Origin of the sequence: Achromobacter sp. Marseille-Q4962, assembly GCF_943737005.1 — a bacterium.
GTDB lineage: Bacteria > Pseudomonadota > Gammaproteobacteria > Burkholderiales > Burkholderiaceae_B > Achromobacter.
On sequence record NZ_CALSFU010000013.1, the window covers coordinates 1 to 55,338 of the forward strand.

A 55,338-nucleotide genomic window follows, 5' to 3' on the forward strand; every position below is an offset into this window, starting at 1 on the left:
GAATTGCGCACTGCCTTGCAAAAATCACGTGGCCCCCTGCACCGCAGAACCCCGCGCCTCGCCTTGCCCTGCCGCACCGCCCCGCTTCAATTTCCGGGCCCAGCGGCAAGGGAGCGAGACTATAGCATAGATTTTAAAACTGTCGCGCGGCTGCCATCAATCGCTGCCGGCGGGCGGCTCCCTTTTCTTCCTCTCTATATATAGGAGCCGCGAAAGCCCTCTACGCCTGCGCTTCACCAGAGCAACAGGTGCGCGTCGCGCACGCGCTGCAGTTCGCGCCGGCCCCAGGCTTCGTTGACCAGCCAGCAGGGAGCGCCGATGTCCCTGAGCTGGAAGTCGTCCATTTCCACGGCCTGGGCGATCATCCGGCGCCTCATGCGCGTGCGGCGCAGCACGTGGAGAGCCCGGGCCAGCCACCCGGCCGCGTTCGGTACGGGGCGCGCCGCGGCGCCGCCGCGGCAATCAAGAGGGATCGACTTCGAGGGCGTGCACATGATGAGTCTCCTTCGGTGATCTGGTATGGTTAGGCTAACCGTCCATACCTGCCCTGAATATCGAATGTTTTTGGCTTAATTGGATAGAAACCCTAACCAATTTAGCGCGTGCCAGGATTTGTCCATGCGGCTTCCTCTCCATACCCTGCCGGCGTTTCGCGCTGTGGCCGAATCGCAGACCCTGCGGGCCGCCGCACAGCGCCTGCATCTGACACACGGGGCCGTCAGCCAGCAGATCAAGCTGCTGGAATCCCGTCTGGGATACGAATTGTTCGAACGCAACGGCCGCGGCATCGTGCTCAATGCGGCCGGGTCCGCCCTGCTGTGCAGCGTGCAGAGCGCGCTGGCCACGCTGGAGGAGGGACTGATGGCGGCGGGCGCGGTGGCCCGGGGCGGCGCGCAGACATTGCGGGTGTCGGTACTGCCCTCTTTCGCGCAGCGCTGGCTGTTACCGCGCATGGCGCGCTGGCGCGAACGCCACCCCGACCTGTCGCTGGAAATCGAGACGTCGCAGCAGGTTGCGGACCTGTACCGCGACGGGTTTCACGCCGCGCTGCGTTCCGGCGAGGGGCCGTGGCCCGGCGTGGAGTCCGAGCCCCTGTTCGACGAGCCGCTGCCGCTCATCGTGCTGGGCTGCCCGGAAACCGCGCAAGCCCTGCCCGACACGCGGCCGGAAACGCTGGCGACGCTGCCGCTGCTGGGCGAGAAGGAACTATGGCAGATCTGGTTCAAGGCGGCGGGCCTGAACCAGCCGGTGAACCCGGTGGCGTCGTTCAACGACGCGGGGCTGATGCTGCAGGCGGCGGAACAGGGGCTGGGCATCGCGCTGGGACGCGAGCTGCTGGCGGCCGACGCGATCTGCGCGGGCAAGCTGGTGCGCCTGTCGCCGATCGGCGTGAACCATGAACTGACGCAGGGATATCACCTGGTCTACCGCCCCAGCCTGCGGGAATGGCCGCCGCTGCTGGCCTTGCGCGCCTGGCTGCGCGACGAGCTGGAACGCTCCCGCAGCAGCCTGGTGACTTCATTGCCCCGCTCGGCGCTGCCGGCGCCGCGCGGCGGCAGGCGCTGAAGCGCTCAGGCCGCTTTGCGCGCGCGGGATTCGGCGCGGGGCAGCATGGAGCCCGTCTCGCCGAACCGCTGGTGCCAGGAGAACGCCTCTTCGAGCAGGTGCGGCGTCTGCCCGCCGCGCCGGCAGGCGCGCTCGAAGTAGTCTTCGAGCGCGTCGCGGTATGCGGGATGCACACAGTGGCGGATGATGGCGCGCGCCCGTTCGCGCGGCGCCAGGCCGCGCAGGTCGGCCAGCCCGCACTCGGTGACCAGCACGTCCACGTCATGCTCGGTGTGATCCACGTGCGACACCATGGGCACGACGCTGGAGATGTCGCCGTTCTTGGCGATGGACTTGGACACGAAGATGGCCAGGTGCGCGTTGCGCGCAAAATCGCCGGAGCCGCCGATGCCGTTCATCATGTGGGTGCCGCCCACGTGGGTGGAGTTCACGTTGCCGTAGATATCGAACTCCAGCGCGGTGTTGATAGCGATGATGCCCAGGCGACGCACCAGTTCGGGGGCATTGCTGATTTCCTGCGGGCGCAGCACGATGCGCTCGCGGTAGTGCTCGATATTGGCGAGGATTTTCTCGTACACGGGCCGGGACACCGTGATGGAAGACGCCGAGGCGAAGGCGAGCTTGCCCTGGTCCAGCAGTTCGATGGCGCTGTCCTGCAGCACCTCCGAGTACATCGCCAGCCGCTCGAAATCCGAGTCCGCGAATCCGTGCAGCACGGCATTGGCGATGGTGCCTATGCCAGCCTGCAGCGGCAGCAGCGAGCTGCCCAGCCGCCCCGCGGCCACTTCGGCGCGCAGGAACGTGTTGATGTGATTCGCGATGGCGTTGGTTTCCTCGTCCGGCGGCAAAGCGTTGGACGGGCTGTCGGGCTCCTGCGTGACGACGATGGCCGCGATGCGGGCCGGATCCACTTCGATATACGGCGTGCCGATGCGCTGGTCCACCGCCGTGAGCGGAATCGGCTCGCGGCCGGGGCGGTCCGCGGGCACGTAGATGTCGTGCAGCCCTTCGATGCCGGCCGGCACGCTCAGGTTGAGTTCGACGATGACCTGCCGCGCCTGCTGGACGAAGGATGCGGAGTTGCCCACCGACATGGTGGGCACGATGGCTCCGCTTTCCGTAATGGCGGCGGCCTCGATGATGGCGACATCCACGGGCCCGATGTGGCCGGCCCGCAGCAGTTCGGCCGTCTCGGACAGGTGCTGGTCGATGAACGCCACGCCGCCTTCGTTGATCTTGCGGCGCAGCGTGGTGTCCACCTGGAACGGCATGCGGCGGGCGAGCGCATTGGCCTGCGCCAGCAGCTTGTCGGTGTCGTGGCCCAGCGAGGCGCCAGTGATCAGCGTCATGGACAAGGGCTCGCGCTCGGCCCGGCTGGCGATGGCCGCCGGCACGGACTTGCAATCTCCGGCGCGAGTGAAGCCGCTCATGCCCACTGTCATGCCGTTCCTGACGAGCAGGGCAGCCTGTTCGGCGCTGGTGATGCGGTCTTGCAGGCCGGGATGGCGGATGCGGTCGGTATGCATGGGGTGTCTCCAATACGAGGCCGGCGGCTAGCGGTCGGGCGCGCGGCCTGGCCGTCGCGTCCGGGCACCGTCTGTCGCGGCGTTTCCTGGCTGTCCCGCGGCGGGCCGAACCCGGCGGGAATATCTCGGCGCCAGTATAGGAAGGGGAATGCCAAATCACGTAATGACTTAAAATCATTCAATTGAGTCATTTTTTTCATTATTTGGACCAGGCCGCGTGAAATCCGCGGAGAGGATGGGCGGCAATGGACGTGCGCGCGCTGCGCTATTTCGTCGAAACGGTCAGGCATGCAAGCTTCACGAAGGCGGCCCGGGCGCTCTTCGTGACGCAGTCCACCGTGAGCAAGATGATCCGGCAGCTCGAGGAAGAAGCCGGCACCCAGCTGCTGGTGCGCGACGGGCACACGGCCCGCCCCACCGACACCGGACGGGTGATGTACCAGCGCGGCCAGCAGGTGCTGGAAGTCATGCGGCAGCTGGGCGAGGAAATCCGAGAAACCTCCGACCTGCGGCGCGGCGAGCTGGAGGTGGGCATTCCGCCCATGATCAATCTGCTGTTCACGCCCGTGGTGAAGCGTTTCCGCGAACTGCACCCCGCCGTGCGCCTGACCCTGCGCGAAGGAACGGGCCGCGCGGTGGAAACGCTGGTGGGAGACGGCGAGCTGGAAGTGGGCGCCACCATCCTGCCCGTGGCGCCGGACAGCGGCCTGGAAGTCCGCCCTTTCGGCAGCTATCCCGTGTGGGTCGTCGGGCCGCCGGATTCGCCCTGGGCCGGCAAGAAGTCGCTGCCGCTGACGGCGCTGCGCGATACCCGGCTGCTGATCCCTACCGATGATTTCGCCATGACGCGCCGCCTGCGCCAGGGCTTTGCGGCCGCGGGCATCGAGCCGCGCATCGCCGCGCAAAGCGCGCACTGGGATTTCCTGGTGTCCCTGGCCTCGGCCGGCCTGGGCGCGGCCCTGCTGCCCGAACCGCTCGTGCAGCGCATGAAGACGCGCGGGCTGAGCACGGCGCGGCTGGCGCGCTCGGCCATGCAATGGGAAGTGGGCCACATCTGGCGCGCCCCGGTTTCCCGCGCCCCGGGCTACCTTTCCCATGCGGCCCGGGCATGGCTGGAGGTCTGCGACGCCGTGCTGGGCCAGACCGCCCGCGCGCGGTCCGGCGCGCCCCGCATTTGAATCCAAACGTAGGGGTCGTAAGCCGGCATTGCCGCCCCGGTGCGAGGAAGCCGCGGAAGCGGCTCCTTGCCGCCGGGCCGTCCCAAGGCGAGAAGCGCCCGCCCGAGGGGCAGCGAGTCCGCGCGGCAGGCGCGGCGCGAGGCATTTTTTGTTGCACCGTTCCGCCTCCGGCTTGGTATGCTGCCGCCAGCTGGCGAGCGACTCGCATTTCCACAGACATGATGCCCCTTTATTCCTATCGCGCCCCACGCGCGCGCCGCCCCTCCCTCGGGGTCCTGGCCGCCGCCTGGCTGGCTGCCCTGCTTCTGGCGTTCGGCGCGCTGGCCGCGCACGCGGCGCCCCCGACCCCGCAGGAAACCGAAGCCCAGCTCGCGGCCGCGCGCAAGCAGATCGACGACATACGCAAGCACATTCCCGACGAAGCGGACGACGCGGACATGGTGGAGCAGCGCGGCAACGCGCTGGACATCCAGTCCAAGGCCGATGCGGCCGCCGAGGCGCTGGCGCCCCAGCTCGCCGCCGTAACAGCCAGGCTGAGCGAACTGGGCCCCGCGCCGGAGAACGGCAAGGAAGCGCCTGACGTGGCCGCGCAGCGCGCGCAGCTCGAAAAGACCAGCCGCGCGCTGGACGCCCAGATCAAGCTGGCCCGCCTGTTGTCGGTAGACGCCGCGCAAACCGCCGAACAGATTTCGGCGCAGCGCCGCAAGCTGTTCCAGGCCCGCCTGGGCGAGCGGCGCGACTCTTTCCTGGCCGGCCAGTTCTGGCAGGAATTCCACGAAGAGTTTCCGCGAGACCTGGAGCGTCTGGATTCGGTGGGCGAGGACCTGGCCAATGCCGCCAGGCAGACGCCGGCATGGGCCTGGCTGCTGGTGGGCGGGCTGATCGCGCTGACGCTCGCGGTGCGCGTGGGCATCGGCCGGCTGCTGCTGCACCTGACCGCCACGCGCGTGCCGCCAGGGCGTCTGCGGCGCTCCTTCCTGGCGATGGCGCAGGTGGCGCTGTCCACGGCCACGCCGGGGCTGATCGCCCTGCTGCTCTACGTGGCGCTGGACTGGAATTCGCAATGGAACGACACCGCCAGCATCACGCTGACGGCCAACATGATCGCGATCGCCGCGTTCGGCGGTTATGCCGCGGGCCTGGGCAATGCGCTCATGTCGCCGCGACGGCCGTCGTGGCGGCTGCCGCCGATTGGCGACGCGGTGGCGCGCCGGCTGCGCTGGGTGCCCAATGCCGTGGGCGTGCTGGTTGCGCTGACCTGGCTGGCCGAGCGGCTGCCGGTGCTGCTGAACGCCAGCCTCACCACGACCATTACGGTGACCGGCATCGTTGCGGTGCTCATCATGCTGACGCTGGCCGCTGCCCTGAACGCCGGCCGGCGGCTGCGGCTGAAGGCGCAGCGCGAAGACGGCGAGTCCGCGGTTCCGTTCTGGGTGTCGGCCTTGAACGTGGCGATCTGGACGGTGCTCGTCATCAGCCTGTGCAGCCTGCTCGCGGGCTATGTGGCTTTCGGCAGCTTCCTCACCAAGCAGGTGCTCTGGGTGCTGATGGTGCTGGGCACCGCCTATCTGCTTTCCGTGCTGATCGAGGACGGTTTCAGCACGCTGCTGGGCAGCGGGCAGTCCAGCGAGTCGGAAGGCCCCAGCCTGCGCGACCAGGCTGCCGTGCTGCTGTCCGGCCTGGGCCGGGTGGCGGTGGGGCTGCTCGCGCTCATGCTGCTGGTGGCGCCGTTCGGCGAAGGGCCGATGGACCTGCTGCAGCGTTTCGACCAGTTGCGCAAGGGCCTGGCCATTGGCGAAGCGCAGATCCGGCCGGGCGCGCTGCTGCAGGCGCTGCTGGTGCTGGCCGTGTCGCTGCTGAGCGTGAAAATGCTCAAGCGCTGGCTGCGCACCCGCTATCTGCCCACCACCGAACTCGACCCCGGCATGCAGCTGTCGGCCGCCACGCTCTTCGGCTATGCGGGTTTCGTGCTGGCCGTGGCGCTGGCGCTCTCGGCGGCGGGCATCGGGCTGGAGCGGGTGGCCTGGATCGCCAGCGCGCTGTCGGTGGGCATCGGTTTCGGCCTGCAGGCCGTGGTGCAGAACTTCGTGTCGGGCCTGATCCTGCTCGCCGAACGCCCGGTCAAGGTCGGCGACTGGGTGTCGCTCGGCGGCGTCGAAGGCGACATCCTGCGCATCAATGTGCGCGCCACGGAAATCCAGATGGGAGACCGTTCCACGGTGATCGTGCCCAACTCCGAATTCGTGACCAAGACCGTGCGCAACGTGACGCGGTCCAACCCGCTGGGGCTGGTGCAACTGCGGCTGCCCATGCCGCTGGCCACCGACGCCGAGCAGGTCCGCGAACGGGTCCTGGACGTCTTCAAGACACACGAGGACGTGCTGGAGTCGCCAGCCCCGAACGTCTATCTGGAGGGCATCGAGAGCGGCCACCTGATTTTCAGCGCCAAGGGCTATGTCTCGTCGCCGCGCGCCACCTACGGCGTGCGCAGCGCCCTGCTCTTCAGCGTGCTCAAGCGCCTGCGCGACGACGGGCTGGAAATGGCCGCGCCGCCCACCATGCTGCTGGCGCAGCCGCCCCAGCCGCCGGCCGCCCCGCCGGCCGAAGCGCCCGGCAAGCCGCCGTCCCCCTCGCCCTGATCGCGGCGTTCAATCCTGCCGCAGGCGCGCGCTCAACAGCTCGCACTCGCGGCAGGCCAGGGCGATGTCCACGCCGATCAGCAGCAGGAACACCCCCATTTCCGCGCGCAGCTCGCCCGCCACCACCCGGTGGCTGGCGAGCAGCAGCAGCCCGAGCGCCGCAACCGCCCAGGCGGGCCAGCGCGGCGGCCGCCAGGCCCGGCTTGCCCGCGCGCGCGCCACCGCCAGCGCAGCCACGCCCGGCATCGCGAGCACCGAAAGCAGCAGGTAGGCGGCGATGGCGACCAGCGTCGTATCGGGGCTGACGCCGGTATGCAGCACCAGCGCTCCGGCGGCCAGGACGCCCACACCCAGGTACCAGAGAAAGCGGGCATAGATGAGTCGAGCCAAGAAAAAACTCCGGCGGGCATGAAGGGAAACGCGCCCTGCGCCGCGCGGCGCAGGGCCGGATTTTCAGCGATACTACCGCACTGCCCGGGCCGAAACGCGCCCCGGCTCATCGCGAACACAGCGGAGACATTCCCCATGATCCAGGAAATTGCCAGCATCCACGTGCGAGAAGGCCAGGAATCGTTGTTCGAGCAGGGCGTCGCCCAGGCCAGGCCGCTCTTTCTGCGGGCGCGCGGATGCCATGGCGTGGCCCTGTACCGCAGCATCGAACAGCCGCAGCGCTATACGCTGGTGGTCGATTGGGAAACGGTGGAGAACCATATGGTGGACTTCCGCGAGTCGGCCGACTTCCAGGAATGGCGCAAGCTCGTGGGCGGATTCTTCGTCGAGCCGCCGCAGGTCCACCACGAAAGCAAGGTGCTCTGAGCGCCCGGTTCAGTCTGGTGGTTCGTCGTGCCGGCGCGCGCTGCCGCGGAATTCCGCCGCCGGATACCGCAACGCGTTGCGCGCCATCTTGCCCGCCACCGCGCTGGGGATGTCCACCCCGAGCTGGTCCGCCAGCGCCACCAGGTACATCTGCACGTCGGCGATCTCGTCGGCGGCCTGCGCGAGCCGGGCGGGCGGCAGCGCGCGCGACTCCGCTTCGGTCAGCCACTGAAAGAGCGCCACCAGTTCGCCGGCCTCGCCGGCGACGGCCATGGCCAGGTTCTTGGGGCTGTGAAACGGCTCCCATTCGCGCTCCCGCGCGAAGCGGCGCAGGGCGAGCTTGATTTTCTGCAGGTCGGACATGAAGCGCGGATCTCCAGGTGCGGGCGGGCTGAGGGATGGGCGGGCACGCCGGCAAAGTCCTCGCGCCGCCGCCCCTACTTGCCGTCCAGTTCGCGGTAGCGCCGGAAAATGCCCTCGCCGAACGGAAGCCGCCGGCCGCTGGAAAAATAGTCCTGCAGTTCCGGCAAGGCCGCAACGTGCCGATGCAGGGCCATGACGTTCGGGAAACGCGCGGCCACCGTGCCCATGCGCTTGGGAAAGGCATAGAGCAGCCCGTCCACGAGATGGTAGAGCGACAGGTCGGCGTAGGACCAGCGATCGCCGCCGGCCATCCATGCCTCGGGGCCGGAAAGCACTTGCTCGAAATAGCCCAGGAACTTGGGAATCCGCTCGCCGCGGAACACCTTGGCGCGGCGGATCGCCTCGTCCTTCTGCTCTTCGAAATAGGCGCTGGCGGAAATCGGATGGTGCGTGTCGTGCGCTTCCGCCACCATGTCGGCGATGGTGAGCTGCAGCTGGTTGACCCACAGTCGGCCTTCGAGCGAAGCCGGCGCCAGGCCGTGCCTTTCCCCCAGGTAAAGCAGGATGTTGGCGGTCTGCGCCAGCACCAGGCCGTCGGCCACCAGATAGGGCGGGGCGAAAGGCGGGTGCACGCGGCGGGCGCGCATGTCGGCCAGCAGCGCCTCCTCGCCGTCCGGGCTTTCTCGCACGCATTCCCGGTAAGGAATGCCACCCGCCTCCAGCGCCAGCCGGACGAATTCCCCCCGGCCCGGTATGCCGTCCCAATACCAAAGCTCGTAGCTCATGCCGCGCCTCCCTCGGGTCCGCAGGAACGCATCATGATAGGCCGGCGCGGACGGCCTGTCGGCAGCGCAAGCGTTACGGAATCCAAGAAATATGACAACGCGGCGGACGGCGCTTGCGGCAAACCGTCCCCCAGGCTTAGGATGGAGACGCGTTGCCTGCCAGCCGCGCGCGGCTCTCGTTCGCCGCGGTCCGATTTTCTCCAGAGAGACGGGGGTACATCGTGAAGAAGGTTGCAGAGATTCTCAGGGAAAAGGCCAACCAGTCGGTCGTGACGGTTTCGCCGGACTCATCGGTGTTCGACGCCATCAAGACCATGGCCGAGCGCGGCATCGGCGCAGTGGTGGTGGCCCAGGGAGACGAAGTCGTGGGCATGCTGACCGAGCGCGACTACGCCCGCAAGATCGTGCTGCAGGACCGCTCGTCGCGCACCACCCTCGTGCGCGAGATCATGAGCGACCCGGTGTACTACGTGCGTCCCGAAGACACGCGCGAACACTGCATGGCGCTGATGACGGAACGCCGCTTCCGCCATCTGCCCGTCATCCAGGACAACAAGCTGGTCGGCCTGGTTTCGATCGGCGACCTGGTGAGCGACGTCATGAAGGAGCAGAAATTCATCATCACCGAACTCGAGCGCTACATTTCGGGAGAGCGCTGAGCCGCTGCGCGGGCTCAGCCCGCGAGCGCGCGCGCGGCCGGCACGATGAGCCCGCAGGCCGCCGCGACGAGCAGCACGAACACCATGCGCCTGACGGTGTGCATGGATCCGGCCGAGGCATAGCGGCGCGCGAACCACGTCACGGCCAGCACGATCGGAAACGCCTGCAGGCTGAGCCAGAACGACACCGCCGTGAACGCGCCCTGCCCGGTCACGAGCGTCAGCCTGAGCAAGGCATTGAGCGAGAAAAGAATGAGCAGGCTGTTGCGGATGGCCGCCAGCGGCAGCGGCTGGCGGTACAGGTGATAGACCATGGGCGGGCCGGCGCTCGAGAACAGGCCGCCCAGCACGCCGGATATGCCGCCGAAGAACAGGAAAGCCCCGCGTGAAGACACCCGCGCCAGGGGCCGGGTGCGCAACACGAGCAGGACCGCGCAGGCCAGGATGGTGACGCCCAGCAGCAACTGCAGCAGCACCGCCATTTCGCCGCTGATCCAGTTGAGCGCCGTCACGCCCAGCCCGACGCCGGCCAGGCTGGCGGCCAGGGCCGGCGCAAGCAGCGCCCAGTTCACCTCGGGCCGGCTGCGCAGCAGGGTGGCCGCGGCGTTCACCAGCGAAAGCACGCTCACCACGTTGGCCACGTCCGCCACGGACGCCAGGCGGAACACGCCCGACAGGCCGAGCAGCACGAGACCAAACGCGAAACCCGTCATGGTCTGGGCATAGGTGGCCAGCGCAACGCAGGCCATGAACAGCAAGTGTTGGGAAATACTCATGCGGCAGAGCCAGTGCTGCCCCGGCTCCGCCCCGTCGGCGCGCGCGGGCCTGGGGAAGACGTGGGTACGGCGTGCTGTCTTGGGAAAGCGTCTTCTGGGAAGCGCGGAATCATAGCACCGGCGTGGCACCGGCCCGTGCGGGCCGGATCCGGTGCAAATTTGTAACAAATAGACGCTTTCGCGCATGAGCGCGCCCGCCGGCGCCGGTATGCTGTCGGCCCTTGAGGCCGGTCCGGCCCCGCTTTACCCGCCACCATGAAAGCCCGGCACGCCACCATCAATACCGTTACCCTCACCTGCTCCAATTGCGGCAGCGGCCAGTTCACGCGGCTCGCGCCGCGCGAGTACCGCTGCGACCACTGCCATGCCGTCACGCTGGTCGAAGACAGCGTGGCCGAACGCCTCGAACAGATCCTGCGCGGCATGCGGCCGGCGCCCGCTGCCGTGCCGCGTTCGCGCGCTCCGGCCGCCGTGCTGGCCGCGGGCGTGGCGGTCGTGGCCGCCATTGCCGCCTGGCTGGCCGTGGACGGACTGCGCCCGCCGTCGCGCCCCGCGCGGACGGCCGCGCCGGCCATCGATCCGTCGCAAATCAGGTTGAGCGACGTCCAGGAACTGACGGTAGACGGGCGGCAGCGGCTGGTGATGCTGATGCGCAACGAAACGGGGCAGAAGATTAACGCGCCGCGCGTCAAAGCCGAGCTCTTCCAGGACGAGCTGACGCTGTCCCCGGCCTACGGCTCGCCGCTGGCCTCCGTGCTGCAGCCGGGCGAATACACGCCGGTGCTGGTGGACCTCCCGTCCACTCCGCACACGCGCTACGCGCTCAGCGTGACGCAGCCCTATCCGTCTGCCGGGCCGAGCCGCAAGATCGAGGCCGGCAAGGTGCAGCTCGTGCACGACCGGAGCTACCGGCTGGTGGGACTGCTGAAAAACGCCGATGCGCAGACCGCCAGCGGGCTGCGCGTGGTGGTCATGCTGTACGACCGCGAAGGCCGCATCATCGGCACCGGCGCGGGCTATGGCTCGGCGGGCAGCCTGGCTCCCGGCGCAACCACGATTTTCGACGTGCAGTGCGCGATGCTGGCCGATGCGCCCATCGCCTATTACGACTATATGGTGCAAAGTGACAGCTAGCCGCCCAGCCCTGCTCGCCGCGTCCGCCGCGGCCGTATTCCTGTTCGCGCCGGCTCCCGCCCCGGCCACGGCCGGGGAACCCGCGGCGGGAGCGCCCGCCGCAGGCCGCATCGTGCGCGTTTCGCCCGCGCAGGTGCGGGAAATCGAGCACCTGCGCCTGACTGCGCAGGAACTGCTGGACGAGAATTTCCGCCTGTTCGAGCCGGCCGCGCTCAGCATTTCGCCGCCGCGGCGGCTGATCGACGAAATCGGCCGGCCCCGTCTCTATCTGGAAATCGCCAACACCAGCAAGCAGGACATCGCGCTGGCGCCGCAGGCGGCCATCCGCGTCTACGTGGGCGCGCGCGAATTGCGGCTGCATTCCGCCTGGAAGCTGCCGGACCGCCTGTACCCAGGCGAACGGGTTCCCCTGGAACTCTCGGGCGAAGCCTTTGGGGATTTCACGGAATTCAAGGCGGACTGGCGGCCCGCCCGGCGCGAAGCCCTGCCGGGCTCCCGGCCGCGCCTGGAAGTCGTGCTCGACCGCACCGAGGCCAGGATCGGCACGGGCACGCTGAACTTCACGCAGCGCTTCCGTTACAAATACGTCATCGTCCAGGGCAGAATCCGCAACGACGATACCCGCCCGGTGGACCGCGCGACGCTGTGGGCGACGCTGTACGACGACCGCGGCCAGCTCACGGGCGCCGTCGCCAAGGAAATCCGGCTGCCGGGCCTGAAGCCCGGCGACAGCGCGCCCTTCGAGCTCAACGTCAATCAATACGGCGCCAATTTCACGCGCGTGGCCATCGTGTGCGATGCGCCCGCGCCCTGAACCGGGCGGACGGCCGGGCGCGCCGTTGGAGGTGCGCAACAACGCTGCCGCAAGTCTTATATAAGATATAAGACGTTTGCTCCCAGCCCCGTCTTGCTTCTACAATTCCTGCCACAACCTTTCTTCCAACCCGACTTTTGAGCAGGCCTCACATGCTGGAAACTTATCGCCAACACGTCGCCGAACGCGCGGCCCTGGGGATTCCTCCCCTGCCCCTTTCGGCCAAGCAAACCGCCGAACTGATCGAACTGCTGAAGAACCCGCCCGCCGGCGAGGAGCAGAACCTGGTCGAGCTGCTGACCCATCGCGTGCCGGCCGGCGTGGACGATGCCGCCAAGGTCAAGGCCTCCTACCTGGCCGCCGTGGCCCTGGGCAAGGAAGCGTGTCCGCTGATCAGCCGCGCCAAGGCGACGGAGCTGCTGGGCACCATGCTCGGCGGCTACAACATTGGCCCGCTGATCGAATTGCTGGACGACGCCGAAGTCGGCGCCATCGCCGCCGAGGCGCTCAAGAAAACCCTGCTGATGTTCGACGCCTTCCATGACGTGAAGGAAAAGGCCGACAAGGGCAATGCCAACGCCCGCGCCGTGCTGCAAAGCTGGGCCGACGCCGAATGGTTCACCAGCCGTCCCGAGCTGCCCGAGAGCCTCACCATCACCGTCTTCAAGGTGCCGGGCGAAACCAACACGGACGACCTGTCGCCCGCCCCGGACGCCACCACGCGCCCCGACATCCCCATGCACGCGCTGGCCATGCTGAAGAACAAGCGCGAAGGCGCGGCGTTCGAGCCGGAAGAAGACGGCAAGCGCGGCCCCGTGAAATTCATCGAATCGCTGAAGGAAAAGGGCCACCTGGTCGCCTACGTGGGCGACGTGGTGGGCACCGGCTCCTCGCGCAAGTCGGCCACCAACTCGGTGCTGTGGTTCACCGGCGAAGACATCCCCTTCGTGCCGAACAAACGCTTCGGCGGCGTGTGCCTGGGCGGCAAGATCGCCCCCATCTTCTATAACACCATGGAAGACGCGGGCGCCCTGCCCATCGAGCTGGACGTCTCCAAGATGGAAATGGGCGACGTGATCGAACTGCGCCCGTACGAAGGCAAGGCGCTGAAGAACGGCGACGTCATCGCCGAGTTCCAGGTGAAGTCCGACGTGCTGTTCGACGAAGTGCGCGCCGGCGGCCGCATTCCGCTCATCATCGGCCGCGGCCTGACGGCCAAGGCGCGCGAAGCGCTGGGCCTGCCGCCCTCCACCCTGTTCCGCCTGCCCAAGGATCCGGCCGACACCGGCCGCGGCTACACCCTAGCCCAGAAGATGGTCGGCCGCGCCTGCGGCCTGCCTGAAGGCAAGGGCGTGCGCCCGGGCACCTACTGCGAACCGAAGATGACCTCGGTGGGCAGCCAGGACACCACCGGCCCCATGACCCGCGACGAGCTGAAAGACCTGGCCTGCCTGGGCTTCTCGGCCGACCTGGTGATGCAGTCGTTCTGCCACACCGCCGCGTATCCCAAGCCCGTGGACGTCAAGACGCACCACACGCTGCCCGAGTTCATCAGCACCCGCGGCGGCATCTCGCTGCGCCCGGGCGACGGCGTGATCCACTCGTGGCTCAACCGCATGCTGCTGCCCGACACCGTGGGCACCGGCGGCGACTCGCACACCCGCTTCCCCATCGGCATCTCCTTCCCCGCCGGCTCGGGCCTGGTGGCCTTCGCCGCCGCCACCGGCGTGATGCCGCTGGACATGCCCGAATCGGTGCTGGTGCGCTTCAAGGGCAAGATGCAGCCCGGCGTCACGCTGCGCGACCTGGTCAACGCCATTCCGCTGTACGCCATCAAGCAGGGCCTGCTCACGGTGGCCAAGCAAGGCAAGAAGAACATCTTCTCCGGCCGCATCCTCGAAATCGAAGGCCTGCCCGACCTGAAGGTGGAACAGGCGTTCGAACTGTCCGACGCCTCGGCCGAACGCTCGGCCGCCGGCTGCACGGTGCGCCTGAACAAAGAGCCGATCATCGAGTACATCAACAGCAACATCGTGATGCTGAAGTGGATGATCGCCAACGGCTACCAGGACGAGCGCTCGCTGCGTCGCCGCATCCAGGCCATGGAAGCCTGGCTGGCCGATCCCAAGCTGCTGGAGCCGGACGCCGACGCCGAGTACGCCGCCGTGATCGAGATCGACCTGGCCGACGTACACGAGCCCATCGTGGCCTGCCCCAACGACCCCGACGACGTGAAGACGCTGTCGGAAGTCGCCGGCGCCAAGATCGACGAAGTGTTCATCGGCAGCTGCATGACCAACATCGGCCACTTCCGCGCCGCGTCGAAGCTGCTGGAAGGCAAGCGCGACATCCCGGTCAAGCTGTGGGTGGCGCCGCCCACCAAAATGGACGCCGCCCAGCTCACCGAGGAAGGCCACTACGGCGTGTTCGGCACGGCCGGCGCGCGCACCGAAATGCCGGGCTGCTCGCTGTGCATGGGCAACCAGGCCCAGGTGCGCGAGGGCGCGACCGTGATGTCGACCAGCACCCGCAACTTCCCTAACCGCCTGGGCAAGAACACCAACGTCTACCTGGGTTCGGCCGAACTGGCCGCCATCTGCTCGCGCCTGGGCCGCATCCCGACCAAGGACGAGTACATGGCCGACATGGGCGTCATCAACAAGAGCGGCGACCAGATCTACCAGTACCTGAACTTCGACAAGATCGCCGACTACAAGGACGTGGCCGACGTGGTCGAGATGTAAGACGCGAACCTGCCGCCGGCGAGATCCGGCGGCAAGCCCGCGGCAAGGCCCCGGCGCGCGAGCGCCGGGGCCTTCTTGTTTGCCCGCGCGGGCGGCTACGGGAGAAAGGGCCGCGCCACCAGTTCCAGTCCGAGCAGCATGAGAAACAGCAGGAAGCAGCGGCGGAAAAGCGCCGGGCTGATGCGCGCCCGCAGCTGCTGGCCCAGCCGCATGCCGAGCAGCGCGGGCGCCACCGCCAGCACGGACAGTCCGAGCTCGCCCGCGCGGAACGCGCCGTGAACCATGAGGCCGGCCGCCAGCGCCGCCGTGGACACGGTAAAAGACAGGCCCAGCGCCTGGACCAGGTCGTCCTTGTCCAGCCGCAGCGACTGCAGATAGGGGACGGCCGGCATCACGAAGACGCCGGTGGCACCCGTGATGAGGCCGGTGAGCAGGCCGACAGCGGGAGACAGCCAGGGTTCGGCGCGTTCCGGCGCCGACAGCGCGGGCGAGGCCCACGCGCAGGCAGCGTAGCCGATGAGGGCCACGCCCAGCGCCAGGCCGGACCAGCGGGGATCGACCCGGGCCAGCATGGCCGAGCCCGCCACCGTGCCCGCCACGATGCCCGCCATCATGGTCCAGAGACGCCGCGCCAGGGCCGCCACGGAAGGGCCGGCGAGCAATTGCCAGACATTGGTCACGAAAGCGGGAATCACCAGCAGGGCCGCCGCCGCTGCCGGGGTCATCAGGGCGCCCAGCACGCCCATGGCCACGGTGGGCAGGCCCATGCCGGTCACGCCTTTCACCAGGCCGGCGGCGACGAAGGTGGCGAGCAGCAGCGCCAGAAGGGATAGCGTCGGTTCGTTCATGCCGGCATTTGAAACCCGCCCCACCTTTGGCACAATGTGGTTTTTCCGCTTTTGCCTTCGGCTCGACCGAAGGCAACCCAGGCACGGCCTTCCATGCGGCTCGATCTTTCCGACCTCCGTCTTTTCCTGTGCGTCGTGGACGCGGGCAGCATCACCCGGGGCGCGGCGCGCGCGCACCTGGCGCTGGCCTCGGCCAGCGAGCGCCTGCGCGCCATGGAGGACGACGCCGGCGTGCGCCTGCTGGAGCGCCGCCACCGCGGCGTGACGCCCACCGAAGCGGGAGACGCGCTGGCCCACCATGCGCGGCTGATCCTGCGCCAGCAGGCCCGGCTGCGGCAAGAGCTGCACGATTACGCGGAAGGCGCCAAAGGCACCATCCACCTGTATGCCAACACCGCCGCGCTGGCGGAATTCCTGCCGCCCCGCCTCGCGCCATGGCTGGCCGCCCGCCCGGGGCTGCGCGTGGAGCTCAAGGAGCGCACCAGCGTGGAGATCGTGGGCGCGGTCGCGGCGGGGCTGGCCGAGGCGGGCATCGTGTCGGACGCCGTGGACGCCGGCGGCCTGCAACTGCAGCCCGTGGCCCGCGATCATCTGGCGCTCATCGTGCCGCCCGGCCACCGGCTGGCGCAGCGGGCCGCGGCGGTTCCGTTTGCCGAGGTGCTCGACGAACCCTATGTCGGACTGGCGCCGGGCAATGCGCTGCAGGACCACATCGAAGAACACGCCCGCGCGGCGGGCCGCAGCCTGAAGCTGCGCATCCGCATGAAAACTTTCGAGGGCGTGTTCGACATGGTGTCCCATGGCGTGGGAGTAGGCATTCTGCCGCGGGGCCCGGCCGGCCGCCTGCGTCGACGCCATGCCTGCCGCGTGCTGGCGCTGTCGGACGCCTGGGCCCGGCGGCGGCTGTGCGTGTGCGTGCGCGACTGGGCCGAGGTGTCCGCGCCGCTGCGCAGCCTGCTGCGGCACCTGGGCGCCGCGCCGCCCGGCCTCGCCTGAGCGCGACTGGCCGCGCGGGCGGCTCCGGCCGGTACGCTTGCATACAATTGCGGCCACGACGCCATCCGCCGTCCGCATATGCCGGACGCGCTTACCTGGAGAACCGCAGTCCATGTTCCGGCACCTGGCCGCGCCCCTCGTTCTGCTCCTGTGCGGCTGCGCCGCCACGCCGCCCTCCGATCCGGAGAACCTGTGCGAAATTTTCCGCGAGAAGCCGGACTGGCACGACGCCGCCTTGCGGATGCAGAAGAAATGGGGCGCGCCGGTGCCGGTGCCCATGGCGATGATGTACCAGGAGTCGTCGTTCCGGCACGACGCCCTGCCCCCGCGCGATTACCTGCTGGGCTTCATCCCGTGGGGCCGCGTGAGTTCGGCCTATGGCTATGCGCAGGCCAAGGACGAAACCTGGGCCGACTACAAGCGCGAGGCCGGCGGCTGGACCTCGAGCCGCGACGATTTCGCCGACGCGATGGACTTCATGGGCTGGTACATGAACAAGACCCAGCGCATCAACGGCGTTTCCAAATGGGACGCCTACGGCCAGTATCTCAACTATCACGAAGGCTGGACCGGCTACCGCAACCGCAGCTACGAACGCAAGTCCTGGCTGAAGAAGGTGTCGCAGCGGGTGCAGGCGCGCGCGCAACGGTTCGCCGCGCAGTACCGGCAGTGCGAAGGCGAACTGACGCGCGGCGGCTGGTTCTGGTGAGGCGGCGCCGGCTTGCGGCGCGCGCAAAAAAAGGCCGGGCGGCCCTCGCGGGCCGGCCCGGCTTGCCGTTGCGCCCGAATGCGGTCAGAAGTCCATGCTGGCGCTGAACATGAAGGTGCGGGGGTTGCCGAGCACCAGGTAGCCGTTGCCCGGATAGCCGCCCACCGACGACCAGTAGTCGCGATTGGCGATGTTTTCCACCCGCGCGCGCAGGGTAACCAGGTGGCCGTTCACGTCCATCATGTAGCGCACGCCGGCGTCGAAACGCGTCCAGCTCGGCACCTTGAGCGTATTGGCGTCGTCGGCATAGGACGAGCCCGTGTAGACCATGCGGCCGTCGACCGTCAGCCCCTCGACGCCCGGGATATCCCATTCCACGCCCAGGTTGGCCTGGAAGCGCGGCACGCCGATAACGCGGTTGCCGTCGATATCGGAATCGCCGGTGGAGCGCTGCTTGGCGTCGAGCCAGGTCAGGCCGCCCAGCACGCGCACGCTGCGTGTCGCCTCGCCGTAGAACGTGAGTTCGACACCCTGGTGGCGATCCTTGCCCGATGCGGTGAAGTTGTTGTTGTCGTCATAGGTCGCGCGCGGCTTGTCGGTCGAAAACAGCGCCAGGCCCGCGCCCAGCCCGTCGCCCTCGTACTTGGCGCCGATTTCCTTCTGCTTGGAAACGTACGGCGCCAGGCTGGTGCCGCCGTTGGGCACGGGCCTGCCGTTGGCCGTCTCGGGCGCGGTGTCGCCGGCAACCAGCGCCTCGATGTAGTTCGCATACAGCGACACGCTGGGAGTCACCTTGACCACCAGGCCCGCAGCCGGCGAATTGCGACTGCCGTCGTACGCGTCGTTTTCCTTGCCGGTGTTGTAGGCATAGCTGCGCGAGGACAGGCGCTGATGGCGAATGCCCAGCGTCAGCAGCACCTTATCGTCGAGGAACGACAGCGTGTCGCCGATCGCATAGCTGCTGGTGCGGACGCGGCGCTGCAGGCCGGGATCGTCCAGATCGTTGCCGCGCAGCGCAGCCGCGCTGAAGGCGGGCTTGTCGTAGAAGATGGGATCGTAGATGTTGGTCGGGAACGTGTTGGTGTAGTCCATCACGTAGGCGTTGCGCGTCTTCTGGTCGAAGAAGGCTGCCGAGGCGACGATTTCGTGTCCGACCGGGCCGGTGCGCAGCTTGCCGCGCAGGCCGATTTCGCCGGTGTCGATGCGGTCTTCGCGCGTGTTGTCGAAGCGGTAGAAGGTGCCGTCGCCGGTGCTGCCGTTATTCACCGTGACATTGCCCAGCGAGTTGGCCTCGTCGCTGCGGCGCATGCCGAAAGCGGCCCAGCCCGTCAGCTTGTCGTTGAAATCGTGCTCCGCCCGCAAAGTGCCGAACACGTCGCGTTCGTTGGAATAGGACCACGGCTGCGCAAAGTTCGAGCTGGCGTCGGGCGCGTCGGGCACGCTGGTGACGCCGCCGCCCAGCGTCACGTTGGGCCGCGCCCGCTTCAGCTTGTTCTCCTGCCAACCGATGTCGGCCGACAGGCGCGTGTCGGCGGAGCGCCAGTCCAGGCCCAGGGCGAACACGCTGGTGCGCGAATGACCGTCGTCCACGGCGGTATCGCCGCTGGTCTGGCCGGCATTGAACCGGATCCCCGTGCTGTCGTCCGGCCCGAAGCGGCGGGCGATGTCGGTGGAGAGCTGGACCTGGCCGTTGTCGGTGATGCCCGTGGTGACGCGGGTGAGCGGGTCGTTGGGCGCGCGCTTGGGCACGAGGTTGATGACGCCGCCGATGCCGCCGCCGCCCGGCGCGGCGCCGGTGAGAAAGGCCGACGCGCCGCGCAGCACTTCGACGCGCTCGAAGAGTTCGGTGGCGATGTACTGGCGCGGCAGCAGGCTGTAGAGGCCGTTATAGGCCACGTCGTCCGAGCCGAGGATGAAGCCGCGGATGAAGTACGACTCCTGGAAATTGCCGAAACCGCGCGCCACGCGCACCCCGGGGTCGTTCTGCAGCACGTCGCCGACGCTGCGCGCCTGCTTGTCCTGGATCAGCTCATTGGTGTAGCTGGTGATGCTGAACGGCGTGTTCATGATGTCCTGCGTGCCCAGCACGCCGACGCGTCCGCCGCGGGCCACCTGGCCGCCGGCGAAGGGCTGGGCCAGGCCGCCGGCCGAGGCGTCGGCGCTGGCCTCGACCTTGATGGCCTCCATGGACACCACCGGCCCCTGGCCGGCACCGGATGCCGGCTGCGCGGCGGTCTGGCTGTAAGCGACGGGCAGGCAGCACGGCAGCGCGGCCACCATGCTGGCAAGGATTTTCATTTTCATATCGGGAGGTCCGCTTGCGCGGGATTTTCGTTGTGAAACCACGGAATCCCGATGGGTCACGCATATGCGACGCGGCCGTTGCCGCAAGCACGGCCACGGGGCTGTCAAGGCCCGATCGCCAAGGGGGCTTCTACTCTACGGGGCATGATACAAAAAGAGGAATCATTCTCATTGAAATTTCCAAGTGCTGAACATGTGAATGTTGCCCTCGGGCAACGGCCCTAAAAAACGAATGCCGGGCATGCCCGGCATTGACGAACGCGCCCGACGCGACGGTCAGCCCTCCTCCAGCCGCCATGCCTGCGGCGCGCGCCGCGGATCGTAAGCCTCGGGCGCCAGGGGTTCCAACGGAAAGAGCGGCCGCTCGCGGCGCCGGAAATCGAAGAGCGACCAGTCCGAACTGGTCACGCCCGGACTGTCGCACTCGACCAGCGCCGACGATATGGGCACGAACACGGGCCGGCAGTACATGCGCGACTTGACCAGGATGTAGCGCGCCTCGGCGGGCTCGAGCCCGACGCTGCGGAACACGCCCAGGTCCCAGGGCTCGTGGGTGCGCTCGGTGACGACCAGCCGGGCCGCGCCGATGTCCAGCACGGCGCTGCGCCCCATGCAGGCAAGCTGCCCCGTATAGGTGGGGCCGGTAATGCGGTATTCCCCGTTAGTGAGCGCGCGCACCGTGCCGCGCAGCACGACCGGACGCGCCGGCCGGCCGATGGATTCGATGGGCCGCTTGTTGCCGACCGGCAGCTCCACCTGCGCGCCCACGCCGGCGCGCGCGAGCGCGGCCACGGCTTCGGGATCGCAGTACAGCCCGGCCTGGATGCCTTCCAGGCCGGCATCGAGCGCGGCCATCAGCACGTCCATGGTGTCGCAGGTGCCGCCGCTCATGCAGTTGTCGCCATGGTCGAGCAGGAGCACCGGCTTGTCCGCGCCGCGCGCCAGTTCCCGCGCGCGGGCCAGCGATTGCGCAAGCGGCTCGCTGTGGTAGAGAAAGCCCTCCCTGCGCGCCCAGATCGCCGCGGCCATGTCGCCTGCGATGCGCTCGGCTTCTTCGCGGCTGCCGTCGGCCACCACCACCACGCTGAGGCAGGGGTGGGGAATGTCGGCCAGCCCGAAGCCCGCCAGCACCGACACGCCCAGCGCGCCGTCGGCCTCGGCCCGCCGCGCGGCCTCGACTGCCTCGCGCATGGCGCCTTCGTCCGTATTGCTGCGCAGGGTGTGCGAAACCAGGGGCAGGCGGCGCCAGGCCATGACGGGGCGGATGCGGCGGTCCATGGCCGCGAAGAGCAGCCGGCCGGCGTGCTCGCCGGTTTCGTACATGTCCACGTGGGGATAGGTCTTGAAGCTGACGATGACGTCGGCGTTGGCGATCATTTTGGCCGTGACGTTGCCGTGCAGGTCCAGCGCCACCGCGATGGGCGCGCCGGGCGCGGCCCGGCGCACGCGCTCCAGCAGGTCGCCCTCCCCGTCGTCCGTGCCTTCCACCGCCATGGCGCCGTGCAGGTCGAGCAGGATGGCGTCGCACCCGGGCGCGGCCGAGACGATGCGGTCGCAGATCGCCGCATAGGCGTCGGCCGCCACGCGGCCACTGGGATAGGCGGTGGCCGAGACGGGCGTCACCAGCTCTGCTCCGCGCGCCTCGGCAAGGTCGATGAAGGCCGACATGGCGGTGCGCTTGCCATGGTTCTCGGCATACGCGTCGGCGCCATACGTCGGGCCGGCCAGGCCGAAAGCGGAAAGCGGCGTGGGCACCGGCGAAAACGTGTTCGTCTCGTGGTTCATGCGCGCGATGAGGACTTTCATGCCCGGGCCTCCTCGGCGGCCTCGACGCGGCCGCAGCAGCGCAGCATGGCATGCAGCAGCACGTTGCAGCCGGCCTCCAGGTGCTCGGGCCGGGCGTCTTCGATCTCGTTGTGGCTGATGCCGTCCTTGCAGGGTACGAAGATCATGGCCGTGGGCGCGACGCGCGCCATGTAGACGGCGTCGTGCCCCGCGCCGCTGATGATGTCCAGCGAGTCCAGGCCCAGCGACGCCGCACCGTCGCGCACCGCCTGCACCAGCGCGGCGTCGAAGGGCTGGGGCGCGAAATAGACCACTTCCTTGCACGACACTTCGAAGGCGCCGCCCTGCTCCAGCTCGCCGCAGGCGCGGGCCAGCGCGCGCGCCATGCCGTCGAGCGTGGCGTCGTCGGCCGCGCGCAGGTCCACCGTGAGCGATACGCGGCCGGGAATGACGTTGCGCGAATTCGGAAAGACGTCCAGGCAGCCCACCGTGCCGCGCCCGTGGGGCGCGTGGTCTTGCGCAATCCGGTTCACGGCGCGCACCAGGTCGGAGGCCGCGAGCAGCGCGTCGCGGCGCAGGGCCATGGGCGTGGGTCCGGCATGCGCCTCCTGGCCGGTGATGACCACGTCGTACCAGCGCTGGCCCAGCGCCCCCGCCACCGCGCCGATGACGATGTCCTCGGATTCCAGGATGGGGCCCTGTTCGATGTGGGCCTCGAAGTACGCGGCGGCCGCGCGGCCGCCCACGGGCTCGGCGCCGTCGTAGCCGATGGCCCGCAGCGCCTCGGCCACGGATACGCCGTCGCGGTCGCGCGCGGCCAGGGCGTGTTCCAGCGTGAAGGCGCGGGCGTGTACCCCGGACCCCATCATCACGGGCACGAAGCGCGAGCCTTCCTCGTTGGTCCAGACCACCACCTCGATGGGCGCCTCGGTGCGCAGGCCGCGGTCGCACAGCGTGCGCAGGACCTCGATGCCGGCCAGCACGCCGTAGTTGCCGTCGAACTTGCCGCCGGTGGGCTGGGTGTCGATGTGGCTGCCGGTCATGACGGGCGGCAGGTCCTCGCGCATGCCCGCGCGGCGCATGAAGATGTTGCCGATGGCGTCCACGCGCACGGAGCAGCCCAGTTCGCGCGCCCACGCGGTGACGCGGTCGCGCGCCTGGCGGTCCAGGTCGGTGAGCGCCAGCCGGCACACCCCGCCCTTGTCCGTCGCCCCGATGCGGGCCAGGTCCATCAGCGACTGCCACAGCCGGCCGCCATCGACGCGCAGCGCGCGCACGGCCTCCAAAGTCGTCAGCTCCATGCCGTTTCCTCTCCGTCTTGCGGGCGCGGCGGGGCCAGGGCGCGTGGATGCGCCCTAGACGCCCACGCCCAGATACCTGTCCTTGACGTTCTCGTCGGCGAGGAATGCCTCGTTGCCGCCCTCGTAGACGATGACGCCCTGCTCGATGATGAAATGCCGGTCCGCAAGCTGCGTGCAAACCTCGAGGTTCTGCTCCACCAGCAGGATGGATACGCCCGCCTGCTTGATGAGCCGGATCTGCGCCACGATTTCCTCCACGATGACCGGCGCCAGCCCTTCCACGGGCTCGTCCAGCATGAGCACGCGCGGGTGGTTCATGAGCGCCCGGCCGATGGCCAGCATCTGCTGCTCGCCGCCCGAAAGCTGGCCGCCGCCGTTGCGCCGCCGCTCTTTCAGGCGCGGGAAAATGCGGTAGATGTCGTCCAGTTGCCAGGGCGAATCGCGGCGCATGCCCAGCCTGAGGTTTTCCTCCACCGTGAGCAGCTTGAAGATGCCGCGGTGCTCGGGCACCAGGCACACCCCCAGCCCGGCCACCTTGTGCGCCGGCAGCCCGGCGATGTCGCGCCCGCCGTAGCGCACCGCGCCCTGGCGCGGCGCGATCACGCCGGCGATGGTCTTGAGCGTGGTGGACTTGCCCGCGCCGTTGCGCCCCAGCAGTGTCACCACCGAGCCTTGCGGCACCGAGAGCGAGACGCCCTGGAGTATGTGGCTCTTGCCGTAGTAGCTGTGTATGGCGTCGACCTGCAGCAGCGTCATTGGCGTCCTCCGGTGATCATGTTGCCGAGATAGGCCGTGCGCACCCGCTCGTCGTCGCGGATGGCGCGCGGGGGCCCTTCCACCAGCACCCTGCCCTGCTGCATGACCGTGACGGTGTCGGAGATGTCCATGACGATGCCCATGTTGTGCTCGATGAGCACCACGGTATGGTCCTCGCGCAGGCTGCGGATCAGCTGCTTCATCTCGTCCAGGTCGTCCACGCCCATGCCCGAGGTGGGTTCGTCGAGGAAGATGGCGCGCGGCTGGGCCGCCAGGGCCATGCCGACTTCCAGCCGGCGCTGCTGGCCGTGCGAGAGCGCGCCCGCCGCGGTGCCGGCCTGGCGCGCCAGGCCCAGGCGCTCGAGCGCGGCGTCCACGATGCCGGCGAGCGCGCGCGGGCCCGAAGGCGGGCGCCAGCAATCGTAGGCCCCGGCGGGCTGCGCCCCCTGCGCGGCCAGGCGCAGGTTCTCGCGCACCGACAGATTGGCGAACAGGCTGGTGACCTGGAACGATCTGGCGATGCCGCGCTGCACGCGCTGGTAGTCCGCTTCGTGGGTGACGTCGATGCCGTCGAACACGATGCTGCCCTCGGAGGCGCGCAGCGTGCCCGTCAGGATATGGAACAGCGTGGTCTTGCCGGCCCCGTTGGGCCCGATGACCGAATGCACCGTGCCCGGCCGGACCGCCAGGTCCACCCCTTGCAGGGCCTGGAATTTGCCGAAGCGCTTGACGATGCCCCGGGCGCGCAGCAGCGGCCCGTTGTCCGAGGCGGTGCTCATGCGCGTTCCTCCTTGGCGGTCGGCGCGCGCGCTCCGCGCGCCGCGAGCCAGATGCGTTCGCCCAGCCCCCACAGCCCCTTCTGCATGAAAAGGCTTACCGCGATAAGCAGCAGGCCCAGCAGCATGAGCCAGCGCGGCCAGAGCGTGGAAAGCCAGTCCGAGAACAGCACATAGAAGGCCGCCCCCAGCAGCGACGCGAACAGGTTGCCCGTGCCGCCGATCACCGTCATGACGAGGATCATTTCGCTGGTGTGGTACTCGATGCTGGACAGCGGCGCGATGCCCGTCATGAGCGCGAGAAAGGCCCCGGCCAGCGCCGTGACCGCGCCCGAGAGGGCAAAGGCCGCGAGCTTGAAGCGGCGCACGTTGTAGCCCACCGCCATGGCGCGCGCCTCGTTGTCGCGGATGGCCAGCAGCGTGCGGCCGAACACCGATTCCGTCACGCGCAGCAGCAGCCAGAACACCGCCACGAAGCACACGGCAACGAAGGCGTAGAACTGCCAGGGCGAGGCCAGCGGCAGTTCGGCCAGGCCGGCCAGCGACAAGGGCGGGCGCGGCACGTCGAGCAGGCCGTTGTCGCCGCCCGTCAGGTCGGGCAGGCTGTAGGCCAGGAAGTAGAACATCTGCGAGAAGGCCAGCGTCAGCATGACGAAGTAGGTGCCGCGCTGGCGGATGGCGAACCAGCCCACGGCGGTCGCGGCCAGCGCGCCCATGGCCACCGCCGCCAGCAGCGCGAGCGGCATCGGCAAGGGCCAGCGCGTGAGCAGCAGGCCCGCCGTGTAGCTGCCCAGCCCGAAGAAAATGCCCTGGCCGAAGGACAGCAGGCCGGTAAAGCCCAGCAGCAGGTTGCAGCCCAGCACCGCGAGGGCGTAGATGAGCACTTCGGTCGCCAGGGACCCGGACTGGATGACCAGGGGCAGGCCGGCCGCCACGGCCACGGCCAGCGTCAGTTGGGCATGCGATTTCAGGCGCTTCATCAGCCTCTCCCCAGCAGTCCGTGCGGACGCAGCAGCAGCACCGCCGCCATCGCGACATAGATCATCAGGCGCGCGCCCTCGGGCCACAGCGTGCTCATCACGCTCTGCACCACGCCGATCAGCAGGCCCCCGGCCAGGGCCCCGCCGAAGCTGCCCATGCCGCCGATCACCACGATGACGAAAGCGATGCCCAGCGCCTCGATGCCCATGAAGGGCTCCACGCCCCGGATGGGCGCGGCCAGCACGCCGGCCAGCGCCGCCGTGGCCGCGCCCAGGGCGAAGATGAGGCTGAACATGCGGAAGACGTTGATGCCCAGCATGGAAACCATTTCCGTGGACTCGCTGCCGGCGCGCACCGCGCTGCCCAGCCGCGTGCCCTCGAGCACGTACCAGAGCGCCAGCGAGAACAGCGCGGTGAAGCCGATGACGAAGAGGCGGTACTTGGGATAGACGAAGCTGCCCCACATGACCACGCCCTGCAGCGAGGCGGGCACGGCGACGTTATCGCCGATAGGCCCCCACACCACGATGACGAGCTCCTGCAGCGCGAGCGCCAGGCCCACCGTGATGAGGATGTGGAACTCGTGCGCCTGCGCATACACGTGGCGCAGCAGCAGCTTCTCGGCGACCCACGCCAGCGCGCCCACCAGGGGCGGCACCAGGAGCAGCGCCAGCCAGAAGTTCAGGCCCCATTGCACCGCCTGGAAACAGAAATAGGCGCCGAGCAGGTAAAAGGCGCCGTGCGCGAAGTTCACGAAGCGCAACAAGCCGAAGACGATGGACAAGCCGACCGCCAGCAGGAAGTACAGCATGCCCACGCCGACGCCATTGACGACCTGGAGCAGATAAACGTTCATAGAAGAGCCGCGTGGGTTCCCGGAAAAATGCGCGGCGGCGCCCGCCGGGCGCCGCGCGGACGCTACAGTTTGCAGCCGGTTTGCGCGGGCGCCAGGAACGACTGCCCGGCATGGACGATCTCGGCGTAGTCGTCCTTGTCTTTCATGGCCTTTTTGGCCTTGCCCTTGAGCAGGTAATAGTTCTTCAGGACCTGGTGGTCTTCCTTGCGCAGGGTTTCGGCGCCGGTCAGGCCGTCGTAGGCCATGCCCTCCATCGCGGCAATGACCTTGGCCGGGTCGGGGCTGCCGGCCTTCTTGATGGCCTCCAGCAGGATGCGGGTGCAGATGTACGAGCCCGCCAGGCTGTAGTTGGGATTCCCGCGGGTCTTGTCGCGCGCCAGGGCGACCAGTTCCTTGTTCAGCGGCGAGTCGATGCCGTGCCAGTACTGCGCGCCGAAATACACGCCCTCGCACAGGTCGGCGCCCAGGCTCTCGAATTGCTCCAGGCCCGAGGCCCAGGCCACCAGTATGCTGCAATTCTGCTTCATGCCGAAGCTCACCGCCTGGCGCAGCGTGTCGGACGACTGGGAACCGAAGTTGAGGATGAGCAGCACGTCGGGCTTGGCGGCCATGGCATTGGTGAGATAGCCGCTGAACTCCTTCTCCGACAGCGAGTGGTAGCTGTTGCCCACGTGTTCGATGCCTTTTTCCTTGAAGATGTTCTTGGCGGCCGACAACAGGCCCTCGCCGAAGACGTACTGCGGGGTGATGGTGTACCAGCGCCTGGCGTTGGGCAGGCTTTCCAGCAGCGGGCGCACGGTCTGTTCGATGGCGCCGAAGGTGGGCACCGACCAGCGGAAGGTGGCGCGGTTGCAGTCCTTGCCGGTGATCTCGTCGGCGCCGGCCGTGGTAATGAATACGCCGCCGGCGCGCTCGACCTCCTTGCCCATGGCCAGCGACTCCGACGACAGGATGCCGCCCGCAAAGAACTTCACGCCCTTCTGCTGCGAGATTTCCTGGACCTTGCGCACGGCGGTGGCGGGCTTGCCCTCGGTGTCCAGCACCGTATAGGAAAGCGGCTGGCCGAGCACTTTGCCGTATTGCTCCAGCGCGAGCTTCATCCCCAGGTCGGCGTACTTGCCGTTGGCGGCAAACGGGCCCGACATGGGCACGGGGCAGGCAAAGGCGATGCCGCCGGACTGGGCGAAGGCGGAACGCGCGCTCCACAGCGCGCCGGGCAGCGCCGAAAGCGCGGCCATTTTCAAGAGATTGCGGCGATTCAAGTCTTTCTCCCTGGGGGGCCGCGCTGCGCGGCGTATTCGACAGGGCCCGCGCCGCAGGGGCGGCCGGACCGGCGAGGTCTGCTCCTAGCTCTTTCCGCAACTGCCACAGCTTATATATGGTGACCGCATACCGCTCTCCTATTTATCATGATAAATAGGATTGATATGATGATCCGGTCTGTACAAAGCCACTGTCAATAGCGGGGTCATCAGGTATAACCCGGGGTCTTGGGGAGGCCTCGTCCGCCGGCGCGGGCAACGCGGCGGCCCATGCGCGCGAGTCGAATCGGGAGAAGCGGGATGGAATTCAAGATGCAGGACGCCTTCGAGGGCGAGAGCCTTCCGCAGCCCAAGCGCAGCGACCTGGTGGCCGAGGAGATCAAGCGCCTCATTACGGCGAAGAACCTGCGTCCGGGCGACCGCCTGCCCCGCGAAAGCGAACTGCAGAGCATGTTCTCGGTGAGCAAGAGCACCATGCGCGAAGCCCTGAAGTCGCTGGAGGTGCAGGGGCTGGTGAAAGTCAGCACCGGCCCGGGCGGCGGCGGCAGGGTGGTGGAGGTGCCGCTGCACCGCACCTTCCAGCTCATGCAGAACTACCTGTTTTTCAAGGAAGTGAGCATCGAGGACATCTACCAGGTGCGCAAGCTGCTGGAGCCGGAGCTGGCCGCCAGCGCGGTGCCCCACCTCACGGAGGCGCAGTTCGCGGCGCTGGAGCACAACATCGCGTGCTGCGATCCGGCGGCCGAGCGCATGGAGGATTCGCTGATCCAGCGCCAGGAGGAAATGAGCTTCCATGACATCCTGGCCGCCGCCTGCCCCAACCCGTTCCTGAGATTCAGCTGCGAGATGATCAATGAAATGATCCGGCAGCTCACGGTGTACGACAATGACATGCCGCTGGCTGCCCAGCAGCGCTTCGGCGCGGCCAACACGCAGTTCCACCGCGACATCCTGAAGGCTGCCCGGGCCCGCGACGCCGAAGCCGTGCGCAGGCTCATGGAAGACCACATGCGGGACGCCATGCGCTCGGTGACGCGCATGCACGGCAAGATCGAGGGCCGCCTCATCCTGGATTCGGAAATCTCGCGCCGCGGCCTGGCCCGCAAGGCGCGCCGCGCCGGCCGCGGCAAAGGCGGCTGAAGTCCGGGCGAGCGGCGCGCCGGCGTGCGCGCGCAACATCGGCGCGGGCTTTTCTTGGCAAAACGGACCGGACGCATCGCCCGCTGACGGAACTTTGACACGCCCGTGCAACTCTTATATAAGACATAAGAGTCGGTGGCGCGGCCGGACCGTCTCCCATAGAATGACAAAACGGCCAAAACGCCACAAAATGCCTGCTTTACGCGGACAAACACCACGGAGTCCATCATGCCGCACAACACCCTCGATACTCTCAAGAATTTCAAGATCGGCAATAAGTCCTGTCAGTTCTATTCGCTGCCGGCGCTGGGCAAGGCGCTGGGCGTGGATGTGCAGCGGCTGCCGGTATCCATCCGCATCGTCCTGGAGTCGGTGCTGCGCAACTGCGATGGCAAGAAGGTTACCGAGGAACACGTCCGGCAACTGGCCAACTGGCAGCCCAACGCCAAGCGCGAAGACGAGATTCCCTTCGTGGTGGCCCGCGTCGTGCTGCAGGATTTCACCGGCGTGCCGCTGCTGGCCGACATCGCCGCCATGCGCTCGGTGGCAGACAAGATGGGCAAGAGCCCCAAGAGCATCGAGCCGCTGGTGCCGGTGGACCTGGTGGTGGACCACTCGGTCATGATCGACTACTTCGGCACCAAGAACGCCCTGGACCTCAACATGAAGCTGGAATTCAAGCGCAACCAGGAGCGCTACCAGTTCATGAAATGGGGCATGCAGGCCTTCGACACCTTCGGCGTGGTGCCCCCGGGCTTCGGCATCGTCCACCAGGTGAACCTCGAATACCTGGCCCGCGGCGTGCACTACGACAAGAAGAACAACGTCCATTACCCCGATTCGCTGGTGGGCACCGACAGCCACACCACGATGATCAACGGCATCGGCGTGGTGGGCTGGGGCGTGGGCGGCATCGAGGCCGAGGCCGGCATGCTGGGCCAGCCGGTCTACTTCCTGACGCCCGACGTGGTGGGCGTGGAACTCAAGGGCCAGCTGCGCGGCGGCGTCACCGCCACCGACCTGGTGCTCACCATCACCGAAATGCTGCGCCGCGAAAAAGTGGTGGGCAAGTTCGTGGAATTCTGCGGCGAAGGCACGGCCAGCCTGTCGGTGGCCGAACGCGCCACCATCGGCAACATGGCGCCCGAATACGGCGCCACCATGGGCTTCTTCCCGGTGGACGAGCGCACCATCGACTACTTCCGCGGCACCGGCCGCACCGAGGCCGAGATCGCCGCCTTCGAAGCCTACTTCAAGGCACAGAAGATGTTCGGCGTGCCGCGCGCCTCCGACATCAACTACACCAAGCTGCTGACGCTGGATCTCTCCACCGTCGCGCCCTCGCTGGCCGGCCCCAAGCGTCCCCAGGACCGCATCGAGATCGGCAACGTCAAGAGCACGTTCATCGACCTGTTCTCCAGGCCCATTGCCGAGAACGGCTTCAACCAGCCCGCCGAGAAGCTGGAGCAGACCTTCACCACCAGCGCCGGCACCAAGCTCAAGAACGGCGACATCCTCATCGCGGCCATCACCTCCTGCACCAACACGTCCAACCCCAGCGTGCTGCTGGCGGCCGGCCTGCTGGCCAAGAAGGCGGTGCAAGCCGGCCTCAAGGTGCCCAAGCACATCAAGACCTCGCTGGCGCCCGGATCGCGCGTCGTGACCGAATACCTGACCAAGACGGGCCTGCTGCCCTACCTGGAAAAACTGGGCTTCGACGTAGCCGCCTACGGCTGCACCACCTGCATCGGCAACGCCGGCGACCTGTCGCCCGACCTCAACGAAGCCATCATCAACAACAACCTGGTGTGCGCGGCGGTGCTCTCGGGCAACCGCAACTTCGAGGCGCGCATCCACCCGAACATCAAGGCGAACTTCCTGGCCTCGCCGCCGCTGGTTGTGGCCTATGCGCTGGCCGGCACCATCACGCGCGACCTCATGACCGAGCCCGTGGGCAAGGGCAAGAACGGCGACGTCTGGCTGGGCGACATCTGGCCCTCCACCGAAGAAGTCAACGCCCTGCTCAAGTACGCGCTGGATCCCAAGGCCTTCGAGGCCAACTACGGCCAGGTCAAGAGCAACCCGGGCAAGCTCTGGGAGAACATCAAGGGCGTCAAGGGCGACACCTACAACTGGCCCGATTCGACCTACATCGCGGAACCGCCCTTCTTCCAGGATTTCTCCATGACGCCGGGCGCCATGCCCACCGTCAAGGGCGCACGCGCGCTGGGCATCTTCGGCGACTCGGTCACCACCGACCACATCTCGCCGGCCGGCTCCATCAAGGAAACCTCGCCCGCGGGCAAGTGGCTGAAAGAGCATGGCGTCATGAAGGCCGACTTCAACAGCTACGGCTCGCGGCGCGGCAACCACGAGATCATGATGCGCGGCACCTTCGCCAACGTGCGCATCAAGAACCTCATGATCCCGCCGCTGCCCGACGGCAGCCGCTTCGAGGGCGGCGAGACCCTCTTCCAGCCCACGGGCGAACAGATGTCCATCTATGACGCCGCCATGAAGTACGTGGCGCAGGGCACGCCCACCGTGGTCTTCGGCGGCGAAGAGTACGGCACCGGCTCCTCGCGCGACTGGGCGGCCAAGGGCACCCAGCTCCTGGGCGTGAAAGCCGTCATCGCCCGCAGCTTCGAGCGCATCCACCGCAGCAACCTGGTGGGCATGGGCGTGCTGCCCCTGCAGTTCAAGGGCGCGGACAGCGTGCAGTCGCTGGGCATCACGGGCGAGGAAACCTTCGACATCTCGGGCCTGGAAAACGGCATCAAGCCCATGCAGGACGTGACCCTCACGATCACCCGCAAGGACGGCTCCAGGCAGGACGTCACCCTCATGCTGCGCATCGACACGCCCATCGAGGTGGACTACTACGAGCACGGCGGCATCCTGCCTTTCGTGCTGCGCCAGCTACTGGCCGCCTGACCGGCCCGCGCGGGATCCCGGCCCCCGCCCGGCTCCCGCGCCGGCTCCAGCATGCGCAAAGCGCCGCTCCCGCCCAGGCGGAAGCGGCGCTTTGCATTTGGCCGGGCGTTGCTGGCCGGCCCGTATTGGGCCGGCCCGTATTAGGCCGGCCCAATACGGGCCACCGATGCCGGACGGGTCAGTCCGCGAACTGGTAGGCGTCCATGGCCAGCGCAGCGTACGCGACTTCGTCGTTCAAGCGGGTCGCACGCGGACCGCCCGCGCCCAGGGCGACGTAAAACGGCATGAGGTGGTCGTCGTGGGGATGGGCCCGCGCGGCGCCGGGCGCCCTGGCCCGCCAGTCCAGCAGCGCCTGCAGGTTGCCCTCGGCCAGGTTGCGCGCGTACCAATCCTGGAAAGGCGGCACGTAGGCGGCCGGCGGCGCGTCCTGCGGCATGCGCACGTCGCGCAGGTTGTGCGTCAGCGAGCCGGACCCGATGATCAGCACGTCTTCGTCGCGCAGGGGCGCGAGCGCCCGGCCCAGCTCGGCCTGCCCGGCCGCGTCGCGGCCCATGTCCAGCGACAACTGCACCACCGGCACGTCCGCCCCGGGATACAGGTAGCGCAGCGGCACCCAGGCGCCGTGGTCCAGCGGCCGGCGCGGATCGAAATCGGCGCGCAGGCCCTGCTGCGCGAGCAGGTCCCGCACGCGCCCGGCCAGCCCGGGCGAGCCCGGCGCGGCATATTGCAATGTATACAGCTCGGGCGGAAAGCCGCCGAAATCGTGCCAGGCCACTTGCTCGCCGCGCGTGGACAGGGCGAGTCCCTGCCCCATCCAGTGCGGCGACACCACCAGGATGGCGGCCGGCTTGCGGCCCTGCGCGCGGCTCCAGCCCGCCAGGGCCGGGCCGGTCCGGCCGGGCTCGACGGCCAGCATGGGAGATCCGTGCGAAACAAACAACGTGGGCCAGCGCATGGCGCTCTCCTTTCATTCAACAAGGCGGAAATTGTCGCGCTTGCCATTCAAGCAATAAACCACATATTTATCCATAAACTATTGCCGGAATAGGTTTAATATGGCGCGCCACAGCCGCGCGCGCGGGCAGGCAGGCCCTGACTGGCCGCGGGCGTTAAACTAGACCGTTGCACAATCTGAGACGCATCCCGAAGTCATGGCCCGATCCCGCAGTTCGTCCTCTCCCCGCCTAAGCCGCGAAGCCGCCCGCCTGGTTGCCCTTGCCGAGGCCCTGAACCGTTCGGGCAGCCGGGTGGAAGATGTGTACTGGGAAAACCTGCTGGGCGAGGCGATTCCCAGGCTCCTGAAGGCAGGCCAGGACGGCCCGCTGGAGGCGGCGCTGGACCACCTGGCCCAGAAAGACGTGGGCGCCTACGAGGTGCTGATCGAGCAGGCGGAAACCCTGTCCGAGTCCATGAAGCTCGAAAAGAACGGGGTGCGCTACGACCTGCTGCTGCTGGTGGCCCCGATTGCCGCCTGGACCCGTTACGCCATCCCGGCCAACGCCATTCCCGCCCCGGCGCAGCAGGCCATCGTGGCGCAATTGCACGGCCACGTGCTGGCCGCCGACACGCGCGTGGCCATGCTGCCCTGGCTGGTGAGCGTGGACCAGATGCCGCGCACCTTTTCCGAGACCTGGCAATGGCTGCAACGGCTGGGCTCGCACGCGCTGGGCGCGGAAACCGCCAAGCCGGCGCTCAATACCGAGGGGGAAGTCGCCAACATGCTGGCCGACACCCGCTACATCGTGGCGGCCGTGGCCGTGCCGGAAGGCGCACCCATCTTCCGCTGGCAGGAGCGCCCCGGCGAGGCCGACGCCAGCCGCGACGCCTGCCTGCAGCAATGGTCCGCCCAGGTCCAGCCCACCGTGGCCGGCCTGCTGCCGGGCTGCGGGTTCGAGATGCTGCTGCCCGACGCCTACTACGTGAGCAACCGCGAGGCCGACCGGCGCGTGCGCCCGCTGTCGCTGCGCGCCGCCGTGAGCTGGCTCGAAGGCGCCGTCAACCTGGAGCCCTCCCAACTGCGCGCGGTGGTGGCCGGCTGCGGCGAGGAACGCATCGACGAATACCGCATCGGCTTCACGGCCCGCAACAGCAACGACGTGTACTACGGCTGCGTCTGGCCCGTGTACGGGCGCGAGGAAGACCCGCCGGCCGACGAAGGCATGCCCGACGTGGTGGACGACATCGCCGCCCTGCTCAAGGAACTGGGCGTGAGCGAAGTGCGCCGTATTCCCGGCGTGCTGCCGCCCGAATTCTGCGAGGACTGCGGCGCGCCGTACTTCCCCAATCCGCTGGGCGAGCTGGTGCACGCGGAGCTGCCGGAAGACGCCGAAGCCGCCCCCGCCCACTTCCATTAAGAACCGGGGCCCGCTCCCATGAAGGCCGACATCTTCTGCCGGGTGGTCGACAACTACGGCGACATCGGCGTGTGCTGGCGGCTGGCCCGCCGGCTGGCGCACGGCATCGGCTGGCAGGTGCGGCTGTGGGTGGACGACCTGGCGAGCTTCGCGCGCATCCAGCAGGACGTGGATCCGCAGGCCTCGCGGCAAGCCGTGCAAGGCGTGGACATTGTCCGCTGGACCGAAACCCCGGCCGGCGACCTGGCGCCCGGCGATGTGGTCATCGAAACCTTTGCCTGCGATCCGCCCGCCGCTTTCGTGGAAGCCATGAGGCGCTCGCACCCGGTGTGGATCAACCTGGAGTATCTCAGCGCCGAGCCCTGGGTGGAAACCTGCCACGGCCTGCCTTCGCAGCGGCCCGACGGGCTGGTGAAGCATTTTTTCTTTCCCGGCTTCACCGACGCCACCGGCGGGCTGCTGCGCGAACCCGGGCTGTCGGCCGAGCGCGACGCCCTGCAGGCCAGCGCCGGACAGCAGGAAGACTTCCTGCGCGCCCTGGGCATCGCCGAAACCCATCTGGCCGCACGCCGGCAAGGCGGCCGCCTGGCGACGCTTTTCTGCTACCCGCAAGCGCCGCTCGCCGGGCTCGCGCAAGCGCTGGCGACCGATGCCCGCCCCACCCTGCTGCTCGCGCCCGAAGGCGTGGCCCCTGCACTGGAGGCGGCCTGCGCCGCGGCCGGCGGACCGGCGGCCGGCGGACCGGCGGTCGCCCGCGTGCCCTTCATGCCGCAGCCGGATTTCGACCGTCTGCTCTGGTGCTCGGACCTCAACTTCGTGCGGGGCGAAGACTCGTTCGTCCGCGCCGCCTGGGCGGCCCGGCCGCTCATCTGGCAGATCTATCCCCAGGACGAAAATGTGCATCTGGAAAAGCTCGACGCCTGGCTGGCGCGCTATCCGGCCCCGGAGGCGGCGCAGGCCCTGATGCGGGCCTGGAACCGCGCCGGCGCGCCCGACGACACCCGGGCCGCGCTGCAGGCGGCGCTGGCGCCGGCGGCATGGAACGCCTGGCTGGCCGCTGCCCGGCAATGGGACGCCGAACAGGCCTCGCGCCCCGATCTGGGGGACAGTTTGGCGGGTTTTTGCACAGAACTCGCCAAGAAACGCTAGAATAGAGAGTTTTCCGAGTTGTCCGTCCGGTTTGCGGCCGGGCCTCGAAATCATGACGCCTGCCGGGATGTGCATGAATCCGAAGACCCGGGGCGAGGCCGCGCAGGCCGCGCCCGGAACGCCGGAGTGTCCGATACGCCAGTCAGAGGCCCTCGGGCCCGAGGCCCGAAAGCGCTGAAGCGCCCGGGCCGCGGCAGCGGACCATGCTAGCGCGGCGAGTGCACCCATCACCCCCGGAGTTTTATCGATGAAAACCGCTCAGGAATTGCGAGTCGGCAACGTGGCCATGGTCGGCAAGGATCCGCTGGTCGTCCAGAAGGCCGAATACAACAAGTCGGGCCGCAACGCCGCTGTTGTGAAACTGAAGTTCAAGAACCTGCTGACGGGCGCCGCCAGCGAATCGGTCTACAAGGCCGACGAAAAGTTCGAAGTCGTGCAGCTCGACCGCAAGGAATGCACGTACTCGTACTTCGCCGACCCGATGTACGTCTTCATGGACGAAGAGTACAACCAGTACGAAATCGAAGCCGAAAGCATGGGCGATGCGCTGAACTACCTGGAAGAAGCCATGCCCGTGGAAGTGGTGTTCTACGACGGCCGCGCCATCTCGGTGGAACTGCCCACCGTCATCGTGCGCGAAATCACCTACACCGAGCCGGCCGTGCGCGGCGACACCTCGGGCAAGGTGCTCAAGCCGGCCAAGATCAACACCGGCTACGAACTGAACGTGCCGCTGTTCTGCGAAATCGGCGACAAGATCGAAATCGACACCCGCACGAACGAGTACCGCAGCCGCGTCAACTGATGCGCTGACCCGGTCCGCGACATGCGAAACGCCAGCCCTCGGGCTGGCGTTTTTCATTGCGCGGAAGCGGGCGGCGGCTATTGCAGCCGGTCGTCGTCGAAGAAGTCGGGCAGCGCCAGGACGTCGATGCCCTCTTCGGCCAGCGCTTCGCGCTCTTCGCGCGTGGCCGTGCCGCGTATGGGGCGGTCGTCGGCGTCGCCCTCGTGGATGCGCCGGGCTTCTTCGGCGAAGCGTGCGCCCACGTTCTCGGTGTTGCGCAGCAGCGCCCGCACCTGGCGCATGACGGCCGCCTGCAAGGCGGCCATTTTTTCGGCCTCGGTCGCCTGGGCGGGCACGGCCGGGCCCTGGGCGGGCGTTTCCGCATGCAAATGGGACACGTTCAGGCGCGGGGCCGAAAGCCGCTTGGTAATGGAAGCCGACGCACAGACGGGACACGTGACGAGGCCACGCGCCTGCTGCGCGTCGTAGTCTTCGTGCGAACCGAACCAGCCCTCGAAAACGTGGCCGTGGTCGCATTGGAGGTCGAAAACTTTGAGTGCCATGTCTTGATTATGGGGGAGAATGCCAAGAATACAAGGACCGCAAATCCGCGGCCCCGCCCCGGGCATCCTCCCCATGCCGCGGGGAAGGTCTAGCGGCCCGCCCGCCTGCCGGCGGCCTGCTCCACGCGCGCCTGCTGGGCGCGCAGGGCGTCGATCTGGCGCTGCAGGGCCCGCAACTGCTCGCGCGCGTCTTTCTGCTGCTCGGCCAGGGCGCTGGCGTCCTTGCGGGCCTGTTCCTGGCGGGCGGCCACCTGGGCTTCCTGCTCCAGGCGCAGGCTGCGGTCGGCCTGGAGCGTCTGCAGTTCGACGGTGCGCGCGGCGAGCTGCTTCTCGGCATGGGCGTACTCCGCCTGCAGCTTGATGCGGCGGATGTCGACTTCGGCCAGCTCGGCGGACCGCGCCGCGAAGGCGCGGTAGGCGGATTCGGCCTGCTGCTCGGACTTGGTCTTGAGCACACGCCAGAAGTCTTTCTGTTGGAAAAGCGCCACGTAGTAGGCCAGATCATCGGGCTTGAACAGCAGGCTCGCGCCATAGACGCCGTTATAGGTCGTGCGCAGTTCGGACACCTGGTGGCGCTGGATGAGATCCTGAAGCTCGGCCACGGTGGTGGACGGCCGGGACGCCGGCGGCGGCGCGGGCGGCGTCACCGGCGCGGCGGCCGCCTTGTCTTCGACCTGCTGGACGACGGGCCGGTCGGCTTCCTGCCGGGCGCTGGCGCAAGCGGCCAGCCCGGACAGCGCCGCGCCCAGCGCGGCGGCGCGCGCCGAAGCGCGCAGGTATCGGATGCTCATGCTTTCCCCAGAAAAAATTTTCGCAGAACTATAGCAATATATGGACGCCCCGGCGCATGCGACGGGGCCGGTTCAGAACGCCGCATCTTCGGTTTCGGCCTGGCCTTCGCCCAGGCGCAGTTTGCGCATTTTTTCCCACAACACCTTGCGGCTGATGCCCAGCGCGCTGGCGGTGTCCTGGCGGCGCCATTCATTGGCCTGCAGCGCCGCCAGCACGCGCTCGCGCTCGGCGCGCTCGGCCTCGGTCAAGGCGGGCGGCGGCGTCAGCGGGCCAAGCCGCTCGAATATCCTGCCGATGCGATCGGCGTCCCAGCCCCCCAACTGGCGCTGGATCACGGCTACCCGCTCCGCCACGTTGGAAAGCTCGCGCACGTTGCCGTCATAGCGGGTGGCGGCCACCCGCCGCAGCAGCCATTGCGGCGGATCGTCGCGCACGCCCAGCCGGTCGAGCAGCGCGCGGAAGATCAGCGCCTTCTCCTCGCCGCCGCGCTCCTCCAGGCTGGGAATGCGCAGTTCGATGACGGCCAGCCGGTAGTACAGGTCGGCCCGGAAATCGCCGCGCGCCACGAGCGTGCGCAGGTCCTTGTTGGTCGCCGCCACCAGGCGGAAATCCACGGGCACCTCGGCGGCCGAGCCCAGGCGGGTGACCACGCCCTGCTCCAGCACCCGCAACAGCTTGACCTGCTGGTAGGCGGGCAGATCGCCGATCTCGTCCAGGAACAGCGTGCCCCCGCTGGCCTGCTCGAAATAGCCCTTGTGAGCCCCGACCGCGCCGGTGAACGCGCCCTTGGCGTGGCCGAAGAAATGCGCCTCGAACAGCCCCTCGGGAATGGCGCCGCAGTTCACGGCCACGAACGGGCCGCCGGCCCAGTCTGCGCGCTCGTGCAACAGGCGCGCCACGCGTTCCTTGCCCACGCCCGTTTCGCCATGAACGAGCACGCTGCTGCGGCAATTGGCGTACATGTCGACCTCGGCGAGCAAGGCCCGCATGGGCGCCGACTCCGCCACCAGGGGCTGGTTGCGCCGCGGCTGCGCGCGCTCGAATCTTTCCAGTTCGCCCAGCAGCTCGAACAGCAGCTTGCGCAGTTCGGCCGCCGTGAATGCCGGCGGCAGGATATGCGAATACGCGGGCGGGAAATAGCGCGGATCGCGCCCGCGCGCCTCGGCCGCCACCCAGATCACAGGCAGCGCCTGCGCCGACAGCCAGTCGTAGCCGCTGAAGCGCTGGTCGCCCATGACCGATACGGACACCAGCGCCACCGCGGGCCGTCCCGGATCGCGCGGCGGCGGGAAGGCGGTGCCCGCGTCGGCGCGCATCAGCGTGGCGTCCAGGCCGACCAGGCAGCGCTCGGCGCGGGCGGCGATATCGGTAGCCCCTTCCCATACGTACACGTCGAACGCGTCGTGGGAGAATTTCTGGGTCATGTCACGCGCCCCCTCCGCGCGGAGTCTTTGCTTGCGTCATCAATACACCAGCCTCGGCCGGCCGCAGTCCACCGACAGCAGCGCGACATCGGTCTGGGCCACGTTCAGCCCGAGCGAATCCAGCACCTGCGCGAGCGCGCCCGACAGCGCGTCCAGCAGCGGGGTCAGCAGCGCGATCGCCACCGACACCACGCCCCCCACCTGTCCGGAGCCGTTCAGCACATAGGTGGACACCGCGCTCACCCGGCATTCGCGGATGGCGCCCGGCGCCACGAGCAGGCTGCACCCCAGGTCGGTGAGCGGCGCCAGCAGCACCGTGTTGAGCACATTGCCGACCACCTGCAGCGTGCCGCCCAGCACGCCGGCCAGGCCGCCGGCGACGATGCGCTGGCCGATCGCATCGAGCTGGCCCTGCGACCATTGGATATCGTTGACGATGGCTGAAACGGACCTGCCCGGATTCGAGCCTCCCCCGCCGACCAGGTTGCGCGCCAGCGCATCGCGCTGCGCGCCGGTCATGGGAGCGCCGGTCTGCGTGATGTCGCCCAGCAGGCCCACGACCAGCGTGTCCGCAAGGCCCGAGGCCAGGCCCGCCAGATCGATGGCGCTGGCGTTGACGGTCGCCGTGGACGGCGAAGCCGGCGGCGCCGACAGCGTGACGGGCACCGGCGCGGCGGAAGGAAACACCTCCAGCGTCACCTTGCTCGCGACCGGCATGCCCAGCACATTGAGCACGCGGTAGCGGTCGATGGCGCCGAAGCCGGCCTGCTGGCAGGCGTTGGAGGCGCTCAGAAAGCCGGCGGCCGACGCATTGCTGGACGAGGCCATGCCGGGAAAACGTCCCACGCACACGTTGGCCAGCGAGGCGGTCACGTCGATCGTGGCCTGGAGCGGCGCGGCGCAAAGCCCCGTCAGCGTGCCCGCCGACTGCGCCACGTCGATGACGATGGGCAGGTCGAGCTGCATGTTCGCCGTGGACGACAGCAGCCGTCCCACCAGCGGAATGTCCGAGGTATTCACGCGCAAATACACCCGCACGCCGGCGCTGACGGCCCGCGCGCCCACGCCACCCACGGCCAGCGCGGGCGGCTCCACCACGCGCGCCTGCGCCTGCAGGCCCAGCAGCGGCACATTCAGGCCCAGGTCGATCAGGTTGTCGCCGTTGGCCAGCACCAGGGCCGTCTCGATGACGTTGCGCGCATTCACGCGCGCCCGCAGCCCGGCCGCGGCATCGCCGCCGGAGAGGTCCAGGCCCAGCACGCCGCCGTCGCCGAACAGCCGGATGGGCCGGGTGAGCCCCGGAATCCGCAGCAGCTCGGTCACGGCGCCGCGCAGCAGCCCCGCCCCTGCCGTGGCCGTGTCGCCGCCCTTGTCTATCGCCGTGACCGTGGCCTGCAGCAGCGTGCCCAGGCTCAGGTTGTTCACCGCGGCAAGCTGCTCGGGCGTGCCCACGCCGCTGGCGACCGACAGCGGCAGGCCCAGCGCCTGCAGCAATCCCGAAGGCGTGATGTCGGCGCTGGCCGCGCCCGCCGCGTCCAGCACGTCGAGCTGCGCGGGCGTGGCCCCCGCCGTGGCAAGCAGTTGGGACAGCAGCCCGCCCTTCTCCAGCCGCAGCAGGCGCGAACCCACCGTGAACGCCGCGACGGGAGCGCTGCGCGTGGCGACGGCGGCCACCGACACGCGCGTGCCGTCGCCGAGCGCGCCGAAGAAGCTGGGCACGACATCGGCCAGCGTCCGGGCCACGACGACGCGCATGGCATTGGGCGGCTGGCCGTCGGCGGCGTCGAGCAGGTGCATGGCCGAAGCGTCCGCGCGCGCGGGATCCCAGACCTTGCATTGCACAGTAACGTCGTCCGCGGTGAAGGTATCGAACAGCGCGGGCAGGTTCGCCAGCGCGGCCCGGCGGCCGGCCTCGGCGGCGCGCGCGCAATCGCCGGCCTGGCCCATGCCCAGCACCTGCACGGCCGACAACGCGGCCAGGTCCGCCGCCTTCTGCATCTCGCGCCGCATGTAGAACGCATAGCCGAGCTGCGTGACAGCCAGCAGCAACAACCCCACGATCACCGCGAAGACCATGGCAATGGTGATGCCGCCGCGCTGGCGGCTGGCCCTGCGCGGTGCGGTTGCGGCGCGGGTTCTCATGCGACATTCCTTTCCGGGCTGGCACGTCCTAATTGGTATTGCGGGTGTCCACGCGCTTCTGGAACCATTCCGGCACGGGATGGGTGAAGCTCGCCAGATACCGGTCCCAGGCGGCGGTGGACACCGCGCCCAGCACGGGCAGCGCCGCCCCGGCGCGCCGCCCGTCGGCCTGGGCCGCGAGGAGGCCGCGCGTCACGTCGCCGAACTGCTCCTCGCGCGGCGCGCCTGGCGCAGGCTGGGGCGCAGGCAGCGGCGCCTGCGTCTGGCGCACCACCGGCCGGGCGGGCATGGCCGTCTCCGCGTCGCGGGCCGGCGCGGGCGCGGTGGGCGCCGGGCTGGCCGCGCCGGCCATGCCGCCGGTCAGCGGGGCCTGCGCCTGCGCGCGGGCCGCGCCAGCGGCCAGCCCGGCCGCGGCGGCAAGCGCCAGCGCCAGGCCGCGCACGGATCGCGGCGCGATCGGTCTGGAAGAACGGAAAGTCCGCATGGCTGCGCTCCTGTAAAAATGTTCAACGCCACATATTCAACGCGCGATCTTCAACGCACGATGGGCCCATTGCCCAGCCGGTCCATGAGCGGACTCATGATGGGCAGCCCCGGCGCCGGATCGCCCGCCGCCATCACCGGCCCGCCGGAAGGCGCGGCCGCCGTCTGGCGGCGGATCTCCTCCGCCAGGCTCAGCACCCGCAGGCGGGCCTCGCCGCTCAATTGCGCGCGCGCCATCAGCGACTGCGCGCGCCCGGTTTCGCCCTCCACCAGCAGGAGCACGGCCAGGTTGGCCTGCGCCTTGGCGCTGTCCGGCGCCAGCTCGGCGGCCTGGCCCAGCGGCACGCGGGCCCCGGCCGGATCGCCCGCGCGCAGCCGCGCAAAGCCCAGGTCGCCCAGGATGCCGGGGTCCATCGGCGAGAGCTGCGCCGCGCGCGCCAGATCGTCGGCCGCCTGCGCGTACTGGCCGCGCGCGCCGGCGATCAGCCCCAGCCCGTGCCAGCCTTGCGCCGCCTGCGGCGTGCCCAGCAGAGCGCGATAGGCCTGCTCGCTCTGCGCGACCTGCCCGGTCTGGCGCAGCGCTTCGGCGCGCATCGCGGCCACGCGCGCGTCGCTGCCGAACTGCCGCTGGAAGGCGTCGATATAGGCCAGCGAAGCGAAATAGCGTCCCTGGCGCTGCGTCTCGGAGATCATGGAGAGCATCATTTCCGGCGCGTCGGCCACGCGCCTGGCCTGCGCCGCCTCTTCCTTCTGCCGCGCGAGCGCCTGCTCCTGCTGCTGTTGCTGGATCAGCTGCCAGGCGGTTTCGACGTTATTGGTCTTGCAGCCGGCCAGCCCCGCCGCCATCGCCGCCATCGCCACGGCGGCCAGCCCGAGCCGGGCCGCGCAGCGCCTGCATCCGTTCTTGTTCGGCATCACATTCCTCCCAGGCGCGACAGGCCGCGCGCCACGGCAATGAATCCGGCCCCGCCGGTCACGATGAGCAGCGCGGGCAGCAGGGTCACGATCATGACTCCGGTCATTTTCACGGTGGTCTTGCCGACCTTCTCCTTGAGCTCCATGCGCCGCTTCTCGCGCAGGCGCTCGCCGAACCGCTGCAACGGCTCCTGGACGGCGCCCCCGTGCTGGTCCACCTGCGCGATCAGCCGGCAGATGGCGGAAATGTCGTCGTTGCCGAAGCCGCCGGCCAGCCTGGCCAGCGACTGCTCGCGCGTGCGTCCGCGCGCATACAGCCCGGCCGCCAGCCGGAACTCGTCGGTCAGCACCGGCAGCACATGCGCGAACTCCGTCACCAGAACCTGCAGGCTCTGGTCCACCGACAGCCCCACGCCTTGCAGCAGGCGCAGCAGGTCGATGAACATGGGCAGTTCTTCGGCCGCCTCGCGGCGGCGCCGCGCAACGCGGCGCCGCACGATCCATTTGGGCAGCATGCAGCCCAGGCAGAACGCCACGAAAGCCGCCGCGACCACGCCCGCGGGGCCGTGGCCCAGTCCGCGCCCCAGGCCGAACGCCACGGCCGCTGCCGGCAGCAGCAATGCCAGCGCGGCGCGCGCGGCCACGAAGCGGGCGCGCGCGATCGGCGGGCTGGCATAGCCCGCCAGGTCCAGCAGCTTGCGGTCTTCCGCCGCCAGCAATGCCTCGGCGTAGCGGCCCGTGCTCAGGCGCTTGCCGAACGCATCGGCGGCGCGCGCCGCGAACGCCAGCCTCCCGCCGCCGCCCGCGCTGCCGGCGGTGTCCGGGGCCGCCCGGCGGCTGCGCGCCGCCAGCGCGTCGTCCACGAGCTGGCGGGTCCGGTCCTGCTCCCGCAGCCGGCGGAACAGGGACGCCGCCAGGACCAGGAGCGCGGCCGCCGCCAGCAGCAGCGCCAGGCCCAGCAGCGTCGCGGGAGATAGGTGCGCTATCGCGGCCATGGTTTCCCTTTCCCCTAGATTCCCCTGACCATGCGGTACAGCCAGTACGAACCGCCGATCTGCAGGCAGATAGCGATGACCAGCATCCGGAAACCGGCCGGATCCCGCCACAGGCCCATGAAAAGATCGTTGTTGGCCGCCATGATGAAAGCGCCCACGGCCAGCGGCAGCAAGGCCAGTATCCACGCCGACATGCGGATCTCGGCCGAGCTCGCCGACAGCTCGCTGCGGGCCTGGCCGACATCGCGCATGAAGGCCGCGATGCGCTCCAGCACCTGGTCGCTGCGGCCGCCGAAACGCTGGGCGATGGAAACCACGGAAGCCACCACGTACAGCTCTTTCATGCCGTACATGCGCGACACGTGGACCAGCGCCTCGTCCAGCTCCCAGGCGGAGCGGCTCAGGCCGGCCGCGGTGGCCACGACTTCGCGCAACGGCGTTTCGGCCGCCTCGGCCGCCGTCTGGAAAGCCGACGCCATGCTGTTGCCGATGGTGACCAGCCGCACCACGTTGTCCAGGAAGGCCGGAAGCTGCGCGGCCATGCGCCGCATGCGCTTCTCGCCCTTGAGCCAGAGCGTGAAATACGCCGCGACCGACAAGGCGACCAGCGCCACCGCGCCGGACAGCGGTCCCAGCAGCAGCCAGGCCAGCAGCGTGCCGGCGGCAACCGGCGCGGCCAGCCTGCCGTAGAACGCCGGGCTCTGGCGTACGCCCGCGCACAGCAGCAGCCTGTCCCATCCCGCCAGGCCCGAGCGCATCGGACGCGCATTCCGCGCGAACGGCGTGGTCCCTTCCGCGGACGCGGCGCCCGGATTCAGCCGCTTTTCGAGAAAGGCCGAGCTGGCCTCGCGGCGCGCGCGCTGTTGCGCGTGCCGCCACAGCAGCAGCGCGGCGAGCATCGAGACGAGGGCCAGGCCGCCCAGCACGTAAGCCAGCATCGTCATCGCCTCCGGCTCCAGAATCCGCCTCCGCCGCCGTCTTCGGGCCCGTCCGCGGCCGCGCCGTCCGGCTTGCGCGGCTCGGTGCGCAAGCGGGCCAGCTTGGGCGTGTGCGGATGTATGCCCAGCCATTTCCAGCGGTCTTTCTCTTCGCCTTCGGGACAGACATAGGCTTCGTGCCGGTACAGCTCCTGCGTCGAGATGACGTTGTCGCCCATGCCCGTGACCTCGGTCACCGACAGCACGCGGCGCTTGCCGTTGGACAGGCGCCCGATCTGCACGATGAAATCCAGGGCGCTGGCGATCTGGCGCCGCAGGCTGTCTTCGCTGCCCTGGAAACCGGCAAAGCCGGCCAGCATTTCGATGCGGTAGAGGCATTCGCGCGGGGAATTGGCGTGTATGGTGGCCATGGAGCCTTCGTGGCCGGTATTCATGGCCTGCAGCATGTCCATCACTTCGGCGCCGCGGACTTCCCCCACCACCACGCGGTCCGGACGCATGCGCAGGCTGTTGCGGATCAGGTCGCGGATGCTGACGGCGCCGGCGCCGTCGAAGCCGCCCTGCCGGGCCTCCAGCCGCACCACGTGCGGATGATTCAGCGACAGTTCGGCCGTGTCTTCCACCGTCACCACGCGCTCGGTTTCGGGTATGAAGAAGGCCAGCGCGTTGAGCAGCGAGGTCTTGCCCGAACTGGTGCCGCCGGAAACGAGGATGTTGCAGCGGTTGCGCACGGCCTCGCTGAGCAGCCGGTGGATTTCCCCATCGAAGGTGCCGAGGGCGAGCAGGTCGGCGGGCTTGAGCGGATCCTGGCGGAACTTGCGGATCGACACCATGGGCCCGTCGACGGCCAGCGGCTCGATCACGACGTTGAGGCGCCCGCCGTCCGGCAGGCGCGCGTCGACCATGGGGCAGGACTCGTCCAGCCGGCGGCCGATGGGCGCGAGGATGCGCCGGACGATGCGCAGCACGTGCTGGTTGTCGGTGAAGTGCAGGCTCTCGCGCGCCAGCACGCCCCGCCGCGAGACGAACACGTTGTCGTAGCCGTTGATGAGTATGTCCTCGACCGACGCGTCGGCCAGGAGATCCTCTAGCGGCCCCAGTCCGGCCAGTTCCTTGGTGAGCGCCTCGGCGATGTCGCGCACCTCGCCTTCGTTGACGGGCAGGCGCCTCAACCGCACGAAGCTGGCCACCTCGATGTCGACGAACTCCTGGATGGCCGACCGGGTCCAGCGGCCGAACTCCGCCCCCAGCTCTTCGATGCGCGAGAGCAGGTGCTCGTACGCGGCGCCCTTGACCTCGTGATAGCGGGCCGATGCGTGCGCGCCGCCTCCCTCGTCGCCGAACTCGATGGTGCCTGTCATGATCATGTCCGTCTGCCGTCCGTCGTTTGCCCGTGCCGCCGCACGTATTCCTTCCGCCGATCAATGAGCCGCCGGCCAGCGCGGCATGCCTTGCAACCAGGACGCAAGCCAGCCGGCGCGCGCCGCGTGCGCCTCGGCGCAGAGCCGGTCGGCCAGCGCCTGCACGCCCCGCACATAGATGTCGCGCTCGGCCTCTTCATGCAGCAGGCGGCCCTGGTTCGTGCACGTCATCAGCGCCAGCGTCCGTTCGGGCAGCGTGCCCACCAGCGCCAGCCCGAAGCGTTCGGCGATCTGCTGCGCCGTCATGCCGTAGCGCTCGTCGTAGCGATTCACCACCAGCCCCAGCCTGGCGCGTTCCACGTGCAGGCGTTCGAGGTCCTGCAGCAGTCCGGCCAGCGAAACCAGCGCGCCCACGCTCTGATCCGTGACCAGCCAGACGTACTGGGACACGCGCGCCAGCGCGGCGATGAACTTGGCATTGGAAAAGCCGCCCGCATCGGTGAGCACCGCGCCGCAATGCTGCCGCAGGCGCTCGAAGACCAGCAGCGAGTCCGCCAGGGATACTTCGCGCATCTGTTCCACGTCGCGCGGCAGCGCAAGCACGCTCAGTCCGCTGGCGGAACGCGGCAGCACCGAACCCAGCAGCGTGGCGTCGAGGCGCTTCAGGTTGCGGGCCGCCTCGGCGAAATGGAAATCGCCCTTGATGTTCAGATAGAGCTGGCAGTCGCCCACCGGCCACCCGAGATCGGCCACCGCCACCCGGGCGGCCAGGGGCAGGCCCTCGCCCGGCTCCGCCGCCTTGCCCGCGCGGGCGCCGGCATGCGCGCCGTGCGCCTGCTGCAGGCGACCCTGCACGATGCCGGCCAGGTGCACGGCAAGCGTGCTGGTGCCCACGCCGGGCCGCGCGCCCAGCAGCAGTAGGCTGCGCCCGGCCTGGCCCGCGTCGTTGCCGCGAGGCGCGGCCATCAGGCGGCGCGCCACCTGCCGGGTTTCTTCCGGCGCCGCGGCGGGATCGACGAAATCGCTGACGCCCGCGCGCAGCGCGGCGACCGCGCCCTCCGGCTGGCTCAGGCGGCCCACCGCGACGCGCGCCACCTCGGGCGCGGCCTGGGCCAGCAGGCGCACCAGATCCGCGGCCGCCGCCAGCTTGCCGGGCTCGTCGGCGCTGGGCGTGAAATCCACGAACACCAGGGACGGCGAAATCTCCGCCACGCGCCGCGCCAGCTCCTGCGGCGCGGGCGTCTCCTGCATCAGCAGGCCTTCTTCGCCCAGCGCCTGCGCCAGTTGCGCCGCGACGGCATTGTCTTCGGAACAGAACAGGAAGCGTCTGGCGCCGCGCAGGCCCGCCCATTCGGATGCGTGTGTCTTCATGGCGCTCACCGCGAAAATCCCGGCATCTGCTGGCCGCTGGCCGGCCCCATCAGGTAGTACCCCCATGCGTTGAAGGCCGTGTCGGTCTTTTCCTGCCGCCCGCCCGGCAAGGGCAGCGCCACGCCTCGCGCGATCGGTCGCACCAGCCTGGGAGTCACCACGATGACCAGTTCCGTGTCCTCCTGCGAATAGTCCACGCTGCGAAAGAACGCGCCGATGATGGGAAGGTCGCCCAGCATCGGCACCTTGTTGACCAGCGCGCGCGTCTGGCGCGACACCAGGCCGCTGATGACGAAGCTCTCGCCGTCGCCCAGCTCGACGGTGGTGTCTGCGCGCCGCGTGCGCAGCGCCGGAATGATGGTGGAAGAATCGTAGCCGCTATTGATGACGACGCCGTTGGCGTAGTCCAGCTCGCTGGCCTCCGGCGCGACCTTCAGCGCGATGCGCTGCGGCGACAGCACGGTGGGCGTGACCGTCAGCCCGATGCCGAAAGGCTTGAAGGCGACGGTGACCGTGCCCAGTCCGCCCGACTCCGGAATCGGCAGCTCGCCGCCGGCCAGAAAGCTGGCGCTCTGCCCGGTCAGCGCGACCAGCGTGGGTTCGGCCAGCACCCGCGCCATGCCATTGCTTTGCAGCAGCCGCAGCCGGGCGCTGAAATCGTTGGAGTCGTAGAACAGGGAAAAACCGGATGCCAGGCTGGCGGCCCTGCTGAAACCCAGCGGCGCCGCGAACCCGTCAGGCGTGGTCGAGCTCGTGCCGCCCCAGGGGCCATGGCCGCCCGAGAGGCTGATGCCGGCCTGCTTGAGCACCGAACGCGACACCTCCACCACCTTCACCTCGACCTGCACCACGCCGCCGCTGCCTGCGGTGGAAACGTCGACCACGTTCTTGGCGCCTCCCGCGGCGGCGGCGGCCGCCGCCGCCGCCGCCCGGTGCGCCAGCGGCGTGTCGGCATGCCCGGAAACCAGCGCGGCGCCATCGGCCACGTCCACTTGCGCGCCGCCCGCCACGCCGCGGCTGGCCAGCGCGCCCTGCATCGCGCCGATGACGCGCACGGTCCAGACCTGCGGCGTTCCGCCCTTGCCGCTCCAGACGCGCAACTGGGTCAGGCCCGGCTTCTTGCCGAAGATCAGCACGGCTGGCGCGCCGCTGGCGCCCGCCAGCACCTTCACGTCGGCCACGTCGGGATCGCCGATGCCGATGCGCGACGGCGCGCCGGACAGCGGCAGCGTCTGCTGGGACCGGGCCGGCAGGACGATCTCCGCCGGCGTGGCGGTGGCCGGCATCCCGGTGGCCGGCACCCCGGTGGCCGGCGCGCCGGCGGGCTGGGCCCTCGGAGCCCCTGCACAGGCCGCCGCGAGGATCATCCCGACAACGACACGGATTGAAATGGACGGCTTGTTCATCATCTGTTCTGGACACCGGAAAATCGCAGGAAGGCGGGCCGCGCAGGCGGCGCCGGTCAGTAGCGCACGCGTTCGGATTGCCCTCCACGCAGGATTTCGACACTGCGCCCAGACCTCGCCGTGGCGGCCGCGGCGGGCCGCGGCGCGTCGGCGGCGCCATCGAGCTGAGCCAGGCTGTCGCCGGCGTAGGCGCGGTTGAGGCCGTCGCCCAGCGCGGCGCGCTGGGCGGGCGACAGATCGGGTCGGCCCGGCAGCACGGGCTGGCGCGCCGCGAACAGCGTCACGTCAGGCTGGCCGTCGTCTCCCGCCGGCCGCAGCGCCAGCCGCAGCCGCCCCGAGCGGGAAGCCAGCAGCAGACTGTTCACGTCGGCGACCGGCATGGCCAGCACCGCCGTGCGCGGCACGGGCGCAGCGCCGCCCTTGGCCGGAACGCCGGGATCGGGCCGCCCCAGGGCGGCATCTCCGTATGCCAGCACGCGCACGCCGGCCTGCAGCAGGCGCGCCTGCGTTCCCTTCACCTCGGCGCCCTTGTCCAGTTCGAAAAACACGTCCACGGTGTCGCCCGGCGCGACGCGGTTGCCGACGCCGGCAACCTCGTCCACCGCCACCGCCACGGCGCGCTCGCCGTTCTTGAGCTGGCGCGACAGGCCGCGCGCCAGCATCGAAGGCAGCAGGGGCTCGCCCTCGCCGATATCCACACGCGCCACCTCGCCCTCCAGCGCGCCGGCTTTTCCGAAAGCTCCCTGAGGCACGGCCGGCCAATGCGCCAGCGTCAGTTGCGCCGCCTCCAGGCGCGAACCCGCCGGGATCGGCCGGGCCGCCACGATGACCGGATGCAGCGCGCCCGCCGCCTCGGGCGCCGGCGGCGGCGCCTGCTCAGGCAGGGCGGCCGCGGGAACCGTCTCGGGCCGCACGGACAGCAAATGCCAGGCTGCGCCGGCCAGGCCCAGGCCCGCAATCAGCAACAACACCGCGATGATCTTGCTCAGGCTGCTCATGGTGTTCCTTGAGACACTTGCACCACCGCCCGGGCGCCCATGCGCTCGGGAATCCAGTTGCCCCCGCCGGGCAGCATGGACAGGAATCCCTGCGCCGTGGCCAGCAGCGGCCACTGCCGCACGCTGTAGCTCAGCGCCACGGTGGCGCAATCGGCGGCCTGTCCGCCGGACCCGGCCCATGCGCAGGGCGCGCGCGTAACGCGGCAGTCCACCGAGGTGTCGGCCCCGAACACCGCCAGCGCCGCGCCGCAGGTGCGCGCCGCCGCGTCCGGAGCCTCGTCGAGCTGCGCCTGCACCGCGGCGCGCGCGCCTTCGGAGGCGGCCGCGGCCAACTGCTGCTGGAGCCAGAAGATCAGCCCCAGCCCGATGATCGCGAACAGGAACATGAAGAGCGCCATCAGCACCAGCGAGAATTCGAGCGCGGCCACGCCGCGCTGCCTGGCGCGAAGCGCCGGAATGGGCCGGGGAAGAGCGGCGGCGCCCATCTCACTGCACCCCATCCATCGCGCCGCCGAGCCGCACCAGGGCGCGCGCGCGCAGCACCAGGGAATCCGGAACCAGCGCCTGCCCCAGCAAGGGCAACACGGGTATCAGCGGATGCGCGCCGTAGGCATACGACACCGTGACTTCGGCCTGGTCCTGTTCCAGCGCATGGCCGCTGCAGGCGCCGCCGCCGCTGGCCTGGAGCAGTCCGCCGCTGCCGCACACGGCGACGGCCACCGGCGCCGCGGACAGGGTGGCGATCCAGGCCGACAGATCGAGCGCCGCGTCGCGCGCCGCCTGGGCGCGCGCGTCCAGCGCGTCCAGCGATGAGGCCCCCTCCTGCCATTGCAGCATCCGGCGCGCGCCATCCTGCGCCGCCAGGTTGACGGCGTGCTGCGCGGCGAAGACGAAGCCATAGGTCAGGATCCCGTAGAGCACCACGAAGAACACCACGAATACCAGGCCGAATTCGAGGGAATACACGCCGCGCTGAGCGCGGCCGCTCCCAGATAGGCCGCGTAGGGAATCTGCGCCGAACGGGGCGCCGCGCGCACGGCGGGCACCGTGCGCCAGGCCAGCGAGTGCAGCCCGGCCAGCAGGCTCGCGAACAGCAGCGTCAGCGCCAGCGGCGCCAGTCCGAGCGCCAGGCCGATGACGGCCATGGCCTTGATGTCGCCCGCCCCCATCAGCCGGCGGCGCCAGAGCGGCAGAAAGGCGGCGGGAAACAGCGCGCCGGCAGCGGCCTGCGCCCAGCCGGGCCACGATGGCGGATACGCCCAGCCCTGAACCAGCAGGGCCGCCAGCAGCCACAGCGCCTGCGCGCACAGACCGGCCGCCACCCATACGTTCGGCACGCGCCGCCGCCATAGATCGCAGCCGATCAGCACGCCATTCCAAACCGCGAACATTGCCCACCACAATACTTCCCCTGGACGCAAGCTGTCCCCTTTCGCTTTCGATGCGCACCGCTGCTGGCGCAGGCGGTCGCCGCAGCATTACGGTTCGAACGATTCGAGCTTGGTCTTGATGGTCGTGAACAGCGATTCCAGGCCGTCGGTGAGATAACCGATGGCCACGACCAGGGCAACCGCGATGAGGCCGGCGATCATGCCGTATTCGAGCGCGGTAATGCCGTCCTCGTCTTTCCAGAACTGAACAAATCTGCCTTTCATAGCGAACTCCGTCGGTTTCGATTGATCTGGGATGGACGGAACAGAACCGTCCTGCTCCCGCTACAGCCTCGATCCGGCCTGGCAAGCCGGATCGGGAACGGGATGGGTTGCGCCCGGCGGCTGGACGGCCGGGTCGGTATTCAGATCGATACGCTGCGCGAATCTCTTTCGAAAACGTCCGGACGCGCGCGCCATGCGCAAGCGCATGGCGGAAACCGCGGCCGCCGGCGCCGCGGGAAAGACCATGGCAGACAAGGCGGCGCGAAGGCCCGCAACCGGAAACGAGAGCATCCCCAGCCCTTCATGAAACGCGAGAGGCGCGGCATCGCCCGGATTCATGTCTGCTCCTTGCTCGGGTTGCCCCATCCTGCTGATGCAATGGCCCGACACCCGCTTCGGGCCGGTTTCGCCAGGTTCCGGCACATTATTTCAAATGTAATTGGATACTTTTTTATAGTCTCAACTACTACGAATTAATACACATCAGGGTTTATACGGATAAAGACCATGAGTACGCTTCATTATGTAACGCATATCGATTGATCTGCGAAGAATTGCAAATAGGGCGGCATGATGGGGTATGTTGTCTTGGTTTTTGCAGCAATGAATAATAAATTGATATATAAAATTATTTAAACGGATTATCGGAAACTTATTGTCATTTCCCTTTGGCGCGGCAATTATTACAATGTCAAACATATTCTTTCGTGCCGTCGCAGCGGCGGCCATGGTTCGGGCCGCCACTCCACTTCGACACGACTCGCCGCGCATGGACCGGATACCGCAGACACCACCGCATCCCGTATCGCACCGGCCCCGGAAAATCTCCGCCCGTTCCGCCGCGCTGCTTTCATTGGCGGCCATGCTGGCTCCGCAGGCTTGCGCGCTGGCCGACGGCCCGCTGCGCGGCAATCCCGTCGATGCGCTTCCGCAAATCGAACGCCCGCCGGCCGCCCAGCCGTCGCCGCCCCGCGTCCAGGTGCAGACGCCCGAACAGATTGCCTTGAAAGCCCGCCTGGCGCAGCGCATCGTCCCGCGCCACTTCGACGTCTCCGGCGCGCACGCCCTGCCGTTCAGCGAGATCTCCGCGCTGTTGGCGCCGCTGGCCGGAAAAGAGATCACGCTGGGCGAGCTCGTGCAGCAGGTGGACCGCATCACCCAGCGCTACCGCGACGCCGGCTATCCGTTGTCCTTCGCGCTGGTGCAGAACCAAAGCTTCGCCGACGGGCTGGTGGTGGTGACCGTGGTGGAAGGCTATGTGTCGGACGTGCGCATCGACGGCGATATCGGCAACGCCCGGGACCGCCTGGAGGCGCTGGCCGGCCCTCTGAAAGCCGAGCGCCCGCTGACCCAGGCCACCCTGGAGCGCGTGCTCAACCTGATGCGCACCGTGCCGGGCGTCAAGTTCACGCCTGCGCTCGACCTGCCGCGCCGCGCCGACGGCGCAACCGCGCTGGTGCTGGCGGCCACGCGGCGGCCCGTGGGCCTGACCGGCAGCGTGGCGGACCTGGGCACGGGCATGCAGCCCATTGTGAACATGGCCGCCAACAGCCTCACGCCGCTGGGAGAACAGGTCAAGCTGACCGCCGCCGTGCCGTTCAATCACGACGACGTCAAGTACGTGGCCGGCGAGATCAGGGTGCCGATCGGCAACGACGGTCTTGCGATGAAGCTCGACGGCTACCACTACGATGCGCGGCCCCGGGACGAAGCCATCGAGTCCCTGGGTTTCGAGCGCCGGGTGCGCAACGAGCGGGCCGGGGTGGCGGTGAGCTATCCCCTTCTGCTGAACAACACGCGCTCGCTGACCGGCACCCTGGGCGTCTACGCCACCAATTCACGCGACCGCTACGACGCGCGCAACAGCGATCTCTGGCTGCGCCAGGACGCCCGCGTGCGGGCGGCCAATGCCGAGCTGCGGTATGTCCAGGTGTCGCCCACGGCGTCTTCCGACGTCACGCTGGGCGTCTCCAAGGGCTTCGACACGGCCGGCGCGCGCAAACGCATCGACAGCAACTACGGCTACGCGGCCACCCCCGAGCTCGACCTGGATTTCACGCGCGTGAACCTGAACGCGCGGCTGGCCCACACCCTGCCCGCGGGGCTGGGACTGGTGCTGTCCGCCTCGGGCCAGTATTCCAGCAACGTGCTTCCCTCCTCCGAGCAGATCTCGTTCGGCAACACGCGCTTCGCGATGGGCTACCCGCAAGGCGAGCAAAGCGGCGACAAGGGCGTGGGCCTGTCGGCGGAAATCAATCGCCGCATCCCGCTGGGCTGGGCTTACCTGTCCAGCGTGCAGCCCTATGCGCTCGTCGATTACGCGCGCACCTGGTACAACAACGACGCGCTGCAGGAGGCCAACCAGCGCCACCTGTCGTCCGTGGCCATGGGCCTGCGGCTCACCGACGACAAGCGCTACCTGTTCGATTTCAACGTGGCCAAGCCGGTCGGCGCGCGGCCCGCCGGCGACGACCGGCGCGACTGGCGCTTCAACGCCAATTACTCGCTGTTCTACGACGCGTTCTAGGGCCGACACGCCCCGGCGCGCGGGCGGCGTTACGTAACGCCGCCGTAACGTTACGGGCCACATTGCCTGCCGAGGGCTCCCGCCGGCCCTGTTCGGCGCAAAAAAAACGGATTCGCAAATTTGCGAAAACCGCAGCAATTTCCCCATAAGCCGCTGATTTTCCGAATTTTTTCAAGCGCTCCCCGAAAGCGGCGGACAAAAAAGGCAGCATCCGAAAAGAATTGGCATGATTTATGCGTGGTGAGTCGTATCGGGACATTTCAGCGCCCGCTTTCCCAATGAGAGGAGCTCGCCATGCAATCCCCCCACGACACCCACCGCGTCCAGCGCATTCTCACCGCCTCCGTCCTGGCCGCCCTGCTCGCGAGCGCACTGGCCGCGTGCGGCAGCGGCGGCGGCCATCATTCGAGCGCCGCGCTCCCCGGTCTCGGCGGCGACAGCGGAACGGGCGGCGACAACGGCACGGGCGGCCCCGGCGGAAATGGCAACGGCAACGGCAACGGCAACGGCAACGGCAATGGCAACGGCGGCACGGACAATCCCGGCAACCCGACGGATCCGAACAACCCCGGCACCAACCCGACCACCACGGGCTTGCTCGAAACCACGCTCGGCAATACCGGCGCGGCGGTGGACAACGCGGTGCCGCTCAATCTGGACACCACGCTGGGCGAGCTGGGCAAGGCGCTGGACCCGACGGTGCAGCCTGTCGCCGATGCCGTCGTCGGCCTGACCCAGCAAGTCGGCGCCACGACGGGCCTGGGGCAGCCGGTGGACACGGCGGTGCAGCAGGTCGGCGGCGTGGTGAGCAACCTGGGAACGACGCTGGCCGGCACTGGCCTGCCCGGCGGACTGGGCAGCGGCCTCGGCGGCCTGGTGGACGGTCTGGGCAAGACCGTCGCCAGCACGGGCGGCCTGCTCAACGCCGATCCGGACAACCCGCAGCCCCTGACGGCGATCCTGGGCAACGCGACCCAGGCCGTGGGCACGCTCACCTCGAGCCTCTCCGGCGAGGGGGGCCTGCTCCAGCCCGTGTCGCAACTGGCGGGCGGGCTCACGGGCCAACTGCTCGGCGGCCCGGTGAACCCGATCCTGGAGCCGGCGCTGGGCAACACCGGGCAGGCGGTCGATAACGTGCTGCCGCTGGGCCTGCAAACCCCGCTGGCCGGCGTCGGCGCAGCGCTCGACAACACCGTCAGCCCGATCGCGGGCGCCGCCACCGGACTGACGCAGCAGGTGGGCGCCGTCACCACGCTCGGCGCGCCGGTGAACGGCCTGCTGACGACGCTGGGCGGCTCGGTGAGCAATCTGGGCGGCACGCTGCCTGGCGGCGATGCGGCGGGCCTGAACGGCGTGCTGCAAGGTCTGGGCGGCGCCATCGCCAGCGCGGGAGGACTGGTGCAGGCCACGCCCGGCAATGCCAATCCGCTTGGCAATACGCTGGCCAACGCCACAGGCGCCGTGGCCTCGCTGACGGGCGGACTGAACGGCATAGGCGGCGGCAACGGCCTGCTCAGCCCGCTGACCGGCGCCCTGGGCGCGACCGGCGTGGATACGTCAGCGGGCGCCGCCGGCCTGCTGGCCCCGCTGACCGGCGCCGTCTCCAGCGTGACCGCCGCGGTGGCCTCGGTGGGCGGCAACGCCGGCAATGGCGGCCTGCTCGCGCCGGTGACCGGACTGGTGGGCGGCCTGACGGGCGGGGCGACGGGCAACGGCGGCGGTCTGCTGGCGCCGGTGACCGGCGTGGCGGGCGGGTTGACCGGCACGGCCAGCGGCGGCGGCGCGGGCGGCCTGCTGGCGCCCGTGACCGGCGTGGTGAGCGGCCTCACGGGG

At 69.1% G+C, this 55,338-nt stretch carries 50 protein-coding genes (1 of these 50 only partly in view); 17 read left to right on the forward strand and 33 right to left on the reverse strand.

Annotated features, from left to right (window positions below; translation table 11 throughout):
- Positions 1–233: 233 nt before the first annotated feature.
- Positions 234–494: a hypothetical protein gene (locus NGJ44_RS12825; protein ID WP_251864153.1), complete on the reverse strand. Its 261-nt coding sequence runs from the start codon at positions 492–494 to the stop codon at positions 234–236.
- Positions 495–618: 124 nt separating this feature from the next.
- Between NGJ44_RS12825 and NGJ44_RS12830 the strand changes: the two genes are divergently transcribed.
- Positions 619–1,566 carry a LysR substrate-binding domain-containing protein gene (locus NGJ44_RS12830; protein WP_251864154.1) on the forward strand — a complete coding sequence of 316 codons (948 nt, stop codon included), beginning with the start codon at positions 619–621 and terminating at the stop codon, positions 1,564–1,566.
- 5 nt (positions 1,567–1,571) lie between these two features.
- Here NGJ44_RS12830 and scpC read toward each other — a convergent pair whose 3' ends face one another.
- A complete protein-coding gene (gene scpC, locus NGJ44_RS12835) occupies positions 1,572–3,092 on the reverse strand; it encodes a succinyl-CoA:acetate CoA-transferase ScpC (RefSeq protein ID WP_251864155.1) in 1,521 nt (506 codons plus the stop codon).
- 245 nt (positions 3,093–3,337) lie between these two features.
- Here scpC and NGJ44_RS12840 point away from each other — a divergent pair, with 245 nt between their 5' ends.
- Complete coding sequence (locus NGJ44_RS12840) at positions 3,338–4,270, forward strand: LysR family transcriptional regulator (protein WP_251864156.1); 933 nt, start codon at positions 3,338–3,340, stop codon at positions 4,268–4,270.
- 221 nt (positions 4,271–4,491) lie between these two features.
- Positions 4,492–6,909 (forward strand): DUF3772 domain-containing protein, encoded by a 2,418-nt coding sequence (locus tag NGJ44_RS12845; protein ID WP_251864239.1) that lies wholly within the window; start codon positions 4,492–4,494, stop codon positions 6,907–6,909.
- Positions 6,910–6,918: 9 nt separating this feature from the next.
- Here the strand turns inward: NGJ44_RS12845 and NGJ44_RS12850 are convergent, their stop codons facing one another.
- Positions 6,919–7,299 carry a hypothetical protein gene (locus NGJ44_RS12850; RefSeq protein ID WP_251864157.1) on the reverse strand — a complete coding sequence of 127 codons (381 nt, stop codon included), beginning with the start codon at positions 7,297–7,299 and terminating at the stop codon, positions 6,919–6,921.
- 135 nt (positions 7,300–7,434) lie between these two features.
- On the opposite strand from NGJ44_RS12850, the gene NGJ44_RS12855 reads away from it, so the two are divergent.
- Positions 7,435–7,725 carry an antibiotic biosynthesis monooxygenase family protein gene (locus NGJ44_RS12855; protein ID WP_053244472.1) on the forward strand — a complete coding sequence of 97 codons (291 nt, stop codon included), beginning with the start codon at positions 7,435–7,437 and terminating at the stop codon, positions 7,723–7,725.
- A 9-nt stretch (positions 7,726–7,734) separates the two neighbouring features.
- Here the strand turns inward: NGJ44_RS12855 and NGJ44_RS12860 are convergent, their stop codons facing one another.
- Together NGJ44_RS12860 and NGJ44_RS12865 are read right to left on the reverse strand one after the other, a co-directional pair.
- A complete protein-coding gene (locus NGJ44_RS12860; protein ID WP_251864158.1) occupies positions 7,735–8,088 on the reverse strand; it encodes a nucleotide pyrophosphohydrolase in 354 nt (117 codons plus the stop codon).
- 74 nt (positions 8,089–8,162) lie between these two features.
- Complete coding sequence (locus NGJ44_RS12865; protein ID WP_251864159.1) at positions 8,163–8,873, reverse strand: glutathione S-transferase; 711 nt, start codon at positions 8,871–8,873, stop codon at positions 8,163–8,165.
- A gap of 221 nt (positions 8,874–9,094) precedes the next feature.
- Between NGJ44_RS12865 and NGJ44_RS12870 the strand changes: the two genes are divergently transcribed.
- On the forward strand, positions 9,095–9,532 hold the full coding sequence (locus NGJ44_RS12870; protein WP_082308280.1) for a CBS domain-containing protein: 438 nt from the start codon (positions 9,095–9,097) through the stop codon (positions 9,530–9,532).
- A 14-nt stretch (positions 9,533–9,546) separates the two neighbouring features.
- Here NGJ44_RS12870 and NGJ44_RS12875 read toward each other — a convergent pair whose 3' ends face one another.
- The gene (locus tag NGJ44_RS12875; protein ID WP_251864160.1) at positions 9,547–10,308 is read right to left on the reverse strand and encodes a TSUP family transporter; all 762 of its coding nucleotides are present in this window, start codon (positions 10,306–10,308) and stop codon (positions 9,547–9,549) included.
- A 255-nt stretch (positions 10,309–10,563) separates the two neighbouring features.
- Between NGJ44_RS12875 and NGJ44_RS12880 the strand changes: the two genes are divergently transcribed.
- The 3 genes from NGJ44_RS12880 (at position 10,564) to acnB (ending at position 15,000) form a co-directional block, all read left to right on the forward strand.
- Entirely contained in the window at positions 10,564–11,442 is an 879-nt protein-coding gene (locus NGJ44_RS12880) for an FxLYD domain-containing protein (protein WP_251864161.1), read from the forward strand.
- Positions 11,432–12,256 carry an FxLYD domain-containing protein gene (locus tag NGJ44_RS12885; RefSeq protein WP_251864162.1) on the forward strand — a complete coding sequence of 275 codons (825 nt, stop codon included), beginning with the start codon at positions 11,432–11,434 and terminating at the stop codon, positions 12,254–12,256. The genes NGJ44_RS12880 and NGJ44_RS12885 overlap by 11 nt, the downstream gene beginning before the upstream one ends.
- Positions 12,257–12,408: 152 nt before the next feature.
- Positions 12,409–15,000 carry a bifunctional aconitate hydratase 2/2-methylisocitrate dehydratase gene (gene acnB / locus NGJ44_RS12890; protein WP_053244476.1) on the forward strand — a complete coding sequence of 864 codons (2,592 nt, stop codon included), beginning with the start codon at positions 12,409–12,411 and terminating at the stop codon, positions 14,998–15,000.
- A gap of 95 nt (positions 15,001–15,095) precedes the next feature.
- Here acnB and NGJ44_RS12895 read toward each other — a convergent pair whose 3' ends face one another.
- Entirely contained in the window at positions 15,096–15,848 is a 753-nt protein-coding gene (locus NGJ44_RS12895) for a sulfite exporter TauE/SafE family protein (RefSeq protein WP_251864163.1), read from the reverse strand.
- 93 nt (positions 15,849–15,941) lie between these two features.
- On the opposite strand from NGJ44_RS12895, the gene NGJ44_RS12900 reads away from it, so the two are divergent.
- Entirely contained in the window at positions 15,942–16,844 is a 903-nt protein-coding gene (locus NGJ44_RS12900; RefSeq protein ID WP_251864164.1) for a LysR family transcriptional regulator, read from the forward strand.
- Positions 16,845–16,956: 112 nt separating this feature from the next.
- Positions 16,957–17,553 (forward strand): transglycosylase SLT domain-containing protein, encoded by a 597-nt coding sequence (locus NGJ44_RS12905; RefSeq protein WP_053244477.1) that lies wholly within the window; start codon positions 16,957–16,959, stop codon positions 17,551–17,553.
- Positions 17,554–17,637: 84 nt separating this feature from the next.
- Here NGJ44_RS12905 and NGJ44_RS12910 read toward each other — a convergent pair whose 3' ends face one another.
- From NGJ44_RS12910 to NGJ44_RS12945, 8 genes are all read right to left on the reverse strand, one after another.
- Positions 17,638–19,851 carry a TonB-dependent receptor gene (locus NGJ44_RS12910; RefSeq protein WP_502802128.1) on the reverse strand — a complete coding sequence of 738 codons (2,214 nt, stop codon included), beginning with the start codon at positions 19,849–19,851 and terminating at the stop codon, positions 17,638–17,640.
- A 282-nt stretch (positions 19,852–20,133) separates the two neighbouring features.
- Positions 20,134–21,663 (reverse strand): M81 family metallopeptidase, encoded by a 1,530-nt coding sequence (locus NGJ44_RS12915; protein ID WP_251864166.1) that lies wholly within the window; start codon positions 21,661–21,663, stop codon positions 20,134–20,136.
- The gene (locus NGJ44_RS12920; protein WP_053246370.1) at positions 21,660–22,943 is read right to left on the reverse strand and encodes a Zn-dependent hydrolase; all 1,284 of its coding nucleotides are present in this window, start codon (positions 22,941–22,943) and stop codon (positions 21,660–21,662) included. The genes NGJ44_RS12915 and NGJ44_RS12920 overlap by 4 nt, the downstream gene beginning before the upstream one ends.
- Before the next feature lie 54 nt (positions 22,944–22,997).
- A complete protein-coding gene (locus NGJ44_RS12925) occupies positions 22,998–23,699 on the reverse strand; it encodes an ABC transporter ATP-binding protein (RefSeq protein WP_053246369.1) in 702 nt (233 codons plus the stop codon).
- A complete protein-coding gene (locus NGJ44_RS12930; RefSeq protein ID WP_251864167.1) occupies positions 23,696–24,478 on the reverse strand; it encodes an ABC transporter ATP-binding protein in 783 nt (260 codons plus the stop codon). Before NGJ44_RS12930 ends, NGJ44_RS12925 begins: the two co-directional genes overlap by 4 nt.
- Positions 24,475–25,455, reverse strand: coding sequence for a branched-chain amino acid ABC transporter permease (locus NGJ44_RS12935; RefSeq protein WP_251864168.1), 981 nt, complete (start codon positions 25,453–25,455; stop codon positions 24,475–24,477). The genes NGJ44_RS12930 and NGJ44_RS12935 overlap by 4 nt, the downstream gene beginning before the upstream one ends.
- The gene (locus NGJ44_RS12940) at positions 25,455–26,312 is read right to left on the reverse strand and encodes a branched-chain amino acid ABC transporter permease (protein ID WP_251864169.1); all 858 of its coding nucleotides are present in this window, start codon (positions 26,310–26,312) and stop codon (positions 25,455–25,457) included. Before NGJ44_RS12940 ends, NGJ44_RS12935 begins: the two co-directional genes overlap by 1 nt.
- Positions 26,313–26,374: 62 nt before the next feature.
- Complete coding sequence (locus NGJ44_RS12945) at positions 26,375–27,574, reverse strand: ABC transporter substrate-binding protein (protein ID WP_251864170.1); 1,200 nt, start codon at positions 27,572–27,574, stop codon at positions 26,375–26,377.
- 300 nt (positions 27,575–27,874) lie between these two features.
- On the opposite strand from NGJ44_RS12945, the gene NGJ44_RS12950 reads away from it, so the two are divergent.
- Positions 27,875–28,714, forward strand: a complete 840-nt coding sequence (locus NGJ44_RS12950; RefSeq protein WP_235490224.1) for a FadR/GntR family transcriptional regulator — start codon at positions 27,875–27,877, stop codon at positions 28,712–28,714.
- A 228-nt stretch (positions 28,715–28,942) separates the two neighbouring features.
- A complete protein-coding gene (gene acnA / locus NGJ44_RS12955; protein WP_251864171.1) occupies positions 28,943–31,648 on the forward strand; it encodes an aconitate hydratase AcnA in 2,706 nt (901 codons plus the stop codon).
- Positions 31,649–31,826: 178 nt separating this feature from the next.
- Here the strand turns inward: acnA and NGJ44_RS12960 are convergent, their stop codons facing one another.
- Complete coding sequence (locus NGJ44_RS12960; protein ID WP_251864172.1) at positions 31,827–32,603, reverse strand: DODA-type extradiol aromatic ring-opening family dioxygenase; 777 nt, start codon at positions 32,601–32,603, stop codon at positions 31,827–31,829.
- A gap of 196 nt (positions 32,604–32,799) precedes the next feature.
- Between NGJ44_RS12960 and NGJ44_RS12965 the strand changes: the two genes are divergently transcribed.
- From NGJ44_RS12965 to efp, 3 genes are all read left to right on the forward strand, one after another.
- Positions 32,800–34,002, forward strand: a complete 1,203-nt coding sequence (locus tag NGJ44_RS12965) for a DUF2863 family protein (protein WP_251864173.1) — start codon at positions 32,800–32,802, stop codon at positions 34,000–34,002.
- An 18-nt stretch (positions 34,003–34,020) separates the two neighbouring features.
- Positions 34,021–35,151, forward strand: coding sequence for an elongation factor P maturation arginine rhamnosyltransferase EarP (gene earP, locus NGJ44_RS12970; RefSeq protein WP_251864174.1), 1,131 nt, complete (start codon positions 34,021–34,023; stop codon positions 35,149–35,151).
- 247 nt (positions 35,152–35,398) lie between these two features.
- The gene (efp, locus tag NGJ44_RS12975; RefSeq protein ID WP_053246347.1) at positions 35,399–35,956 is read left to right on the forward strand and encodes an elongation factor P; all 558 of its coding nucleotides are present in this window, start codon (positions 35,399–35,401) and stop codon (positions 35,954–35,956) included.
- A gap of 77 nt (positions 35,957–36,033) precedes the next feature.
- On the opposite strand, the gene NGJ44_RS12980 is transcribed toward efp, so the two are convergent.
- The 17 genes from NGJ44_RS12980 to NGJ44_RS13060 all read right to left on the reverse strand — a co-directional run bounded on the left by NGJ44_RS12980 (position 36,034) and on the right by NGJ44_RS13060 (position 51,317).
- Positions 36,034–36,498, reverse strand: coding sequence for a DUF1178 family protein (locus NGJ44_RS12980; protein ID WP_251864175.1), 465 nt, complete (start codon positions 36,496–36,498; stop codon positions 36,034–36,036).
- An 89-nt stretch (positions 36,499–36,587) separates the two neighbouring features.
- A complete protein-coding gene (locus tag NGJ44_RS12985; protein ID WP_251864176.1) occupies positions 36,588–37,289 on the reverse strand; it encodes a DUF2968 domain-containing protein in 702 nt (233 codons plus the stop codon).
- 72 nt (positions 37,290–37,361) lie between these two features.
- Positions 37,362–38,714 carry a sigma 54-interacting transcriptional regulator gene (locus NGJ44_RS12990; RefSeq protein ID WP_251864177.1) on the reverse strand — a complete coding sequence of 451 codons (1,353 nt, stop codon included), beginning with the start codon at positions 38,712–38,714 and terminating at the stop codon, positions 37,362–37,364.
- 39 nt (positions 38,715–38,753) lie between these two features.
- Positions 38,754–40,856: a pilus assembly protein TadG-related protein gene (locus tag NGJ44_RS12995; protein WP_251864178.1), complete on the reverse strand. Its 2,103-nt coding sequence runs from the start codon at positions 40,854–40,856 to the stop codon at positions 38,754–38,756.
- Positions 40,857–40,884: 28 nt separating this feature from the next.
- Positions 40,885–41,340: a DUF3613 domain-containing protein gene (locus NGJ44_RS13000; RefSeq protein ID WP_251864180.1), complete on the reverse strand. Its 456-nt coding sequence runs from the start codon at positions 41,338–41,340 to the stop codon at positions 40,885–40,887.
- A 50-nt stretch (positions 41,341–41,390) separates the two neighbouring features.
- Positions 41,391–42,254, reverse strand: coding sequence for a tetratricopeptide repeat protein (locus NGJ44_RS13005; RefSeq protein WP_251864181.1), 864 nt, complete (start codon positions 42,252–42,254; stop codon positions 41,391–41,393).
- Entirely contained in the window at positions 42,254–43,249 is a 996-nt protein-coding gene (locus tag NGJ44_RS13010) for a type II secretion system F family protein (RefSeq protein WP_251864182.1), read from the reverse strand. Before NGJ44_RS13010 ends, NGJ44_RS13005 begins: the two co-directional genes overlap by 1 nt.
- A gap of 14 nt (positions 43,250–43,263) precedes the next feature.
- The gene (locus NGJ44_RS13015; protein WP_251864183.1) at positions 43,264–44,193 is read right to left on the reverse strand and encodes a type II secretion system F family protein; all 930 of its coding nucleotides are present in this window, start codon (positions 44,191–44,193) and stop codon (positions 43,264–43,266) included.
- Positions 44,190–45,554: a TadA family conjugal transfer-associated ATPase gene (locus tag NGJ44_RS13020; RefSeq protein ID WP_251864184.1), complete on the reverse strand. Its 1,365-nt coding sequence runs from the start codon at positions 45,552–45,554 to the stop codon at positions 44,190–44,192. The genes NGJ44_RS13015 and NGJ44_RS13020 overlap by 4 nt, the downstream gene beginning before the upstream one ends.
- Positions 45,555–45,608: 54 nt before the next feature.
- On the reverse strand, positions 45,609–46,928 hold the full coding sequence (locus NGJ44_RS13025) for a P-loop NTPase family protein (RefSeq protein ID WP_251864185.1): 1,320 nt from the start codon (positions 46,926–46,928) through the stop codon (positions 45,609–45,611).
- Entirely contained in the window at positions 46,925–48,286 is a 1,362-nt protein-coding gene (locus NGJ44_RS13030; RefSeq protein WP_502802129.1) for a type II and III secretion system protein family protein, read from the reverse strand. The genes NGJ44_RS13025 and NGJ44_RS13030 overlap by 4 nt, the downstream gene beginning before the upstream one ends.
- A gap of 95 nt (positions 48,287–48,381) precedes the next feature.
- Complete coding sequence (gene cpaB / locus NGJ44_RS13035; RefSeq protein ID WP_251864187.1) at positions 48,382–49,323, reverse strand: Flp pilus assembly protein CpaB; 942 nt, start codon at positions 49,321–49,323, stop codon at positions 48,382–48,384.
- The gene (locus NGJ44_RS13040; RefSeq protein WP_251864188.1) at positions 49,320–49,751 is read right to left on the reverse strand and encodes a TadE family protein; all 432 of its coding nucleotides are present in this window, start codon (positions 49,749–49,751) and stop codon (positions 49,320–49,322) included. The genes cpaB and NGJ44_RS13040 overlap by 4 nt, the downstream gene beginning before the upstream one ends.
- Positions 49,752–49,809: 58 nt before the next feature.
- Complete coding sequence (locus tag NGJ44_RS13045) at positions 49,810–50,259, reverse strand: TadE/TadG family type IV pilus assembly protein (RefSeq protein WP_251864240.1); 450 nt, start codon at positions 50,257–50,259, stop codon at positions 49,810–49,812.
- The gene (locus NGJ44_RS13050; RefSeq protein WP_053244264.1) at positions 50,226–50,714 is read right to left on the reverse strand and encodes a prepilin peptidase; all 489 of its coding nucleotides are present in this window, start codon (positions 50,712–50,714) and stop codon (positions 50,226–50,228) included. Before NGJ44_RS13050 ends, NGJ44_RS13045 begins: the two co-directional genes overlap by 34 nt.
- Before the next feature lie 87 nt (positions 50,715–50,801).
- Entirely contained in the window at positions 50,802–50,978 is a 177-nt protein-coding gene (locus NGJ44_RS13055; protein WP_082308246.1) for a Flp family type IVb pilin, read from the reverse strand.
- 60 nt (positions 50,979–51,038) lie between these two features.
- Complete coding sequence (locus tag NGJ44_RS13060; protein ID WP_251864189.1) at positions 51,039–51,317, reverse strand: hypothetical protein; 279 nt, start codon at positions 51,315–51,317, stop codon at positions 51,039–51,041.
- Between the two features lie 523 nt (positions 51,318–51,840).
- On the opposite strand from NGJ44_RS13060, the gene NGJ44_RS13065 reads away from it, so the two are divergent.
- Together NGJ44_RS13065 and NGJ44_RS13070 are read left to right on the forward strand one after the other, a co-directional pair.
- Complete coding sequence (locus NGJ44_RS13065; RefSeq protein ID WP_251864190.1) at positions 51,841–53,505, forward strand: ShlB/FhaC/HecB family hemolysin secretion/activation protein; 1,665 nt, start codon at positions 51,841–51,843, stop codon at positions 53,503–53,505.
- 294 nt (positions 53,506–53,799) lie between these two features.
- Positions 53,800–55,338 carry the 5' portion of a collagen-like triple helix repeat-containing protein gene (locus tag NGJ44_RS13070; protein WP_251864191.1) on the forward strand. The gene runs 216 nt beyond the window's last position, so only the first 1,539 of its 1,755 coding nucleotides appear in the window; its start codon is at positions 53,800–53,802; its stop codon lies off the right edge, out of view.

Excerpts from the sequence above, each read along its gene's own strand:
- NGJ44_RS12925 (WP_053246369.1), bottom strand. The coding sequence starts at position 23,699 with ATGACGCTGCTGCAGGTCGACGCCATACACAGCTACTACGGCAAGAGC.
- NGJ44_RS12855 (WP_053244472.1), top strand. The coding sequence starts at position 7,435 with ATGATCCAGGAAATTGCCAGCATCCACGTGCGAGAAGGCCAGGAATCG.
- NGJ44_RS12965 (WP_251864173.1), top strand. The coding sequence starts at position 32,800 with ATGGCCCGATCCCGCAGTTCGTCCTCTCCCCGCCTAAGCCGCGAAGCC.
- NGJ44_RS12995 (WP_251864178.1), bottom strand. The coding sequence starts at position 40,856 with ATGAGAACCCGCGCCGCAACCGCACCGCGCAGGGCCAGCCGCCAGCGC.
- NGJ44_RS12940 (WP_251864169.1), bottom strand. The coding sequence starts at position 26,312 with ATGAACGTTTATCTGCTCCAGGTCGTCAATGGCGTCGGCGTGGGCATG.
- NGJ44_RS12875 (WP_251864160.1), bottom strand. The coding sequence starts at position 10,308 with ATGAGTATTTCCCAACACTTGCTGTTCATGGCCTGCGTTGCGCTGGCC.
- NGJ44_RS12935 (WP_251864168.1), bottom strand. The coding sequence starts at position 25,455 with ATGAAGCGCCTGAAATCGCATGCCCAACTGACGCTGGCCGTGGCCGTG.
- earP (WP_251864174.1), top strand. The coding sequence starts at position 34,021 with ATGAAGGCCGACATCTTCTGCCGGGTGGTCGACAACTACGGCGACATC.
- NGJ44_RS12960 (WP_251864172.1), bottom strand. The coding sequence starts at position 32,603 with ATGCGCTGGCCCACGTTGTTTGTTTCGCACGGATCTCCCATGCTGGCC.
- NGJ44_RS12865 (WP_251864159.1), bottom strand. The coding sequence starts at position 8,873 with ATGAGCTACGAGCTTTGGTATTGGGACGGCATACCGGGCCGGGGGGAA.
- scpC (WP_251864155.1), bottom strand. The coding sequence starts at position 3,092 with ATGCATACCGACCGCATCCGCCATCCCGGCCTGCAAGACCGCATCACC.
- NGJ44_RS13030 (WP_502802129.1), bottom strand. The coding sequence starts at position 48,286 with ATGATCCTCGCGGCGGCCTGTGCAGGGGCTCCGAGGGCCCAGCCCGCC.
- NGJ44_RS13020 (WP_251864184.1), bottom strand. The coding sequence starts at position 45,554 with ATGATCATGACAGGCACCATCGAGTTCGGCGACGAGGGAGGCGGCGCG.
- NGJ44_RS13010 (WP_251864182.1), bottom strand. The coding sequence starts at position 43,249 with ATGGCCGCGATAGCGCACCTATCTCCCGCGACGCTGCTGGGCCTGGCG.
- NGJ44_RS12830 (WP_251864154.1), top strand. The coding sequence starts at position 619 with ATGCGGCTTCCTCTCCATACCCTGCCGGCGTTTCGCGCTGTGGCCGAA.
- NGJ44_RS12980 (WP_251864175.1), bottom strand. The coding sequence starts at position 36,498 with ATGGCACTCAAAGTTTTCGACCTCCAATGCGACCACGGCCACGTTTTC.
- acnA (WP_251864171.1), top strand. The coding sequence starts at position 28,943 with ATGCCGCACAACACCCTCGATACTCTCAAGAATTTCAAGATCGGCAAT.
- NGJ44_RS12860 (WP_251864158.1), bottom strand. The coding sequence starts at position 8,088 with ATGTCCGACCTGCAGAAAATCAAGCTCGCCCTGCGCCGCTTCGCGCGG.
- NGJ44_RS13055 (WP_082308246.1), bottom strand. The coding sequence starts at position 50,978 with ATGAAAGGCAGATTTGTTCAGTTCTGGAAAGACGAGGACGGCATTACC.
- NGJ44_RS12905 (WP_053244477.1), top strand. The coding sequence starts at position 16,957 with ATGTTCCGGCACCTGGCCGCGCCCCTCGTTCTGCTCCTGTGCGGCTGC.
- NGJ44_RS12915 (WP_251864166.1), bottom strand. The coding sequence starts at position 21,663 with ATGAAAGTCCTCATCGCGCGCATGAACCACGAGACGAACACGTTTTCG.
- NGJ44_RS12845 (WP_251864239.1), top strand. The coding sequence starts at position 4,492 with ATGCCCCTTTATTCCTATCGCGCCCCACGCGCGCGCCGCCCCTCCCTC.
- NGJ44_RS12900 (WP_251864164.1), top strand. The coding sequence starts at position 15,942 with ATGCGGCTCGATCTTTCCGACCTCCGTCTTTTCCTGTGCGTCGTGGAC.
- NGJ44_RS12880 (WP_251864161.1), top strand. The coding sequence starts at position 10,564 with ATGAAAGCCCGGCACGCCACCATCAATACCGTTACCCTCACCTGCTCC.
- NGJ44_RS13015 (WP_251864183.1), bottom strand. The coding sequence starts at position 44,193 with ATGACGATGCTGGCTTACGTGCTGGGCGGCCTGGCCCTCGTCTCGATG.
- NGJ44_RS13065 (WP_251864190.1), top strand. The coding sequence starts at position 51,841 with ATGCTGGCTCCGCAGGCTTGCGCGCTGGCCGACGGCCCGCTGCGCGGC.
- NGJ44_RS12840 (WP_251864156.1), top strand. The coding sequence starts at position 3,338 with ATGGACGTGCGCGCGCTGCGCTATTTCGTCGAAACGGTCAGGCATGCA.
- NGJ44_RS12825 (WP_251864153.1), bottom strand. The coding sequence starts at position 494 with ATGTGCACGCCCTCGAAGTCGATCCCTCTTGATTGCCGCGGCGGCGCC.
- efp (WP_053246347.1), top strand. The coding sequence starts at position 35,399 with ATGAAAACCGCTCAGGAATTGCGAGTCGGCAACGTGGCCATGGTCGGC.
- NGJ44_RS12930 (WP_251864167.1), bottom strand. The coding sequence starts at position 24,478 with ATGAGCACCGCCTCGGACAACGGGCCGCTGCTGCGCGCCCGGGGCATC.
- cpaB (WP_251864187.1), bottom strand. The coding sequence starts at position 49,323 with ATGAGCAGCCTGAGCAAGATCATCGCGGTGTTGTTGCTGATTGCGGGC.
- acnB (WP_053244476.1), top strand. The coding sequence starts at position 12,409 with ATGCTGGAAACTTATCGCCAACACGTCGCCGAACGCGCGGCCCTGGGG.
- NGJ44_RS12920 (WP_053246370.1), bottom strand. The coding sequence starts at position 22,943 with ATGGAGCTGACGACTTTGGAGGCCGTGCGCGCGCTGCGCGTCGATGGC.
- NGJ44_RS13005 (WP_251864181.1), bottom strand. The coding sequence starts at position 42,254 with ATGCCGAACAAGAACGGATGCAGGCGCTGCGCGGCCCGGCTCGGGCTG.
- NGJ44_RS12985 (WP_251864176.1), bottom strand. The coding sequence starts at position 37,289 with ATGAGCATCCGATACCTGCGCGCTTCGGCGCGCGCCGCCGCGCTGGGC.
- NGJ44_RS13000 (WP_251864180.1), bottom strand. The coding sequence starts at position 41,340 with ATGCGGACTTTCCGTTCTTCCAGACCGATCGCGCCGCGATCCGTGCGC.
- NGJ44_RS13050 (WP_053244264.1), bottom strand. The coding sequence starts at position 50,714 with ATGTTCGCGGTTTGGAATGGCGTGCTGATCGGCTGCGATCTATGGCGG.
- NGJ44_RS13060 (WP_251864189.1), bottom strand. The coding sequence starts at position 51,317 with ATGAATCCGGGCGATGCCGCGCCTCTCGCGTTTCATGAAGGGCTGGGG.
- NGJ44_RS12950 (WP_235490224.1), top strand. The coding sequence starts at position 27,875 with ATGGAATTCAAGATGCAGGACGCCTTCGAGGGCGAGAGCCTTCCGCAG.
- NGJ44_RS12910 (WP_502802128.1), bottom strand. The coding sequence starts at position 19,851 with ATGAAAATCCTTGCCAGCATGGTGGCCGCGCTGCCGTGCTGCCTGCCC.
- NGJ44_RS12895 (WP_251864163.1), bottom strand. The coding sequence starts at position 15,848 with ATGAACGAACCGACGCTATCCCTTCTGGCGCTGCTGCTCGCCACCTTC.
- NGJ44_RS12990 (WP_251864177.1), bottom strand. The coding sequence starts at position 38,714 with ATGACCCAGAAATTCTCCCACGACGCGTTCGACGTGTACGTATGGGAA.